This window comes from Pseudomonas sp. REP124, from assembly GCF_020164475.1.
Classification (GTDB): Bacteria; Pseudomonadota; Gammaproteobacteria; order Pseudomonadales; family Pseudomonadaceae; genus Aquipseudomonas.
Window position 1 is genome coordinate 1 of record NZ_JAIQWX010000017.1, and the last position, 57,671, is coordinate 57,671.

Here is a 57,671-nt window from a genome sequence, read left to right on the forward strand (position 1 = left end):
GCCGTGCTCCTACAGGTATGAGGCGAATCACACCTCACGCAAAGTTTATAAAAACAATAAAAGCTGATTCAGAGATCCACTGCCATGGCCGCACCTGCCCCCGCGTTATCTCATGACGCCATCATCCAGGACTCCTGGTCCCGTTGCCGTGCGTTCGGCCTGAGCCATCAAAGCACGCCGGCCTTCGATCAGCTGCCGGCCGCCGACATCGCGCACTTGCTGGAAAGCCAGCATTCACTGGTGCAGACCACCCACCAGGAAGTGCTGCCGTATTACGAGAACATCCTCAGCAACTCCAACTGCCTGATCATGCTCGCCGACAACCAGGGCCAGGTGCTGACGTCCTGGGGTACCCAGCGATTCATCGAGCCGGGCCTGGCCCGTGGGTTTGCCGCCGGCGCCAGCTGGATGGAGCGTTGCAGCGGGACCAACGCCATAGGCACTGCGCTGGCGTGCGAGCAGGCGGTGCACATCGAGCACGATGAACACTTCCTCAAGGCTAACCGTTTCATGACCGGTTCCGCCGCGCCGATCTTCGATGCCGAACGCAAGGTCATTGCCGTGCTGGACGTGTCCAGCGACAGCTACCTGCCGCCGTCCCACACCCTGGGCATGGTCAAGATGATGAGTCAGACCGTGGAAAACCGGCTGATCCTCAATCTGTTCCACGGCCAGCATTTCCAGCTGACCTTCAATACCGGCCTGAACAACCTCGACAGCCAGTGGGCCGGGTTGCTGATCTTCGACGAGAGTGGTCACGTACTGTCCGCCAACCGCCGCGCCGACAATCTACTGGGCGTGCGCCTGTCGCGGGTCAGTGTCGAGAGCCTGTTCAAGGTGTCGTTGCTGGATTTGCTCAATCAGCCGGAAGGCCTGCCCTTCTCGCTCCAGGCTTCCGGGCGCAACCGTTTCCAGTGCGTGCTGAAACGGCCGAAGCAGGCTTTGGTTCAACCCAGGGTGTTTACTGAACAAAAAAGCGCCGAACCTGCCGAACCGCCACCGGCCGCGATCAGCCTCAATACCCTGCACTTCGGCGACAGCCGCGTTGAAAAAGCCGTGCGCCAGGCCGAGCGTCTGCTGGAGAAGGACATTCCGCTGCTGATCCACGGCGAGACCGGGGTCGGCAAGGAAGTGTTCGTGAAGGCCCTGCACCAGGCCAGCTCGCGCAACAAACAATCGCTGATCGCCGTCAACTGTGCGGCAATTCCCGCCGAATTGGTGGAGTCCGAGCTGTTCGGCTACGAGAAAGGCGCCTTCACCGGGGCCAACCAGAAAGGCAGCATCGGCCTGATCCGCAAGGCCGATAAAGGCACCCTCTTCCTCGATGAAATCGGCGACATGCCGCTGCCGACCCAGGCGCGGCTGCTGCGCGTCTTGCAGGAACGCTGCGTGCAACCGGTGGGCAGTAGCGAGCTGTTTCCCGTGGACATCCGCATCATTTCCGCGACCAACCGTTCGTTGCGCGAACAGGTGCAGTTGGGGCGTTTCCGCGAGGACCTGTATTACCGCATCGGCGGCCTGACCCTGGAACTGCCGCCATTGCGCGAGCGCAGTGACAAGCAGGCGTTGTTCAAGCGTTTGTGGGAGCAACATCGCGAGACCAGCCAATGGGCCGGCTTGAGCCGTGAGGTGCTGGAGCTGTTCGACCGCCACCCCTGGCCGGGGAACCTGCGGCAGGTCAGCAGCGTGATGCAGGTGGCGCTGGCCATGGCCGAGGAACAGCCGGTAAGGCCTGAGCATTTGCCGGATGATTTTTTTGTCGATCTGGATATGGAGCCGATCGAGACGCCGGAGCCGCTGGTGATGGTGGATCTGGATGATGTGGAGGATCTGAATCGGCAGTTGCAGGCGGTGGGAGGCAACATTTCCCATCTGGCGCGGCGGTTGGGGGTTAGTCGCAATACCCTTTACAAGCGGTTGCGGCAGACAGAATGACCTCATAGGGCTTGAGACCATCGCGGGCAAGCCCGCTCCCACAGGGATTTGAGCCGAACTCAGAATCTGGTTCACCTCGGACCACTGTGGGAGCGGGCTTGCCCGCGATGACGTCAGCCGCGACAGCACCGTACTTGCATCCACCCTCTAAAACAAAAACCCGCACAAGGCGGGTTTTGTTTTTCAGCAGTTCTGACGATCAGTCAGCCAGACGCCAGGTCGTCCCGCCCTTGCCGTCTTCCAGCACCACGCCCATGGCGGTGAGCTGGTCGCGGATGCGGTCGGATTCGGCCCAGTCCTTGCCGGCACGTGCCGCCAGGCGCGCAGCGATCAGCGCTTCGACCTCGGCTGCATCTACGCGCCCTTCGGCGCCGGCTTGCAGGAAGTCTTCGGCTTCGAGCTGCAACACACCCAGCACGCCAGCCAGTTCCTTGAGGCGCGCCGCCAGACCGGCCGCCGCGTCCAGATCGCTCTCGCGCAGACGGTTGATCTCACGCACCATCTCGAACAGCACCGCACAGGCTTCCGGCGTACCGAAGTCGTCGTTCATCACTTGGGTGAAGCGCTCGACGAAGGCTTCGCCGCCAGCCGGCGCCACTTTCGGCAGGCCTTTCAACGCATGGTAGAAACGCTCCAGGGCGCCCTTGGCGTCCTTGAGGTTGTCTTCCGAATAGTTGATGGCGCTGCGGTAGTGGCTCGACACCAGCAGGTAACGCACGACTTCCGGGTGGTACTTGTCGAGCACGTCGCGGATGGTGAAGAAGTTGTTCAAGGACTTGGACATCTTCTCGCCGTTGATCCGGATCATGCCGCAATGCATCCACGCATTGGCGTAGGTCTTGCCGGTGGCCGCTTCGCTCTGGGCGATTTCGTTTTCGTGGTGCGGGAACTCCAGATCGCTACCGCCGCCATGAATATCGAACGTCTCGCCCAGGCAGCAGGTCGACATCACCGAGCACTCGATGTGCCAGCCCGGACGCCCGGCGCCCCATGGCGATGCCCAGCTCGGCTCGCCCGGCTTGGCGGCTTTCCACAGCACGAAGTCCAGCGGGTCCTGTTTGGACTCGTCGACTTCGATGCGGGCGCCGATACGCAGGTCTTCGATCTTCTTGCGCGACAGCTTGCCGTAGCCCATGAACTTGCCGACGCGGTAGTACACGTCGCCGTTGCCCGGTGCGTAGGCGTAACCCTTGTCGATCAGGGTCTGGATCATCGCGTGCATGCCTGGGATGTGGTCCGTGGCGCGCGGCTCCATGTCCGGCTTCTTGATGTTCAGGCGCGCTTCGTCTTCGTGCATCGCCGCGATCATGCGCTCGGTCAGGGCTTCGAACGACTCGCCGTTCTCGTTGGCCCGATTGATGATCTTGTCGTCAATGTCGGTGATGTTGCGCACATAAGTCAGGTCGTAGCCGCTGAAACGCAGCCAGCGGGTCACCAGGTCGAAGGCGACCATGCTGCGGCCGTGGCCCAGGTGGCAGTAGTCGTACACGGTCATGCCGCACACGTACATGCGTACCTTATTGCCATCCAGAGGCTTGAAGACTTCTTTGCTCTTGGTGAGCGTGTTGTAGATCGTAAGCACGTTATTTCCTTGACGCTGAATCACTGGCCCCACGAATCACGCAGGGTCACGGTACGGTTGAATACCGGAGCGCCCGGTTTCGAGTCCTTGATATCCGCGACGAAGTAGCCTTCGCGCTCGAACTGGAAACGGTCTTCCGGCTGTGCGTTGCCGAGCGACGGTTCGGCACGACAACCGGTGAGTACCTGCAGCGAGTCAGGGTTGATGTTGTCCAGGAAACTGGCGCTGTCTTCGGCCTTCTCCGGGTTGGCGGAGCGGAACAGGCGGTCGTACAGACGCACTTCGCACTCAACGCTCTCGGCGGCCGGCACCCAGTGCACTACACCTTTGACCTTGCGGCCTTCAGGGTTCTTGCCCAGGGTGTCCGGATCGTAGGAGCAACGCAGTTCGACGATGTTGCCGTCGGCATCCTTGATCGCTTCATCGGCACGGATCACGTAACTGCCGCGCAGACGCACTTCACCAGCTGGCTCCAGGCGCTTGTAGCCCTTCGGTGGCTCTTCCATGAAGTCGTCGCGGTCGATGTAGATCTCGCGGGCGAACGGCAGGACGCGAACGCCCATGTCTTCTTTCGGGTGGCACGGCAGTTCGAGGTTCTCGACCTGGCCTTCCGGGTAGTTGGTGATCACGACTTTCAGCGGACGCAGCACGCACATGGCGCGCGGGGCGCTCTGGTCGAGGTCGTCGCGGATGCTGAATTCGAGCATGCCGAAGTCGACCACGCCGTCGGAACGGTTGGTGCCGATCATTTCGCAGAAGTTGCGGATCGATTTCGGCGTGTAGCCACGGCGGCGGAAGCCCGACAGCGTGGACATGCGCGGATCGTCCCAACCATTGACGTGCTTCTCGTCAACCAGCTGCTTGAGCTTGCGCTTGCTGGTGATGGTGTAGTTCAGGTTCAGGCGGCTGAACTCGTACTGACGCGGGTTGGCCGGCACTGGCAAGTGCTCGAGGAACCATTCATACAGCGGGCGATGGCTTTCGAATTCCAGGGTGCAGATCGAGTGGGTGATGCCTTCGATGGCATCCGACTGACCGTGGGTGAAGTCGTAGTTCGGGTAGATGCACCACTTGTCGCCGGTCTGGTGGTGATGCGCATGACGGATGCGATACATGATCGGGTCGCGCAGGTTCATGTTCGGCGAGGCCATGTCGATCTTGGCGCGCAGAACGCGGGCGCCGTCCGGGAACTCACCGGCGCGCATGCGGGCGAACCAGTCCAGGTTCTCTTCGACGCTACGGTCGCGGAACGGACTGTTCTTGCCTGGCTCGGTCAGGCTGCCACGGTATTCCTTGGCCTGCTCCGGGGTCAGGTCGTCGACATAGGCCTTGCCGGCCTTGATCAGCTCGACCGCCCAGTCGTGCAACTGGTCGAAGTATTGCGAGGCGTAGCGCACTTCGCCGGACCACTCGAAGCCCAGCCACTTGACGTCGCTTTCGATCGCGTCGATGTATTCCTGGTCTTCCTTGGCCGGGTTGGTGTCGTCGAAACGCAGGTGCGTGACGCCGCCGAACTCCTGGGCCAGGCCGAAGTTCACGCAGATCGACTTGGCGTGACCGATGTGCAGGTAGCCGTTGGGCTCAGGCGGGAAACGAGTGACGATCTGCGTGTGCTTACCCGAGTCCAGGTCCGCCTGGATGATCGGCCGCAGGAAGTTGACCGGCACGGCAGGGCCGGTCTTGGCATTCGAGGTAGGGTCGACAGTGGGCTTGCTCATAGAATCCTTGGCGAAGTGCGTGGCCTGGGTCGAGGCCGGACAAAACAAAGCCGCTATCATAGCCGATGCCGTCAAGCACCTGACAGAGCGTGCTTGGCAAACGGTCGCATTTAATCGGCGACAAACGAAAAAACAGCCTCGAAATTCGCGTCTGTCACGCTAAACTGCGCAGCTTGGCCGATCAGGCTGAACCGGTAACGGAATGAAATGTTCCAATGCCCACGAATTCCCTACAAAGAGTACCGATCATGACCCAAGTCAAACTGACTACCAACTTTGGCGACATCGTTCTGGAACTGGACGCTGCCAAGGCTCCGATCACCGTGGCCAACTTCGTCGAGTACGTCAAAGCCGGTCACTACGAAAACACCGTTTTCCACCGTGTCATCGGTAACTTCATGATCCAGGGCGGCGGCTTCGAGCCAGGCATGAAAGAAAAGAAAGACAAGCGCCCGAGCATCCAGAACGAAGCCGACAACGGTCTTTCCAACGACAAGTACACCATCGCCATGGCCCGTACCATGGAGCCGCATTCGGCTTCGGCACAGTTCTTCATCAACGTGACCGACAACAGCTTCCTGAACCACAGCGGCAAGAACGTTCAGGGCTGGGGCTACGCGGTATTCGGTAAAGTCACCGCAGGCACCGACGTTGTCGACAAGATCAAAGGTGTTGCCACCACTTCCAAGGCCGGCCACCAAGACGTACCAGCAGACGACGTGATCATCGAGAAAGCCGAGATCATTGAGTGATATTGCTGATTTCAGACTTGCATCTGGAAGAGGAGCGCCCGGACATTACCCGGGCGTTTCTGGATTTGCTCGCCGGACGCGCCCGCTCGGCGAGTGCGCTGTACATTCTGGGCGACTTCTTCGAAGCGTGGATTGGCGACGACGCCATGACCCCTTTCCAGCGTTCCATCTGCCAGGCCCTGCGCGAATTGAGCGACAGCGGCACGGCCATCTTTCTCATGCACGGCAATCGCGATTTCATGCTGGGCCAGGCCTTCTGCAAACAGGCCGGCTGCACGTTGCTGAAAGATCCGAGTGTCGTGCCGTTCAATGGCGAGCCGGTGCTGTTGATGCACGGCGACAGCCTGTGCACCCGCGACGAAGCCTATATGAAGCTGCGTCGCTACCTGCGTAACCCCGTCACCCTGTTCATCCTGCGCCATCTGCCGCTGCGCACCCGGCACAAGCTGGCGCGCAAGCTGCGCAGCGAAAGCCGCGCGCAAACGCGGATGAAGGCCAATGACATCGTCGATGTCACGCCGGAGGAAATTCCGCGGATCATGCAGGAATACGGGGTGAAGACCCTGATCCACGGGCATACCCATCGTCCGGCGATTCACAAGTTGCAGATCGGCGACCAGGCCGCACGGCGCATCGTGTTGGGGGATTGGGATCGTCAGGGTTGGGCGCTACAAGTGGACGACAGCGGCTACGCCCTCGCCCCCTTCGATTTCGCCCCGCCGCCGCAGTTGGCTGCGCCTGCCAATTAGCGATCCGGTACAAAACCCTGTGGGAGCGGGCTTGCTCGCGAAAGCGGTCTGACAGTCAACGAAGGTGCTGAATGTCAATACGCCTTCGCGAGCAAGCCCGCTCCCACATTTGATCGTGTTTCGCCTCAGTGGCCCGCGGAAGCCGCAGGCCCGGCCTTGGCCGTGAACGGTGGTTTGGCCAGCCAGACGATCAGGATCAGCCCCATGAACATCCAGCCCAGCAAGGTGAAGTAGTCCACCGTGGACATGATGTACGCCTGGCTGGTAACCATCTGCTCCAGCTGCGTGTACGCCTTGGCCCCTTCTCCGCCCAACTGCGTCAGCGTCTCGCGGGTGGCCGGGTCGTACTGGGTGATGCTTTCGGTCAGGTAGGCGTGGTGCTGGTCGGCGCGGCGGATCCAGATCCAGGTGGTCAACGACGCCGCGAAACTACCGCCCAGGGTCCGCAGGAACGTCGCCAGGCCCGAACCGTCGGCGATCTGATGCGGTGGCAAATCCGACAGCAGGATGGTCAGGGTCGGCATGAAGAACAGCGCCACGCCGATCCCCATGAACAGCTGGACCATGGCGATGTGCTGGAAGTCCACTTCGTTGGTGAAACCGGCACGCATGAAACAGCTCAAGCCAATGGCCAGGAACGCCCCGCCCGCCAGCACCCGCATGTCGAAGCGCGGCGCGTATTTGCCGACAAACGGTGACAGCAGCACCGGCAGGATGCCCAACGGCGCCACGGCGAAACCGGCCCAGGTAGCGGTGTAGCCCAAGCGCGTCTGCAGCCACTGCGGCAGGATCAGGTTGATCCCGAAGAACCCGGCGTAACCCAGAATCAACACGATGGTGCCGTAACGGAAGTTGCGGTGAGCGAACAGCCGCAGGTTCACCACCGGGTGCTCGTCGGTCATTTCCCAGATCACGAAAAACGCCAGGGCGACCACGGAAATGGCCGTACCAATAATGATGAAGTTCGATTCGAACCAGTCCGCGTCATTGCCCTTGTCGAGCACGATCTGCAAGGCACCGACGCCGATGATCAACGCGATCAGACCGACGTAATCCATCGGCTGGCGACTGGTAACCACCGGACGTTTCTTCATCTGCTGCGTCACCACCCAGGCGGCGAACAGCCCGATCGGCACGTTGATGAAGAAAATCCACGGCCAGCTGTAGCTGTCGGTGATCCAGCCGCCGAGAATCGGTCCGGCAATCGGCGCCACCACCGTGACCATGGCCAGCAGCGCCAGGGCCATCCCCCGTTTCGCCGGCGGGTAGACCGCAATCAGCAGGGTCTGGGTCATCGGGTACAACGGCCCCGCCACGACCCCTTGCAGGACCCGAAAGCCCACCAGTTCCGGCATCGAGGTGGAAATCCCGCAGAGGAACGACGCCAGCACGAACAGCAGCGTCGCCCATACAAACAGCTTCACCTCGCCGAAGCGCCGGCTGAGCCAGCCGGTCAGCGGCAAGGCGATGGCGTTGCTCACGGCAAACGAGGTAATGACCCAGGTGCCCTGCTCCGCACTCACGCCCAGGTTGCCGGAAATCGTCGGCAAGGCCACGTTTGCGATGGTGGTGTCGAGCACCTGCATGAAGGTCGCCAGCGACAGGCCGATGGTGCTCAGCACCAGGCTGGGTGGCGTGAAAGAGGCGTTATTGCTCATCGCGAATCCTTGGAGACCGGGTGGGCGCCGCGCCCGTCACAGGCGCGGCCGACGGATTGGCGAATCAGCGGTTCGCGGTCTTGCTGACCGAGGCGCTGTTGTCGTGAATCAGTTGCGTGATCATGGCGTCGGCCTCGGCCAACTGACGGTCGTAGATGCTGGTGCTGAACGAAGCCTTTTGCGGCGGCTGCTGTGCCAGCACCGGGCCGCTCTGGTCGTGCAGATCGACATCGACGATGGTCGACAGACCGACGCGCAACGGGTGTTTGGCCAGCTCATCGGCATTGACATGAATCCGTACCGGCACCCGCTGGACGATCTTGATCCAGTTACCGGTGGCGTTCTGCGCCGGCAGCAGGGCAAAGGCGCTGCCGGTTCCGGCACCGAGGCTGTCGATGGTGCCGCTGTATTTCACACTGCTGCCGTAGAGGTCGGTTTCAATTTCCACCGGCTGGCCGATGCGCATGTCACGCAGCTGGGTTTCCTTGAAGTTGGCGTCGATCCACAGTTGATTGAGCGGAATCACCGCCATCAGCGCCTCGCCCGGCTGGACCCGCTGGCCCAGTTGCACGGTGCGTTTGGCCACGTAGCCGGTGACCGGTGCGATCAGGGTGCTGCGTGCATTGTTCAGGTAGGCCTGGCGCAATTGCGCGGCGGCCGCCATCACGTCCGGGTGCGAAGACACCACGGTGTCGTCCACCAGAGCGCTGGTGGTCTTGAGTTTCTGCTGGGCGTTGGCCAGGGCGTTTTGTGCCGAGGTCAGGTCATCGCGGGCGTGGGACAGTTCTTCCTGGGAAATCGCCCCGCCAGCGGCAAGGTTTTTGCGGCGGTTGTAGTTGTCCTGGGCCTTCTGCACTTCGGCCTGTTGGGCGTTGACTTGGGCTCTCTGGCCGTCGACGTTGCTGTACAGGCCACGGACCTGACGCACGGTGCGCGCCAGGGAAGCCTGGGCGTTTTGCAGGCCGATCTGGGCATCGTTGGGGTCGAAGTTCACCAGCACCTGGCCTTCCTGCACCAGATCGCCATCATCGGCACCGATGCTGACCACCGTACCCGTAGTCAGCGGGGTGATTTCCACCACGTTGCCGTTGACGTAGGCGTCGTCGGTGCTTTCGCTCCAGCGCCCGTAAAACTCGTGATAAGCCCACACGCCCGCGCCGCACAACACGACCACGATGGCGAGGATCAGCAGCATGAACTTGCGCTTGCCCGAGTTGGGATTTCCCTGGGTTGTTTCAGTTGAGGTTGTATCGGCAGTGGCCATGACAAATACCTTGAATTAGTGAGTCAGCGTGGCTGGAGCGGCTGTCGTCGAGGAAGCGATGGCCTCTGGTTGAAACCCGCCACCCAGCGCCTGCATCAGTTGGATCGACAGGTCGATCTGCTCGGCATTCAGGCTGGCCAGTTGACGCTGGGCCTGAAGCAATTGCTGCTCGATGCTGAGCACGTCCAGGTAGTTACCGATGCCGGAACCGTACTGCTGGACCACGGTGTTGTAAGACTGCTGGGCAATGTCGGTGGCGTGCTGCTGGGCGGCGATCTGCCGCCCGATGTCACGCAGCTGGTTGATGCTGTCGCTGACATCCCCCAGCGCCTTGACCAGGCTTTTGTTGTACTGCGCCACCGCCAGGTCGTAGTCGGCATCGCGGGAATCGAGGTCGGCACGCAGCCGGCCGCCGTCGAAAATCGGCACGGAAATCGTCGGTGCAATGTTGAAAAAGCGACTGGCCGAACCGAACATCGCGTCGCCCAACAAGGATTCGGCACCGGCAGCGGCACTGAGGTTCAAGTTGGGATAGAAGCGGGTCTTGCCGGCGTCGATGCTCTTGCTCGCCGCCTCCACCCGCCAGCGCGCGGCCACCAGGTCCGGACGTCGACCGAGCAACTCGGCGGGCAGCACCGACGGCAGCGCCACGGCGCTGGCCTTGAGGATTTGCGGACGGGCGATTTCATTGCCACGGTCCGGGCCTTTGCCGAGCAACACGGCCAGGGCGATTTTCGCGCTGTTCAGGCGTTTTTCGGCGTCGATCAGGTTGGCCTGGGACGTGGCTTCCAGGCTTTCGGTCTGCTGAAACTGGTACTGGCTGTCGATCCCGGACGCCAGGCGACGCTGGCTCAGGTCAAACATCTGCCTCGTGCGTTTGAGGTCCTCGGCTGACAGGTCATAGACAATGTGCGCCAGCCCCAAGTCGCTGTAGGCGCGGGCGACGTCGGCGGACAGGGTCAACTGCGCGGCCTGACGGTCGACTTCGGCGGCACGGGCCTGGCCCAGCGCGGCTTCCCAGGCGTCACGCTGACCGCCCCAGAGATCGAAGTTGTAATTGAAGGTGGCTGCCAGGCTGCGCACGGTGGCGTAGTGATCGCCCTGCCCCAGCGGATCCTGATCCTTGGCAAAGCGCGAACGGCTGAAACCGGCGCTGGCATCTAGGGTCGGCATCCGTTCGGCGTCGGCGGCCGACGCCGCGGCGCTGGCCTGATGGGCGCGGGCGTCGGCGATCTGCATGTCCGGGCTGTCGTGCAGGGCTTCGCGGATCAGACCGTCGAGCTGCGGGTCACCGAGACTTTTCCACCAGTCGCTTTGCGGCCAGGCCGCCGGCGACAGGGTGACACCGTTGAGGGATTGTCCGGCCTTGAGGCTTTTCGCATCGAGGCTGACGCCTTCGGGGTTCAGGCCGCTGTAGTTGGCGCAACCGGCCAGGGTCATGGCCAGCAGCACCAGGCTCAAGCCCGTGCGTACGGTTTTACTGTTCATGAGTACCACCCAACCGCAGCACGGTGATCGAGTCACCGGCCGCCAGCAGTATTTTCTTTAGGATGTTTTCCAGGGTTTGCAGCTCTTCGGGAGAAACCGCGCCCGCCAGCTCGTTCATGGCGTCGGCACCGATGTGCGGCAGGCGGTCGGCCAGCGACTGACCCTCTTCTGTCAGCACCAGCCGTACCTGACGGCGATCTTCTTCGGAGCGTTGGCGGGCAAGGAAACCTTTCTGTTCCAGGCGATCGAGCATGCGGGTCATCGAGCCGCTGTCCAGGGACAGGTGGCGGCAAAGCTCGCCCGGCGAATCGACGCCGTACTGGGCGATGATGATCAGTACCTTGAACTGCGCGGCGGTGATGCCGTGGGGTTCCATGTGCGTGTCGAGGATGCGGTCCTTGAGCAGCGCGGCACGTCCGAGCAGCATGCCTAGATGGCAATTGTGGAAGTTGTCTGGAGAGAAATGTTTCATCTGACCACCGATTAGCTGCTTAGGCAGTGAATGTATGACCAGATGTTACTGCCTAGGCAGCCAATGTCAACGTAATAGTTAGGTTGCTTTGCAATTAGTTGACCAATGGCGTCGGATTTAGGGGTGAACACAATTCCTGTGGCGAGGGGGCTTGCCCCCGCTGGGTCGCGAAGCGACCCCAAAAAGACGGGACTGCTGCGCAGTCCAACGGGGCGGTGCGACGTTTCGACAAGCCCCCTCGCCACAGGTATGTGCTCATAAAGCTCCCACAGAGGTCAGTGTGATCCTTGTGGGAGCGAGCCTGCTCGCGATTGGGGCTATGTCGATTTGGGAGAAAACGGGATCTAGAAGTCCCGCTTGTAGAAGATATCCAGCGAACTGGCCACGCCGCCCGCCGCTTCCAGGTAGACCTTCTTGCTCAGCTTGTAGCGCAAGGCGATGGTGTTGGCCGGTTCGAACACGCCGACGCCGTAGCGCAGGCTGAGCTTCTCGGAGAGGTTGCCGCTGGCCACCACGCTGGTGGCATTGCCGCTGCCCTGGGTGTCGAGTTGGAAATCGTCGATGCCCAGATTCTTCGCCAGGCTGCCCGTCACCCCGGAACTGCCCATCAAACCCAGACCGAGGGCCGCCTGCGCCAGCATGTTGTTGTCCTCGCCGTTGGTACTCAGCGGACGACCGAGCACCAGATAGGACAACGCCTGCTCCTGGCTCATGGCCGGTTCCGAGAAGATTTGCGTGGTCGGTTGCTCGGCGCTGCCGCTCAGGCGAATGCCGGCGATCACGTCGTCGGTCTGGCGGATGGCTTCGATATCCAGGTACGGCTGGTCGATGGGACCGGCGAACAGCAGACGCGCGCGACGCACCGTCAGGCGCTGGCCGTAGGCGCGGTAACGGCCGTCGTTGAGCCAGAGTTCGCCACGGGTGTCGAGGTTGTCGCCGATGTGCACATGCCCCTGCAGGTTCGCCGTCAGCCCGAACCCGGAGAAAGCCAGCTTCTCCTCGCCCACTACCACATCGATGTCCATGACCGTGGCCATGGGCGGTTTGCCCTCTTCGGTCTGTTGGCCGACGATCACCGTGTCATCTGACACCTTGACCGTCGATGGCGGCAATTCGCGAATGGTGATGTCGCCCTTGGGCACGAGCACTTTGCCGGCGACCGCGAGCTTGTCGTCCTTGATCGAGATTTTCAGGTCCGGCGCCACTTCGAGCTTGGCGTAAGGCTCGACGGTGACCGGCAACTGCGAACCCTTGAGTGTCAGGTTCATCGCCAGCGCCTGGCCCCAGGCGATATCGCCGTTGAGACTGCCCTGCCCGGTCTTGCCGCTTTTCCAGTCGCCGTTGAGTTGCACGGTTTCGCCGGCGATCACCGCGCGCACTTGCAGGGCCTCGATCTCCATCGGCAATTCCGGGCCGGAGACTTCACCGTCGCTGAGCAGCAGATTGCCATTGATCTGCGGCGCCAGCAGGCCACCGGTAATGGTGCCGCTGCCGTTCAAGCGCCCGGTCAATTTTTCCACCATCGGCACGAAGGGACGGGCCACCGACAGGTCCAGGCCGCTCAGGCGGAATGAACCGGACACGGGCTTGTCCTTCGGCAGCGGATTGATCTGCGCCTGCACCATCAGCTCGCCGAGCTTGCCGCCGACGAAATTGAGGTTGGTGTCGATGCGCTTGGGTGTGAGCTTGCTGGTGAGGTTCAGGGTCTGGTACGGGAAGTCCAGCCACTGGTCCTTTTCCTTGACCCGCAGGGTGCCGCCGCTGGCATCGATACTGATCTGGCCGTTCGGACCGCTGGCCGGCACGTCCAGTTGCACGTCGGCATTGAGGCTGCCCTTCCAGGCGAAATCCTTCGGCAGCCATTGGGCCAGGCTTTCGATCGGGAACTGCTTGAGGTGATAACGCAGCTTCGGTTCCGGCATCAGGCGCTGATCTTCACCGCACAGACTCGAGGCGCCGGACATCCAGCAATGGGCGCCGAAGTTGATTTTGCCGTCCGCCAGACGCTCAAGCTTTGCCGGACCCTGCAGCTTCCAGTCCTGCCCGCCGGCCTGAATATCGCCATTGGCCAGCCGTCCGCGCCAGTTGCCCTTGTCCAGCGCGCCATCGAAACCGAGGGCCAGTTTCAGCTTCGGCCCTTGCAGATCGAGGTCGAGTTTCTGGTTCTTGATGTCGCCCTGGCCACTGGCGGTCAGGGTGCCCAGTGACGTGTCACCGGTCTGGATGCCGCTGCCCTTGAGGTCGATTTTCGCCCGTTGCGCGCTGTCGAGCGTGGCGTCCAGGTTCAGGCTTTGCAGGCGATGTTCGGCGAACGCCAGTTGCGTGCCTTGCAGGTCGAGCTTGCCCTGGGGCGCCTTGAGAGTACCGGCGACGTCGACCCGGCCATTGATCTGCCCGCGCAACTGCGGCCAGAGCTGGGCCAGACGCGACAGTTTGATGTCGATCTGCCCGGCGAGTTTCTGTTGCAGGCTGCCCTTGCCGTTGATGCTGTTGTCGCCGAGACGGATCTGCAACGCGTTGAGGTTCCATTGCTCGCCGGCGCCATCGGCCTTGGCTTGCAACACGGCCGGCTGGCCACGCAGTTTGCCTTTCAGGTCCAGGTCGGCGTTCAGGCTGAGCTGTTCGTTCTTGAATTCGCCCTTGCTGCGCAGTGGCCCGGCGAGGGTGCCCGGCAACTCGGCGACCCAGTACGCCGGGTTGATCGCCGACAGATCCAGCGCGGTGTCCCAGGCAATGCCATCGGCGAATTGCAGGTTCAGGTGCCCTTCGGCCTTGCCCTGCCCGGCCACCAGCTGGATCTGTTGCAGATAGACTTTTGTCAGGTCGCCGGCGAACGGGCTGGCCAGGGTGAAGGCGCCGGCCGGTCCGTCCGCTGCGGCGTCGAAGTGGCCGAGGTACTTGCCATCGGTGTAGGACACTTCGCCCTTGAAGGTGCGCAAGGTGACTTCCGGTTCGTCGATCACCGGGTACAGGCTGTGCCAGGGGAAATCCAGCCAGTCGACTTTCGCGTCGGCGGTCAAACCCTTGCTCCAGTCCATCTGGCCGCTGAGCTTCAGGCTTTGCTTGTCGCTGGCGCTCAGGTCCAGGGCGGCGATTTGCGCGCCATTGGCGTCGACCTTGCCTTGCAGAGCCAGTGCCACCGGTCCTTTTTCGGCGGGCAGTGTCGCGTTGCCCACTAGCTGGTAGCCGTTCTTCAGGTCACCTTCACCGGTGAGAACCAGTTGATTGAATTGCAGGGTGTCCGGCAGATCGGCGACGGGTTTGAAGTTATCGGCGGTGATGCGCACCTTGGCTGGTAGATTTTCCGCCAGAGCTTGCAGCTCGCCAGTCAGTTGCCCGTTCAGGTAACCGCTGCTGTCGGCTTTCAGATTCAAGGTTTTCAGCAGATCACCGTCTACATTCAACGCCAGCGCCCAAGGCTCGGTGCCGGGCGAAGGCAGGCTCAGGTTGCCCTCGGCCTTGAGCGGCCAGTTGCCGGTGGGTTGCAGCAGGCCGGAGAGATTCAGGCTCAGTTCGTCGCGCTGCAATTTCACCGAATCAATCTGCAGGCCGTTGGCGGTCCAGTGCGCCGCCAGTTGCAGGCCCTTGAGCTGTTCGCTGCCGTTGAACAGCAGGCTGCCGACCTGAATGTCACCCAATTCCAGGGCCACGGGCAGCTTCAAGTCCGGAAGGCTGATCGGCCCGCTGTCTGGTGCGTCGTTGCTCGGGGGGATTTGCAGGCTGACCTGATCGGCCTTCAGTTGATCGATGCACAGGGTCATGCGGGTCAGGCACATCGGCCGCCAGGCGAAGATCACTTTGTTCAGCTCGACCCGGTCGCTGCCCTGTTCCCACAACAGATGATCGGCGCTCCACTGGCTGCCGAGGCGACCCTGGAAATTGTCCAGGGTCAGACCCGGCACGAATCCCAGTGCCCAGCGGCTGCCGGTCGCGGTGCCGAGCACGCTGGTCAATGTCACGACGATCAGCAACAGCAGCGCCAGAATCGCCAGCAGCGCTATTTTCAAACCACGATTCACAACTCTGGCCCCATGGAAAAGTGCAATCGGATACCGCCATCGTCGTCCAGCGCATGGGCCAGGTCGAGGCGGATCGGCCCCACCGGCGATACCCAGCGCACGCCGATACCGACCCCGGTCTTGAGGCTTGGCAGTTCAAGGTTATTGAAGGCGTTGCCCTGATCGACAAATGTCGCGACCCGCCATTTTTCGGCCACCGAATATTGGTACTCGGCACTGGCCGTCACCATGTAGCGGCCACCGATGCGGTCGCCCTGGTTGTTTTCCGGTGACAGGCTCTGATAGTCGTAGCCGCGCACGCTCTGATCGCCACCGGCGAAGAAACGCAAGGAAGGCGGGATCGATTTGAAGCCGTTGGTGGCGCTACCGCCGACCTGCACCCGGCCGAGGAAGCGGTGTTTGTCGAACACCGTGGTCAAGCCTTTGACCAGCGCCGAGCCGTACACCAGATTGTTGTCCGAACCCAGCCCTTCCTTGGCCACCTTGGTTTCGAATGCCAGGCGATAGCCGTTGTGCGGGTCGATGCGGTTGTCGCTTTTCAGGTAGGTGTAGCTCACGCCGGGCATCAGCAAGGTACTGAGTCCGGAGTCGTCGCCCAGCCGGTATTCCTCGCGCTGCCACTTGAGCGACACCACCCGTTGCCAGCCGCTGGGCAACTTGCTGTGCCACTCGGGGCCCAGGGTCAGCAGCTTGCTGAGGCTGTCCTTGTCGGCGATTTCTTCGTTCTGGTAGCCGCCGGCGAAACGCAGTTTGTCGGTCAGCGGCGGGTCCAGTGGAATGTCGTAGAACACCCCGACGTTCTGCCGTGGCGCGGAGATTTCGGTTTCCCAGCCATAACTGTGACCTTGGGGATTGACCCAGTGGCGGGTCCAGTTGGCCTTGACCCGCGGGCCGACGTCGGTGGAATAACCAAGCCCCAGGCCCAAGGTCCGTGGCTTGCGGGTGTCCAGCTTGACGTCGACCGGGATCACGTTGTCTTTCGCCGCCGTAGGCGCGGCATCGACCCGCACGGCCTCGAAATAGCCGCTCGATTGCAGCGCCTGGCTGAGTTCGGCGATCAGTTCCGAGTCGTAGGGTGTTCCGGCCTTGAACGGCACCATGCGTTGCAGCAGGTCTTCATCGAACGGGGTGTCGCCTTCGAAACTGACCTTGCCCATGGAGTAACGCGGACCGCTGTCGTAGATCAACTCGATATCCGCTACGCCAGCCCGCGGGTCGACCGCCAGTTTCGAACTGGTGAACCGACCGCTGAAGAAACCGAAGCGCGAGGCCTGATTCTGGATCAGCCGCTTGGCGTCGTCGTATTGCCCATGATTGAGCACGGCGCCGGTTTGCAGCGCATGGTTCTCGGGCACACGAAAGGACTTGAGGGAGGCCGCAGGACCGTCGACGCGGATGGTGACGTTGCGCAGGTGCACCGGCTCGCCGGGTTCGATGTTGAGTATCAGGTGCGGGGTCTTGCCGCCGGTGACGGTGCTGTCGATCTGCGGCTGGTAATAGCCCAGGGCCTGGGCGGCCTTGCGCGCCTGTTCTTCGGCGCCGCGACTGAAGCGCAGCAGCGCCTCTTCGTCACGATCGCCGAGACTGCCGATATAGCCTTCTATATTGGCTTTGAGTGCATCGTTGGACGGTTTGATCCGCACATCCAATTCACTTTGGGCCAGTGCCGTGCAGCTGCTGATCAGCAGGAGCACGCCACTGGTGATTCTTCCTGGAAACTTCATAAGCGCGGATGCTATCACGGGCGTCGGACGGTGATAGAGCCCGGGACGCCGCAAAAGTTCGCCACTCAGGCCGTCGCGCTCTGCACCACCTGGGGGTTGGGGTGAAAAAACACGTGTTCGCGCACCGGCCCCACCGCCACCTCGCCAATTTCCTCGTAGCCCTGGCGCTTGTAGAACTCCAGATAGCGCTCATCGCCGGTGTCGAGCACCACGCCCTGGGAAGTTTCATCCACCGCGCACCAGTTGTGCACCGCTTGCAGCAGCTGTTCGCCAAAGTGCTTGCCCTGGAATTGCGGGTGAATCCCCAGCAACGGCAGGACATGCACCGAGTCCGACGGCGAGCACGCGGCGACCGCATCGTGATATTCGAGGTAGCGACGGGTGCAGCGAAAACCGGTGCTGAGCACCATGCGCAGGCGCCAGGCCCAGCTTTCGGTGATGCCGAGCCGACGTTGCGGTGGCGCGATCAGGGCGATGCCGATCAGGCGGTCGTTGACCAGCAGGCCGATGGCCGGCAAGTCCTGCATGAAGTGCTGCGTGACCAGTTCGCGCACCGTGGCGCGCACCCGCTGCTCGTAGCCCGGGCGCTCGGCTTCGAACAGGTAACTGAAGGTCGGCTCGTGCCGATACGCCTGATACAACAGGGAACGCGCTTCGCGGGCATAGCCGCTGTCGAGCATGTGGATATCGGCGATGGCGGTGGATGTTTCGGGCATGACGGTTGATCTCCCCGGCACAGCTCGAGTGGCTGCGCTCTTTTAGTACGAGCTGTGGGCGACGATACAGTTCCCCCACAGGTATAGACGCTTGGAGCGAGACTTGCCCCACTACAACACTGGCCCGATTCCTACAGGTCAGCTAGCATCGCCCTTTTTGCCAGGACTGCCGACCATGAAGATCGTCTCCTTCAACATCAACGGGCTGCGTGCCCGTCCCCATCAGCTGGCGGCGCTGATCGAAAAGCACCAGCCCGATGTGATCGGCTTGCAGGAAACCAAGGTCCACGACGACCAGTTCCCCCTCGATGAAGTCAAGGCCCTGGGCTACCACGTGTATTTCCACGGGCAGAAAGGCCACTACGGCGTCGCCCTGCTCTCGCGCCAGGAACCGATTGCCGTGCACAAGGGCTTTGCCAGCGACGAAGAAGACGCCCAGCGCCGCTTCATCTGGGGCACCTTCGCCGACGCCAATGGCGTGCCGGTGACCATCATGAACGGCTACTTCCCCCAGGGCGAAAGCCGCGACCACCCGACCAAATTCCCGGCCAAGGCGCGCTTCTACAGCGATCTGCAAGTGCTGCTGGAAAGCCAGTTCAAGAACGACCAGTCGCTGGTGGTCATGGGCGACGTGAACATTTCCCCGGAAGACTGCGACATCGGCATCGGCCCGGACAACATGAAGCGCTGGCTGAAAACCGGCAAATGCAGCTTCCTGCCGGAAGAACGCGAGTGGATGGCGCGCCTGAAGAACTGGGGCCTGACCGACAGCTTCCGCCACCTGAACCCCGAAGTGGCTGATGTCTTCAGCTGGTTCGACTACCGCAGTCGCGGGTTTGAAGACGAGCCCAAGCGTGGGCTGCGTATCGACGTGATCCTTGCCTCCCATGGCTTGCTGCCGCGGGTCAAGGCGGCGGGTGTCGACTATGAACTGCGCGGGATGGAAAAACCTTCGGATCATGCGCCGATCTGGCTTGAGTTGAGCTGATCACGGGCTCACACAATCCCCTTGTGGGAGCGGGCTTGCCCGCGAAGGCGGTGTGTCAATCAATACATGTGGCGACTGACACACCGCATTCGCGAGCAAGCTCGCTCCTACACTGGAAACTGTCATATTTCGGACATCTGCCTGACTTATTCTCCCGGCACTTCCTTGTCTAAAAAGGTGCCGGCATGACGCTGCGCGTGTTGTTCCTGTTGATGCTCTGCACCTGGCTGCCGCTGACGTCTTCAGCCGGGGATTTGCCGACGCCGGAACACGGCCCGGTGCTGCGCATCCAGGGTTCCAACACCATCGGCGCCGCGCTGGGCCCGGCGCTGGTCCAGGGCTTGATGCGCCAACAGGGCCTGATCAAGATTCACAGCGAAACCCCGGATACCACCAATGAGCTGCGCATCGTCGGCGAAACCGCTCAGGGACGCCGGGTCGAGGTGGAACTGGCGGCCCACGGTTCCAGCACCGGCTTTGCCGCACTGAAAACCGGCAACGCCGACCTCGCCGCTTCATCACGCCCGATCAAGGACCGCGAGGTGACAGACCTGCAAGCCCTTGGCGATCTGAAAAGCCCCGGTGCCGAACAGGTCATTGCCATCGACGGCCTGGCGATCATCCTTCATCCGCAAAACCCGCTGACTCAACTTGACACCGTACAACTGGCACGGATCTTCAGCGGCGAAGTCAAAACCTGGGAAGAAATCGGCGGCATCGGCGGTCCGATCCATCTCTATGCGCGGGATGATCAATCCGGCACCTACGACACCTTCAAGGAACTGGTGCTCAGCGGTCGCGGAAAAACCCTGAGTGGCGCCGCGAAACGCTTCGAATCCAGCGAGCAATTGTCCGACGCCATCAGCCTCGATCCGCAGGGCATTGGCTTCATTGGTCTGCCTTACGTACGCCAGGCCAAGGCGGTGGCGATTGTCGACGGCCAGTCCCAGGCCATGCTTCCGCTCAACAACCTGATTGCTACTGAAGACTACCCGCTATCCCGCCGCCTGTTCTTTTACCTGCCGCCGGCCGGCAACAATCGATGGGCCGAGGCGCTGGTAGCGTTCGCCCAAAGCAGCCAGGGCCAGGCGATTGTCGCGGCCAACGGTTTCATCGCCCAAACCGTGCAGGCCATGGCCGTCACGCCGAACGCGCTGATGCCCGAGGGGTATCAGGGGCTCAGCCGTCACGCCCAGCGACTGTCTGTGAATTTTCGTTTCGAGGAAGGCAGCGCCACGCTGGACAACAAGGCCCGGCAGGACCTGACGCGGGTGCTCGACTATATAAAGCAGCATGACAAGAACGATCGGCAGGTCACGCTGGTGGGCTTCGGCGACGCCAAGAGCGACCCGGCACGCGCCGACCTGCTGTCGAAACTGCGAGCCATGGCGGTACGGCGGGAACTGGTGAAAAGCGGCGTGGTGTTGCGCGAGGTGCGCGGCTTCGGCGCGGAAATGCCGGTGGCGGCCAATAGTGCGGATGAAGGCAGGATCAAGAATCGGCGGGTTGAGGTATGGGTGTATTGAGTGACCTGACCTGTTGAATTGAAATGCTGACAAATGTGGCGAGGGGGTTTACCCCCGTTGGGTCGCGAAGCGGCCCCAAACCCTATGTCTGCGATAGTCCTGACACACCGCAGTGAATGGGTTTGCGACTGCTTCGCAGCCGAACGGGGGTAAACCCCCTCGCCACAGGGTTACTGCCCGCTACGCAACATTTCTTTCGGCACATACTTGCCGATTTCGAACTTGCCGATCGCCGCGCGGTGCACTTCGTCCGGGCCGTCGGCCAGGCGCAGGGTGCGCTGCATGGCGTACATGTAGGCCAGCGGGAAATCGTTCGACACCCCTGCCCCGCCATGGATCTGGATCGCCCGGTCGATCACCCGCAGGGCCACGTTCGGCGCCACCACCTTGATCTGGGCGATTTCGCTCCTGGCCACCTTGTTGCCGACAGTGTCCATCATGTACGCCGCCTTCAAGGTCAGCAGGCGCGCCATGTCGATTTCCATCCGCGAGTCGGCGATCTTGTCGACGTTACCGCCCAACCGAGCTAGCGGCTTGCCGAACGCGGTGCGCTCCACCGAACGCTTGCACATCAGCTCCAGCGCGCGCTCGGCCATGCCGATCGAACGCATGCAGTGGTGAATCCGGCCCGGGCCAAGGCGACCCTGGGCAATCTCGAATCCGCGGCCCTCACCCAACAGCACGTTTTCGTATGGCACTCGCACGTTGTCGAAAAGCACTTCAGCGTGGCCATGAGGCGCGTCGTCGTAACCGAACACCGGCAGCGGGCGGATGATCTTCACGCCGGGAGTGTCAACCGGCACCAGGATCATCGAGTGCTGGGCGTGACGCGGTGCATCCGGGTTGCTCAGGCCCATGAAAATCAGGATTTTGCAGCGCGGGTCACAGGCGCCGGAGGTCCACCACTTCTTGCCGTTGATCACCCACTCGTCGCCGTCGCGCACCGCACGGGCCGCCATGTTGGTGGCATCGGAAGACGCCACGTCCGGCTCGGTCATGGCGAACGCCGAGCGGATCTCGCCGCGCAGCAGCGGCTCGAGCCAGCGCTGTTTCTGCTCTTCGTTGGCGTAGCGCACCAGCACTTCCATGTTGCCGGTGTCCGGCGCCGAGCAGTTGAACGGCTCCGGGCCCAGCAGCGAGCGGCCCATGATTTCCGCCAAAGGCGCGTATTCGAGGTTGGTCAGGCCGGCGCCGAGCTCGGACTCAGGAAGAAACAAATTCCACAGGCCTTCGGCCTTTGCCTTGAGTTTGAGTTCTTCCATGATCGCCGTCGGCTGCCAGCGGTCACCCTCGGCGACCTGGCGCTCGAACACGGCTTCGGCCGGATAAACGTAGGTGTCCATGAACGCAGTCACGCGTTCGCGCAGTTCCTGGACCTTGGGCGAATAAGCGAAATCCATGAGCAGATACCTTCTTGGGGGAGGTTGTTTAGATCATGCAATCGATGCTAGAACAGCTACGAAAATTTACCTAGCCTATTCTCGGCGTGTATTAACATTCATAACCGATATATGATCGGCTGATTGCCAAGGCCCTCCCAGGTCCGAAGAAGACGTCCCGATAACACCTTATAAAAAGAGTGCAGCGCATGAATCTGAGCAAGGTCGACCTCAACCTTTTCATCGTCTTCGACGCGATCTACACCGAAGCCAACCTGACTCGCGCCGGGCAGATCGTCGGCATTACCCAGCCCGCGGTGTCCAATGCCCTGGCCCGCCTGCGCGAGACCTTCAACGATCCGCTGTTCGTGCGTACCGCCCAAGGCATGGTGCCCACGCCCATGGCGCAGAACATCATCGGCCCGGTGCGCAACGCGCTCTCGCTGCTGCGCGTCTCGGTGCAGGAAAGCCGCATCTTCAATCCACAGCAGGCGGTCAAGACCTACCGCATCAGCATGACCGACCTCACCGAAGCGGTGATCCTGCCGCCGCTGTTCCAGCGCCTGCGCCGCCTGGCGCCTACGGTGATCATCGAAAGCTTTTTGTCCAAACGCCGCGAAACCACCAAGGAACTGGCCGCCGGGCGCCTGGATTTTGCCGTGGACGCGCCGCTCAACACCGACCCGCAAGTGCGCCACGTCAAGTTGATGGAGGACCGTTACGTCTGCGCCATGCGCAAGGGGCACCCGCTGGCGGGCAAGGAAAAGCTCACGCTCGATGAGTATCTGGGGCTGACTCACATCCATATTTCCAGTCGCCGCAGCGGCCTGGGTTATGTCGACCTGGCGCTGGGCAAGATGGGCATCCAGCGCAAGATCGCCCTGCGCTCCCAGCATTACCTGATGGCCTCGCAAGTGATGCAGCAGACCGACATGGTCATGACTGTGCCGGAGCGTTTCGCCCGCCGTAACGATTTGCACGCGTTCAATTTGCCGGTCAACGATGTACCGCCGGTCGAAACCCACCTTTACTGGCACGAAAGTACCGACCAGGACCCAGCCAACCGCTGGATGCGCGAGCAGATGATCGAGTTGTGCCAGCAGGTGACGGCGCATGAGAAAAAACTCGAGAGCGCGTAGGTCGCAGCAGCGCGTCGCCTTCTTCGCGGGCAAGCCTCGCTCCTACAGAGATACCGGTCGTCCGCAATTTTTTGCGAACCTGTAGGAGCGAGGCTTGCCCGCGAAGAGGCCCGTAAAGACACCAGTAAACCCTCCCCCTTGACGTATACGTCAACCTGCCTTTAGCTTAGTGCCATGACCTTTCGTGAGCGCTTCCATGAGCAGCCAGACCTACAGCATTTCCGACCTTGCCCGCGAGCTCGACATCACCACCCGGGCCATTCGCTTTTATGAAGAACAAGGCCTGCTCACCCCCGAGCGCCGGGGTCAGGAGCGTATCTATTCGCCCCGGGACAAGGTGAGCCTGAAACTGATCCTGCGGGGCAAGCGCATCGGCTTTTCCCTGGCCGAATGCCGAGAACTGATCGAGCTCTATGACCCCTCCAGCGGTAACACCAAGCAATTGCACAGCATGCTGGCGAAAATCAGTGAACGCCGGGCGCAGCTGGAACAGCAACTGCTGGACATCGAACAGATGAAACTGGAACTCGACACCGCCGAAGAACGCTGCGTGCAGGCGCTGGAGCAAACCCTCAAGAGCCAGCAGGCCGTCCAGTAACCACCCTCCCCTGTAGGAGCGAGCACGCTCGCGATGGTCGTCAACGATGACGCTGGCTACCTGAAAGCCCGCGGTGCCTGAGCTTCCATCGCGAGCATGCTCGCTCCTACAGGTTATGGTTCAACTACACAGGTCCAATCCCATGTCCCTACCCTCCCACGTACGCCTTGTCGAAGTCGGCCCACGCGATGGTCTGCAAAACGAAGCCCAACCCATCAGCGTCGCCGACAAGGTGCAACTGGTCGATGCGCTCACGGCTGCGGGCCTGGGCTATATAGAGGTCGGCAGTTTCGTGTCCCCCAAATGGGTGCCGCAGATGGCCGGTTCCGCCGATGTCTTCGCGCAGATCCAGCGCAAGCCCGGCGTGACCTACGGTGCGCTCGCCCCCAACCTGCGCGGTTTTGAAGATGCCATCGCCTCGGGGGTCAAGGAGGTCGCGGTGTTCGCCGCCGCGTCCGAAGCCTTCTCCCAACGCAACATCAATTGCTCGATCAGCGAAAGCCTGGAGCGTTTCGTGCCGATCATGGACGCAGCAAGGCAACACGGTGTGACGGTGCGCGGTTACGTGTCCTGCGTGCTGGGCTGCCCTTATGAAGGCGACGTGGCCCCCGAGCAGGTGGCCCGGGTCGCCCGCGAACTCTATGCCATGGGCTGCTACGAGGTGTCCCTGGGCGACACCATCGGCACCGGCACCGCTGGCGCCACACGCAAAATGTTCGACGTGGTTTCGGCCGAAGTACCGCGCGAGAAACTCGCCGGGCACTTCCACGACACCTACGGCCAGGCCATGGCCAACATCTACGCCAGCTTGCTGGAAGGCATCTCGGTGTTCGACAGCTCCATCGCCGGCCTCGGCGGTTGCCCATACGCCAAGGGCGCCAGCGGCAACGTCGCCACAGAGGACGTGGTGTACCTGCTCAACGGCCTGGGCATCCAGACCGGCATCGACCTGGACGCACTGATCAAGGCCGGTCAGCAGATCAGCGCCGTGCTGGGTCGCCCGACCGGTTCCCGCGTGGCCAAGGCCCGTAGCGCACTGTGAGGGCAACGACCCGCGCGTGTGTTACCGCGACATCAAAAACGTGGGGAAAATCGAGTAACACGGAAACAAATTGTCGGGGTTTGCCTGAGGGAAAAATCCTACAGAATATTAAGTCGTTGATTTTAAAGGATTTTTAAAAGTTGGCACGGCTTCTGCTATCTCTATGGCATAACAAGAATAAAAAATGCGACACCACTAATAAAAACAAGACGTAACGACTCTGACATAACAAAAACAACACGGCAGAGACGCAGCTAACAGATTTTTTTGGAGAAGATGTGCTTTTCAGGGTGCTTTTCGGAGTTACCCGCAACCGGGCAGAGAACAATAAAACTACCCTCAGGTAGCTCCCGAATCGGTTGGATCGCTTGGCGAGAAAGTAGATCAGCGCTCAAAAAAATACGTTTGCTCTTGATCCCGGATGGGGATCGCCAAAAACAGCGGTAAAGGGCAACGGTTGCCAATAACAAAAACAGACCGCCCCTCAATAATAAAAAAGAGCACGCGCAACGAAAATTAAAGGGGAGCTTCGGCTCCCCTTTGTGCTGTCTGCGATTCAGGTTTTTCCCTACACCCCCTCTTGGACTGTGGGAGCGAGCCTGCTCGCGATGGTCGTCAACGATGACGCCTGCATTCCGGGTGAACGCGGCGTCCTCAAGTCCATCGCGAGCAGGCTCGCTCCCACAAAAGCCACCTCAGGAAGCAGTGGTCAGGCCTGCTTGCCGCGCAACTCCTCGACACTGATCTCCCGCATGCGGAATTTCTGGATCTTGCCAGTCACGGTCATCGGGAACTCATCCACGAATTTGAAGTAGCGCGGTGTCTTGAAGTGCGCGATGCGCTCCTTGCACCAGGTCTGCAGATCCTGCTCGGTGGCGCTGTGGCCGGGGTGGAACTTGATCCAGGCGACGATCTCCTCGCCGTAACGCGAGCACGGAATGCCGATCACCTGTACATCGGCCACCGCCGGGTGGGTGAAGAAGAACTCCTCAAGCTCGCGCGGATAAATGTTTTCGCCGCCACGGATGATCATGTCCTTGTTACGGCCAGCAATGCACACATAGCCCTCGTCGTTCATGCTCGCCAGGTCGCCGGTGTGCATCCAGCCGGCCTGGTCGATTGCTTCGGCGGTGCCTTGCGGGTTGCTCCAGTATCCGAGCATCACGCTGTAACCGCGGGTGCACAACTCGCCGATGGTGCCGCGCGGTACCGGGTTGCCCGCCTCGTCGATGATCTTGCTTTCAAGTTGCGGCTGGGTGCGCCCGACGGTGGTAACACGCAACTCCAGTTCGTCCGACGGACCGGTCTGCAACGACACCGGACTGGTTTCGGTCATGCCGTAGGCGATCTGCACTTCGCTCATGTGCATTTCATTGATGACCCGGCGCATCACTTCGATCGGACAGGTCGCGCCGGCCATGATTCCGGTGCGCAGGCTCGACAGGTCGAACTCGGCGCGCTGCGGCTGATCAAGCATGGCGATGAACATGGTCGGCACGCCGTATAAGGCGGTGGCCTTTTCTTCGGCAACAGTGTTGAGGGTCAGCAGCGGATCGAAGGCATCGTTGGGGTAAATCATCGTGCTGCCGTGGGTGATGCAACCCAGATTGCCCATGACCATGCCGAAGCAGTGATACAGCGGCACCGGGATCACCAGCCGGTCGGCGGCGGTCAGGCCGAGGCTTTCGCCGACCATGTAACCGTTGTTGAGAATGTTGTAGTGACTGAGGGTCGCGCCCTTGGGGAAACCGGTAGTGCCGGAGGTGTACTGAATGTTCACCGCCTGATCGAAATGCAGGCTGTCCTGGCGCTCGCGCAGTTGCTCGACCGACACACTGCCGGCCAGATCGGTCAGTTGCGACCAGGGCAGGAAACCGACTGGTGGTTGCGCATCCAGGCTGACCACGCCGCGCAGCTCAGGCAGGCGTTCGCTGTGCAATTGGCCGATGGCGTGCTCGGCCAGCTCAGGCGCCAGGCCCTGCAACATCGCGTGATAATTGGAGGTCTTGAACGCCCCGGCGCACACTAGCCACTTGCAACCCGATTGCTTGAGCACATACTCAAGTTCCGAGCTGCGATAGGCCGGGTTGATGTTGACCAGAATCACGCCGATTTTCGCGCTGGCAATCTGGCTGATGCACCACTGCGCGCAGTTCGGCGCCCAGATCCCCAGCCGGTCGCCGGTCTGCATGCCCAGCGCCAGCATCGCCCTGGCGTGCAGGTCCACCTCCTGTGCCAGTTGCCGCCAGGTGTAGCGCAACTGCTGATGGCGCACGACCAGCGCCTCGCCGTCCGGGTACTGCACAACAGTGTTGTCGAACGCCTGACCGATAGTCATCGCCAGCAAGGCTTTATCCTGGGAACCACGGGTGTAGCTGCGCTGCGGGTTTGCACTGGGTTGATCCATGACGACCCCTATTGTCTTTATTTGCGGGTTGCCGACACACACTTGTGGGAGCGAGCCTGCTCGCGAAACCTCTTACATCCAACCCCGATAGCGACGGGGAAAAAGATTTCGTGCCCAGGATTTCTCCTACAGGTTTGGTCTGCTTTTCTATCTTGAACTGACCCTACTGTCGCTCAAGTTGACGTTAACGTAAAGGGTGATTGACAGCCATTCGTCACAGGCTTACGTTAACGTAAAGGTGAGAGCTGAATCGCTGCCCTCCCCACCCGACAAAAAAGCCAAAAGGTGACCCATGAACTACCCGACCCTGAATTTTGCCCTCGGTGAAACCATCGACATGCTGCGCGATCAGGTTAAGTCCTTCGTCTCCAAAGAGATCGCCCCGCGCGCTGCTCAGATCGACAGTGACAACCTGTTCCCCGCGGATCTGTGGCGCAAATTCGGCGACATGGGCCTGTTGGGCATAACCGTACCGGAAGAGTACGGCGGCGCCGGCCTGGGTTACCTGGCCCACGTGGTGGCGATGGAAGAAATCAGCCGTGGTTCGGCTTCGGTGGCGCTGTCCTACGGCGCCCACTCCAACCTCTGCGTCAATCAGATCAACCGCAACGGCACCCACGAGCAGAAACTCAAGTACCTGCCGAAGCTGATCAGCGGCGAGCACATCGGCGCCCTGGCCATGAGCGAACCGAATGCCGGCTCCGACGTGGTGTCGATGAAACTGCGCGCCGACAAGCGCGGCGACCACTACGTTCTGAACGGCAGCAAGACCTGGATCACCAACGGTCCGGACGCCAACACCTACGTGATCTACGCCAAGACCGATCTGGAAAAGGGCCCGCACGGCATCACCGCCTTCATTGTAGAGCGCGACTGGAAAGGTTTCAGCCGCAGCAACAAGTTCGACAAGCTGGGCATGCGCGGTTCGAACACCTGCGAGCTGTTCTTCGATGACGTCGAAGTGCCGGAAGAAAACATCCTCGGCGTACTCAACGGCGGCGTGAAGGTGCTGATGAGCGGCCTCGATTACGAGCGCGTGGTGCTCTCCGGCGGCCCGACCGGGATCATGCAGGCCTGCATGGACCTGATCGTCCCGTACATCCACGACCGCAAGCAGTTCGGCCAGAGCATCGGCGAATTCCAGCTGATCCAGGGCAAGGTCGCCGACATGTACACCCAGCTCAACGCCAGCCGCGCTTATCTGTATGCCGTGGCCCAGGCCTGCGAGCGTGGCGAAACCACCCGCAAGGATGCCGCCGGCGTGATCCTCTACAGCGCCGAACGCGCTACGCAAATGGCGCTGGACGCGATCCAGATCCTGGGCGGCAACGGCTACATCAACGAATTCCCGGCCGGTCGTCTGCTGCGTGACGCCAAGCTGTACGAAATCGGCGCCGGCACCAGTGAGATCCGTCGCATGCTGATCGGTCGCGAACTGTTCAACGAAACCCGCTAAACGGAGCTGCCCATGGCTATCCTGCATACCCAGCTCAACCCCCGTTCAGCGGAGTTCGCCGCCAACAGCGCGGCCATGCTCAAACAGGTCGACGCCCTGCACACCCTGCTCGCCCAGGTACAGCAAGGCGGCGGTCCGAAAGCGCAAGAACGCCACACCTCGCGGGGCAAGTTGCTGCCGCGCGAGCGCATCAACCGCCTGCTCGATCCGGGTTCGCCGTTTCTTGAGATCAGCCAGCTGGCGGCCTACGAAGTGTATGGCGAAGACGTTCCCGCCGCGGGCGTGATTGCCGGGATCGGCCGTGTGGAAGGCATCGAATGCATGATCGTGGCCAACGATGCCACGGTGAAAGGCGGTTCCTACTACCCGCTGACCGTGAAAAAACACCTGCGCGCCCAAACCATCGCCCAGCAGAACCGCCTGCCGTGCATCTATCTGGTGGATTCCGGCGGCGCCAACCTGCCGCGCCAGGATGAAGTGTTTCCCGACCGCGAGCACTTTGGCCGGATCTTCTTCAACCAGGCCAACATGAGCGCCATGGGCATTCCGCAGATCGCCGTGGTGATGGGCTCCTGCACCGCCGGTGGCGCGTACGTACCGGCGATGGCCGACGAAGCGATCATGGTCCGCGAGCAGGCGACGATTTTCCTCGCCGGCCCGCCGCTGGTGAAAGCCGCCACCGGTGAAGTGGTCAGCGCCGAAGACCTGGGTGGTGCCGATGTGCACTGCAAGATCTCCGGTGTCGCCGACCATTACGCCGAGAGCGACGAACACGCCCTGGCCCTGGCACGCCGCAGCGTTGCCAACCTCAACTGGCAGAAACTCGGCGAAGTGCAGCAGCGCGCGCCCATCGCCCCGCTCTACAGCAGCGACGAGTTGTACGGCGTGGTGCCGGCCGATGCCAAGCAGCCCTTCGACGTGCGTGAAGTGATTGCGCGGCTGGTGGATGGCTCGGTATTCGACGAGTTCAAGGCATTGTTCGGAACGACGCTGGTGTGCGGTTTCGCCTACCTGCACGGCTACCCGATCGCGATCCTCGCCAACAACGGCATCCTGTTCGCCGAAGCCGCGCAGAAAGGCGCGCACTTCATCGAACTGGCCTGCCAGCGCGGCATCCCGCTGCTGTTCCTGCAGAACATCACCGGCTTCATGGTCGGCCAGAAATACGAGGCCGGCGGCATCGCCAAGCACGGCGCGAAACTGGTGACCGCCGTGGCCTGCGCCAAGGTGCCGAAGTTCACCGTGATCATCGGCGGCAGCTTCGGCGCCGGTAACTACGGCATGTGCGGTCGGGCCTACGATCCGCGTTTCCTGTGGATGTGGCCGAACGCGCGCATCGGTGTGATGGGCGCCGAACAGGCTGCCGGCGTGCTGGTACAGGTCAAGCGCGAGCAGGCCGAGCGCAGCGGCCAGGGTTTCAGCGCCGAGCAGGAAGCCGAGATCAAGCAACCGATCCTCGACCAGTACGAAGAACAGGGCCACCCCTACTACTCCAGCGCTCGCCTGTGGGACGACGGCGTCATCGACCCGGCACAGACCCGCGATGTCCTGGGCCTGGCCTTGTCGGCGTCGCTGAACGCGCCAATCGAACCGAGCCGCTTCGGCGTGTTCCGGATGTGATCCTACCCCCTGTAGGAGCGAGCACGCTCGCGATGGACTCGAGAACACCGCGGGGCATCAGGTTTACAGCGTAATCGTTAACGACCATCGCGAGCATGCTCGCTCCTACAGTTAAAAGAGTGGAACTCATGAGCGACTTCAACACCCTCGAACTGCTGACCGACCCCAGGGGTTTCGCAACCCTGTGGCTCAGCCGCGAAGAAAAGAACAACGCGTTCAACGCCCAAATGATTCGCGAACTCATCCTGGCCCTCGATAAGGTCTCCAGCGATCCGAGCCTGCGTTTCCTGCTGGTGCGCGGTCGCGGCAAGCACTTCAGTGCCGGCGCGGACCTGGCCTGGATGCAGCAATCGGCCGAACTCGATTACCAGACCAACCTCGACGACGCCCGGGAACTGGCAGAGTTGATGTACAACCTGGCCAAGCTGAAGATCCCGACCCTGGCCGTGGTGCAAGGCGCGGCCTTCGGCGGCGCGCTGGGCCTGATCAGTTGCTGCGACATGGCCATCGGTACCGACGACGCGCAATTCTGCCTGTCGGAAGTGCGCATCGGCCTGGCCCCGGCAGTGATCAGCCCGTTCGTGGTGCAAGCCATGGGCGAGCGTGCCACCCGCCGCTACGCCTTGACCGCCGAACGCTTCAGCGGCCAACGGGCACAGGAACTGGGCCTGCTCTCGGAAAGCTATCCATCGGCAGAACTTGAGCAGAAGCTCGAGCAGTGGATCGACAACCTGCTGCTCAACAGCCCGGCAGCCATGCGTGTCAGCAAGGACCTGCTGCGCGAAGTCGGCGACGGCTCGCTGCTCCCGGCCCTGCGCCGCTACACCGAAAACGCCATCGCCCGCATTCGCGTCAGCCCAGAAGGCCAGGAAGGTCTGCGGGCCTTCCTGCAAAAACGTGCGCCAAGCTGGCAAGCCGACAAAACCACCAAGGAGTCGCGTTGATGAGCGCCCCCGTCCTCACTACCCTGCTGGTGGCCAACCGCGGCGAGATCGCCTGCCGCGTGATGCGTACCGCCAAGTCCCTGGGCTTGACCACAGTGGCCGTGCACAGTGCCACCGACCGTGATGCACGCCACAGCCGCGAAGCCGATATCCGTGTCGACCTCGGTGGCAGCAAGGCCGCCGACAGCTACTTGCAGATCGACAAATTGATCGCTGCCGCCAAGGCCAGCGGCGCCCAGGCGATCCACCCCGGTTACGGCTTTCTCTCGGAAAACGCAGGCTTCGCCCGCGCCATCGAAGCCGCCGGGCTGATTTTCCTCGGCCCGCCCGCCTCGGCCATCGACGCCATGGGCAGCAAATCCGCCGCCAAGGCCCTGATGGAAACCGCCGGCGTGCCGCTGGTGCCGGGTTACCACGGCGAAGCCCAGGACCTCGACACCTTCCGCGACGCCTGCGAACGCATCGGCTATCCGGTGCTGCTCAAGGCCACGGCCGGTGGCGGCGGCAAGGGCATGAAAGTGGTCGAGGACGTCAGCCAGTTGGCCGAAGCCCTGGCCTCGGCTCAGCGTGAAGCCCAGTCGTCATTCGGCGATTCGCGAATGCTGGTGGAAAAGTACCTGCTCAAGCCGCGTCACGTGGAAATCCAGGTGTTCGCCGATCAGCACGGCAACTGCCTGTACCTCAACGAACGCGACTGCTCGATTCAGCGTCGGCACCAGAAAGTCGTCGAAGAGGCCCCCGCTCCCGGCCTGAGCCCGGAACTGCGCCGGGCCATGGGCGAAGCCGCCGTGCGTTCGGCCCAGGCCATCGGTTACGTCGGTGCCGGCACCGTGGAGTTTCTGCTGGACGCCCGTGGCGAGTTCTTCTTCATGGAGATGAACACCCGTCTGCAGGTCGAGCACCCGGTCACCGAAGCCATCACCGGCCTCGACCTGGTGGCCTGGCAGATCCGCGTCGCTCGCGGCGAACCGCTGCCGATGACCCAGGATCAGGTGCCGCTGGTCGGCCATGCAATCGAAGTGCGGCTGTACGCCGAAGATCCGGGCAATGACTTCCTGCCGGCCACCGGGCGCCTGGAGTTGTATCGCGAATCCGCACCCGGCGCCGGTCGGCGGGTGGACAGCGGTGTCGAGGAAGGCGACGAGATTTCGCCGTTCTACGACCCGATGCTCGGCAAGCTGATTGCCTGGGGCGAGGACCGCGAACAGGCACGCCTGCGCCTGCTGAGCATGCTCGACGAGTTCGCGATTGGTGGGCTGAAGACCAACATCAACTTCCTGCGCCGGATCATCGCCCACCCGGCGTTCGCCGCCGCCGAACTGGACACCGGCTTCATCCCGCGCTTCCAGGATCAGTTGCTGCCGGCCCCTGCGGGCCTGAGCGACGAGTTCTGGCAGGCCGCCGCCCAGGCTTTTGCCCAGAGCCAGCACAACGCGCCACGCAGCGACGACCAGAGTTCGCCATGGGCGATCGGCAACGGTTTCCGTTCCGGCCTTCCTGCGGAAATCACCCTGCACCTGAGCTGCGAAGGCCAGGACCGCGCCTTGACCCTGGGCGCGCCAAACGCCCACGGCGGGCAGCTCAGGGGCGAGCAGTTGCTGACCGAGCACCAGGGTGTGCGCCGCCAGCATCGGGCGATTCGTCGCGGCGAGGTGGTGTACCTGCAATGGGACGGTGAACTGCGCCGCATCGAGTCCTACGACCCGATCAGCGCCGTTGAAGCCAGCCACAGCCATCAAGGCGGGCTGACCGCGCCCATGAACGGCAGCATCGTGCGGGTGTTGGTGGAGGCCGGGCAAACGGTCGAAGCCGGCGCGCAACTGGTGGTGCTCGAAGCGATGAAGATGGAACACAGCATTCGCGCGCCCCACGCCGGAGTTATCAAGGCGCTGTATTGCCAGGAAGGCGAGATGGTCAGCGAAGGCAGCGCGCTGGTCGAATTCGAAGAGGCGTAAAACGAAGAACGGTCCTGCGCCATGCGAGGACCGTTCGGGTCAGAACTTGATTGTTGCCTGAACCACCACACCGATGATTCGACACTCGTCGGTGAACAGGGCTTTGGGATAGGTCGGGTTGAGCGGGACCAGGTAACGCTGCCCGCCCTCTTCGATCAGCTTGCGAAAAATCGCCTCGCTGCTGGTCGGCCACTGGGCGATGACCAGTTTTCCGGGCTCGGCGGCGACGTCCGGGTCCACCAGAATCGACATCCCCTCCGAGATGCTCAAACCGCTGGGCGCGGTCATGGCATCCCCCGACACCGTCAACCAGAACGCCGCGCCCCGGGCGTAATAATCGGTCAGTTCAAAACGGTATTTCGCCGGTTCGTCTTCACAGATTCCGGTTTCCTGCCAGTCGCTGACCGGGTAGCGGAAGTACGGGTTGTACTTTTGCGCCATGGGCATTTCGTCGTCGGGCGTGTCGAGGCGTTCGCGAAGCACCATCGCCACTTCGAGAAAGTCCATGCCCAAGGCTTTCAACACCTTGTTCATGTCCTCGATGCTCGGCTCGCGACGTTTGTTGAGCCAGTGGCCGATGCCGCCCTGGGACATTTCCACGCGATCGCCCAGCTCTTCCTGGGTGATTTTGATCTCACCCATCTTGTCTTTGACCAACTCAATCCATTTATCCATGTGCGGCACCATAAGGGGTCGGCTCCTGCCAGCAAAACACAAAATGTAGTATTTCAAATATGGTCACAAATACAGATCGTACTAATATCCGTTCACGGATCTGAATCTATCACGGAGCTTGCCCTAACCATGACCCAACCCAGCGACGATTTACCCGATATCCAGATTGATACTTCCCTGACCTCTCCCCAAGGCTGCGCCGCGGCCCAGCGTGCACTGGACTACTACCTGAAACCGGCCGCAGCGGAAGAGGCAGGCGAAGTGCGGTTTTTTGATGTGAACAAAAATGTCAGTGGCGAAGAGGCGCTGGTGCATGCCACGGACCTTTTACGCTGTGCAGGTGCCACGGCCTACGAAGCCGCAAAGCAATTGCAGGGCTCGAGTCGGGACCTAGCGCTTTCGGTGGTGCACATGATCGACATGGCCAGAGCCATGGTGGATCGGGCGCTGGAGAGGCATCAGAGCGTTTGAGGCGAAGGGATAAAAACAGAGGGCGGGAAAAAATTTTCCAATAGCGCAAACAAACCGCTTGACCTGCAAACGAGAATGATTATTATTGCACCAACTGATCGCGAGATCAGTCGATGGGCCAAGGGACCTTAGGTCGGACTCTTGGACTATCTCCTCATCAGGCTAATCACGGTTTTTGACCCGGCTTTTTGCCGGGTCTTTTTTTTGCCAGTTTCTGGCTTATGGCTTCAGGCTAATGAAGTCTTTGGGTGCCGCAAATTCGATGGCGCGGATCATATCAAAAGTTTTCCGGATGGCAAGACGGGCCCCTGAAGACGCAGGCAAAGTAATGGCAAATAGCACTTGAGAATCAATTGCATACACTCTAAGCTGCCTCCGCGTCAGGGACGACGCCCCCCCCTCCCGGTTCACCGCACTTCAATACACCGCAATATGCGAATCCGCCCGCGGCTCCGTCCCGCCACACAGCACCCCACTCTCTGGATCACGCAAGATAATCTGCCCGCGCCCATAACCGGTCAGATCGCACACCACCTCAACCCCATGTCCACGCCGCGCCAGCGCCGCCGCCACATCCCGTGACGCGTTCTGCTCGATACCCACCTTCAACCCACCCAGCCATTGCCAGCGCGGCGCATCCAGGGCCGCTTGCGGGTTGAGGCCGAAATCCACCAGGTTCATCACCATCTGCACGTGCCCTTGGGGCTGCATGTAACCGCCCATCACGCCAAACGGTCCCATCGCCACACCGTTCTTGCTGAGGAATCCCGGAATGATGGTGTGGAAGGTCTTCTTGCCCGGCGCCAGGCAGTTGGAATGTGCAGGATCCAGGCTGAATTCCTCACCCCGGTTCTGGAGGGCGATACCGCTGTCGGGCAGGACTACGCCCGAACCGAAGCCGTGATAGTTGCTCTGGATGTACGACACCATGTTGCCTTCATCATCGGCAGTGGCCAGGTAGACGGTGCCGCTGGCATGGGGATCGCCCGGCTGCGGCGCCACGGCCTGCTCGCCGATCTGCGAGCGACGATGGGCGGCATAGTGATCGCTCAGCAAGTCTTCGACGGCGACCCGCATGTGCTCCGGATCGGTGATGTAGTGCAAACCGTCGCTGTAGGCGAGTTTCATGGCCTCGAGTTGGCGGTGCCAGGTCTGCTGGCTGTCACGATGATCGAAGTCGAAACCCTCGAGGATCTTCAACGTCATCAACGCCACCAGTCCCTGGCCGCTCGGTGGGATCTCCCAGACATCCACGCCACGGTAGTTGACCTTGATCGGTTCGACCCACTGCGCGCGGTAATCCTGCAAATCGCTGCCGCGCAGATAGCCTCCGGTGGCTCGCGAGTGGGCATCCAGCCGCTGCGCCAAGGCGCCACGATAGAAGCTTTCGCAACCGGTAGCAGCCAGTTCGCTCAGGGTTCGCGCCTGGGCCGGATTGCGGAACAGCTCGCCGGCACGGGGCGCGCGGCCGTCGATCAGGAACGTCTCGAACCAGCTTTCGAGCACTTCATCGCGATCCTTGCTGAAATTCTCCAGCGCGGTTTGCCACTGCAGGGCAACCACCGGTGAAACGGGAAAACCGTCTCGCGCCAGGCTGATCGCCGGTTGCAGCAGGTCGGCAAAAGGCAGTCGGCCAAAACGCGACGACAGCTCCGCCCAGGCCGATGGACAGCCTGGCACGGTCACCGGCGTCCAGCCATGCAAGGGCATTTTTTCATGACCGGCAGCCTTGACCGCTTCGATACTCAAGGCTTGCGGCGCCGCGCCGTTGGCGTTCAAACCGTGCAGCTTGTTTTGTGTCCAGACCAGGGCAAAGGCGTCGCCGCCGATACCGCAACCGGTGGGCTCGACCACGGTCAGCGCCGCGGCCGTGGCGATGGCGGCGTCGATGGCATTGCCGCCGCGACGCATGATTTCGATCCCGGCTTCAGCGGCCAGCGGCTGCGAGGCCGCGACCATGCCGCGCTTGGCGAAGACACTTTGACGTTGTGAGGCGTAGGGGTACTCATGAGCAGAAAATTTGAACATGGCAGGACTCACACAAATCGGTTGAATGGGCTCACAACACGCGGCTCAAGAACGCCCGCGTACGGGCATGTTTTGGCTGGCTGAAAATCTGTTCAGGCGGGCCCTGCTCAATCAGTTCGCCCTGATCGAGCACCACGACCCGGTCGGCCACTTCCCGGGCAAAGCCCATTTCGTGGGTGACCACGACCATGGTCATGCCCTCCTCGGCCAGCTCCTTCATCACTTGCAGCACCTCGCCCACCGTCTCGGGATCGAGGGCACTGGTGGGCTCGTCGAACAGCATCGCCTGGGGTTTCATGGCCAGGGCCCGGGCGATGGCCACCCGCTGCTGCTGGCCACCGGACAACATCGACGGATAGTGATCGGCCTTCTCCGCCAGCCCCACGCGCTTGAGCAAGGCCCGCGCCTGTTCCAGCGCAGCCGCGCGAGGTACGCCCAGCACCTGGATGGGCGCTTCGATGATGTTTTCCAGGGCGGTCATGTGCGGGAACAGATTGAAACGCTGGAACACCATGCCGATGTCTCGGCGCTGCCTGGCGATGTTGCGCTCCGAGTCCCGGGCCAGACTGCCGTCGGCGCGGGTGCGATAACCCATCGGCTGACCGGCGACGCGGATCTGCCCGGACTGAATGTCTTCCAGCAGATTGATGCAGCGGATAAAGGTGGTCTTGCCGGAACCGGAGGCCCCGATCAGCACCACCACTTCACCGCGCCGCACTTGCAGGGAAATACCCTTGAGAATTTCCAGATCACCAAACGACTTGTGAATGTCCAGCGCTTCGATGACCAGTTCTTCACTCATGTGCGCCATCTCAACGCCCCCTCAACAGTTTCATGGTGTTGCGACCGAACATGCGATTGGCTGCTGGCGCCGGACGGTCGGACTGACCGAAGCGGGTTTCAAGCCAGCGCTGGAAGAAGCCCCAGAGGGTGGTCAAGGCGAGGAAGTAGATGGCCACCACCAGGTACAGTTCGAACACGCGGAAGGTCGCCGAAGTAACCATTTGCGTACTGAGCAGCAGTTCCTGAACCCCGATCACACTGACCAGCGTGGTGTTTTTCAACATCACGTTGAACTCGTTGCCCAGCGGCGGCACGATCACCCGGAAAGCCTGGGGCAGCACTATCCGCCGCATCAGCTTGGGAAAGGTCATGCCCAGGGAGCGCCCGGCTTCGTATTGGCCCTTGTCCACCGCACCGATGCCGGCGCGAATGATCTCGGCCATGTACGCGCCTTCGTTGAGGCCCAGGGCGATGATTGCCGCCTGGATATTGCCGGGCACGACGATCCAGCCCAGATCGATGTCTTCGAAGCGGAAAATCCCGCCCGCCGCCAGTGCCGTGTACAGAAACACGATCTGCACCAGCAGCGGCGTGCCGCGCATCAGCCAAACATAAAGGCGCACGGGGTATTGCAAGAACGGGTTACTCGACAGCTTCATCAAGGCCGCGATCAGCCCCAGCACGCAACCGAGCAACATCGCCGACACGCTGATAAGGCAGGTCAGCCACAGCCCTGTCAGATACACATCGCTGGGCTGCAGCAGGTACTGCCAGAACACATCCCAATTGAAATTCATGCGATTTGTCCTCAGTCCAGTTTGTCGCTGTCGACATGCCATTTACTGAGGAGCTCGGTGTAGCTGCCATCGGCGCGCATGCCCTGCAGGACCTCGGTCAGCGCGACCGTCAGCTGCGGATCGCTCTTGCGCACGCCAAAACCGGTGAGGATGCGGTTGAAGGCCGGCACCGCGGACTGGAACAGGTCCGGCGCCAGTTGCTGATAGTGGCCGGCGGACTCGACCGTGGTGCCGAAGGCGTCCACCTGATTGATGCGCAAGGCCTGGAAGGCATCGGCGTCGACGTTGTACACCACCAGTTTCATCGGCGCCTTGCCGGCGGCTTCGAGTTTTTCGTTTTCCTTGCCGAGCAGCAAACGGATGGTCGAACCGTTACTCACCGCGACTTTCAGGCCCGACAGGTCTTCCAGGGTGCTCACGCCTTTCGGATTGCCCTTGGGCACGACGATGGATTGGCTGGAGTACATGAAGTTGACGATATCGATCACTTCGCGGCGCTCAGGCTTGTCGAACAGCTGATCGACGATCATGTCGCACTGCTGCGCCAATAGCGCCGGGATCAGCCCGGCGAAGGGAGAAATGCGCCATTCCACCTTCTTGTCCCCCAGACGCTTGGCAATCGCCTCGCCCATGTCGACCTGAAGGCCCACCGGTTTCTGCTTGGCGTCGAACGACACCAGTGGCGGCGAATCCATGCCCGAGCAGTAGACGATTTTCTCGCTCTTGCTCAAACGCTCGGGCAACTCGGGGGCGGCGAGCGCCCATTGCGAACACAGACTCAGGGTGAACACGGCAACTAACGCGCAGGGCTTGTGCATGGTGCATGACTCCAGTTGGCTGGTTGTTCTTCTATTGATGGGCTTTCTACGGATGATCTTTCTGTTGATGAGCTTCTAGAAACTGAATGAGCCGCGGGATGGTGCCTTCGATGTGCTCGCACACTTCGGTGGCGGCTTTGTCCGCGTCGCCCGTGCGCAGGGCCTCGACAATCGATGCGTGCTCGTCCCGGGCGCTGCGGGGTTTATCGGCGTGCTGCAGCCACAGACGCATGTGCGGCTCGATCACCGAATACAGCGCCGAAATCTGCCGCATCAGGCGCGGGCGTTCGCTCAGGCTGCACAGGTATTCGTGGAAGGCGCGATGGCGGCTGACCCACTCGGCGCCGTCTTCGCGGTAGTCGTCCATCTCGTCGAGCAAGCGCTCCAGATGGCTGAAATGACGCTCGGTAAGTTTCGGTACGGCGACACGAATGGCCAGGCCTTCCAGGGCGCTGCGCATCTCGAACACTTCACGCATTTCCTCGACGTTCAGGCCGCGCACAATGGCGCCGCGGTTGGGCCGCAGTGTGACCAGGCCGTCGGCATCCAGACGCCGGAAGGCTTCGCGCACCGGCATGCGGCTCATGCCGATCTCCCCGGCGATATCCTCGGCGATCAGGCGCTCGCCGGTGCGGTAACGACCCTTGCAAATGGCCTCCAGCAGAAAGTTGTAGGCCTCTTCCTCGGCGGTCACCGGTTGGCGCTCGGTATAGGCAGGAGCGAATTTCATCAGATGCACCTTTTGTAGTTTTGTATCCAATTATCCATAAAGCCAAAAAAGCACTTTGCATGCCAGATTCCGTTCCTGGCGCGCAGGTGATTGATTGGGATGGATTAATCGATAAGCTGCGGCGAGCGGCAGCCTGAGTCCGGCGAGTTGAAATGCCCCATGCTGTAACCGTGGTTACACAAGCAGCGCCACAAAAAGGTGCGTGGGGTAACAGCACCGATGGCTATGCTGTGACGATGGACTTTGCGCCCGGTACGGGATTGGTCGCCGCAGATGAAACGTTTTTTCTTCGCTGCCAGCCCCCTGCCCTTGCGTGTAAAGTAGCCGCCATAAAAATTCAGATCAGGAAACTCCAACCGTGGCTAAATCCCTCGACATCACTGCCAACTTCGACAGTGGCAACATCCAGGTCATCGACCTCAGCGACCCGCTCAAACCACTGCTGGCAATCCGACCCGACACCAAGAGCAATCATTTCCAGTGGTTCCACTTCAAGGCCAGCGGCCTGCACGTCGGCCAGGAACACTGGTTTCGTCTGACCAATGCCAGCCAGTCTTCCTACAACAAGGCATGGGACGGCTATCAGGCGGTCGCCTCCTACGATCACGTCAACTGGTTCCGCGTGCCGACCATCTTTGAAGGCGATTGCCTGCGCTTCTGCCTGGAAGCCACGCAAACCCACGCTTGGTTCGCCTACTTCGAACCCTACAGCCGTGGTCGCCACGACTGGCTGATCGAGCAGGCGCTGACCAAGGCCGGTACCGAACTGCTGGCCACCGGCAAGAGCGTCGAAGGTCGTGACATTCAATTGCTGCGCAAAGGCACCGGCGCCGAAGGCCGGCGCAAGGTGTGGATCATCGCCCAGCAACACCCCGGCGAGCACATGGCCGAGTGGTTCATGGAAGGCATCATCGAGCGCCTGGAGCGCCACGACGATCCGGTGCTGGACAAGCTGCTGGCCAACGCCGACCTGTACCTGGTGCCGAACATGAACCCGGACGGTGCCTTCCACGGCCACCTGCGCACCAACGCCGCCGGCCAGGACCTCAACCGCGCCTGGCAGAACGCCAACCCGGAAATGAGCCCGGAAGTGTTTTTCGTCCAGCAGCAGATGGAAAAGTACGGCGTGGACCTGTTCATCGACGCCCACGGCGACGAGGAAATCCCCCACGTCTTCACCGCCGCCTGCGAAGGCAACCCGGGCTACACCCCGCGCATCGCCAAGCTCGAAGAAGACTTCCGCAGCCGCCTGAAGCACACCACCAAGGACTTCCAGACCAAGTACGGCTACACCCGCGACGAACCGGGCAAGGCCAACATGACCCTGGCCTGCAACGCCGTTGGCGAGAAGTTCGACTGCCTGTCCCTGACGCTGGAAATGCCGTTCAAGGACCACAACGATCACCCGAATCCGGTCACGGGTTGGTCGGGCAAGCGTTCGAAGCAGTTGGGCAAGGATGTGTTGACGGTTGTTGGCGAGATGGTTGATAGCCTGCGGTGATCGCTCTCTGATCGTTCCCATGCAGAGCATGGGAACGATCTGGCGAGGGCTATTTCGTCAGCGTATTTTCATAAGGCTTCGCATAAACAATATTGCTGGGCTCAGACTTCGAACCATCCCCAAAAACCGCGACCACGTAATAAGGCATCTTCGCGTTCGGCACGTTGTACAAAACAACATCCGGAGTCGTGCTCTCCCCAAGCTTTTTATATCCCTCCAACAACGGCTCCTTCCCCATCACCTCATATTTCACCGCTCGCGGTGACTGCAGCCACCGAAACCCGACCGTGCCAAACGAAGCCGAGGTAAAGGTAAAACTCTGAGGGACTTTGGGAGCGAAGTGCGCATAAGAAGACAGCCTTCCCGCACTTTCACGCCAGGCGCGGGCGGCGTCGGCTGTTACTGCACCTGCGTTATGACCAAGTTCATGGGCAAACAAAGTTGGACTGAACGGATTACCGATGGCCGTGCGTCCCGGCAGATAACCCTGCCCAGTTACGGGCTCGCCCTTGTAAGTAAACACTCCGTAGATAACATCCGGCTCGAAGTTGGCGATGCCTTCGGCAAAAATCACCGGCACTTGTTCCAGTGTTTCAACACTGATCGGGGAATCCAGCGCAACGACTTGCGTACCGACCAACCTCAAGGAAACGTCGGAAACCTGCAAGTTGCGCAACGACAAGTTAACGCTTTCGACCTGAGCCAGGGCATTGGCGCGAACATCGCCGCCTACCGCCGCCACGGCCGCTCGGGAGTAGCCGATCAGCACATCAATGACCTTGGGGCCTGCTTCATCCCGATCGGATACCACGACCTTTTCACCCGAGTTGGGGACTGCGTCTTCGACCTTGATCGCCAGGACGGGCTCAGGCTGAAAAGTTGCGACGCCCTTGTTATCAATCAACAGCAGCCCACTTGCCCCAGGCCTGTCGACCAAAGCCGTCAGACTTCCATCTGAAGAACGCACCGTCACCAGCGAACCCGTGGATTTATCCGGCAGCCGCACATTACCGCTTTCAACGGTGTAGCCATCCATAGTCTTCGAACTTGATCGTTCGAATACGCCAGGCTTGATCAAGTCTGCGTATAACTGCGCGGCGGATTGACCGGGATCTTTTTTCGGTGGTGGGATACAAGCGCACACCAACAACAGAATCAAAAGCGCGAAAACAACATGCCGTATGCAATACAAGCCTGCAGTGCTGAACATGTTTGATCTCCCGAAAAGACATATTCAATGCTTTTCGACTGGCCTTGTTCACGAGCCACAGCAGTCGTTGAACATTGAACGAGCTTTTTTCGGGAAGCGATACTGTCAAAGTTGACAGGTACAGAGGGTTACCTTCTTCCTGATCGTTCCCACGCAGAGCGTGGGAACGATCTGACGGACTTAGATCAGCCGCGATCCCTGCCCCGCAACATGCTATCGAGCACATCATCACGTCGCACCCAACCATGGAACAACGCCGCCGCCAGATGCAGCAACACCGTCAGGAACAACAGATACGCCAGATACCCATGGGCCTTGCGCAGGAACGAGAACATCTGTGCATTGGCCGTCACGATGGAGGGCAGTTGCACCGAGCTGCTGAGCATCACCGGCTCACCGGAAGCGGAAATCATCGCCCAGCCCAGCAACGGCAAAATCAGCATCAAGGCATACAGCAAAACATGAGAAGCCTTGGCCGCCAGGACTTGCCAGCCCGGCATATCCGCTGGCAACGGAGGCTGTTGCGTGGAGAAGCGCACCACCAGACGCACGATCACCAGCAGCAAAATGGCCACGCCCAACGGCTTGTGCAGGTTGATCAGCCACTCATGACGCTCGGAAACCGAGGCGACCATGCCGGCGCCGATGAACAGCATGGCGATGATCATCAGCGCCATCAACCAGTGCAGCAGGCGCGCCAGGGGAGCGAAGTGTTTAGGTTGAGTGCTCATTGCTGGTCCTCCTGTTTGGCGGCGGGCAATTGGCTGACTTCGCTGGTGCGACGCAGGTAGGACGTGGCGTAAGCGGCGGAACGCGCGGCGAGCAACGGGTCGTCGGAGCCTTCGATGCCGGACGGCAACACCAGCGGGTCGTAGTTGATATCGCGGCATTCGCCACTGAGTTGCGGCTGCACGCTTTCCATCACCAAGGTGCCGGCGTTCAACACCTTGCGACCTTCAGGCCAGGGCTTGCTCGCATCGTTGACCGGATCGCCGGGGTTGGCCAGGGTGATCATCAACTGCCAACGCACAGGGCCTGCGGCGATGCGCTGCACCAGGTCTTTTTCGAGAAAATCGCTGCCTTCTGGCGCCGTCGCCCCAGGCGCATCCTGGGTCACCGGCACCATATTCCAGCGCACGGCCTGCTTTTGTCCGGCGGCGTTGACCAAGTAAAACGCGTTGACGCTGTTATAGGTTTCCGTCACATAGCTGGCCGAAGGTTTCGCGGTCTTGATCCAGGCCAGAAACGGTGCGGCTTCCGGGTGCGAACCGAAAAACGCCGGCACGGCGGCGGGATCGGGCTTGCCCGTCGAAGGCAGCGGAGCGGTCGCTTGCTGCAATTGGTAAAACGCCTCGGGCGTGCCCACCGGGAACACCGGCATGCTGTTCATCCCGGTCCGCCACTGCTGACCGTTGGCCTGGGTGAAGCGCAGCGCCATGCTGCGGATTGGTATCGCGCTGTCCGGTGTGTAGGGATTGCCCGGCGGCAAGGCCAGACGACCGACCACCGGCGTGCGCGCCTCATTGAACACCTGCGCGGTGGAGTAACTGCGCGCCTCGCCACTGCTCTCGAAGTGGCCGATCACACACACGCCCTTGGCGTGATTGCGGCGGAACCCCGGGTGCACGCCGTTGTTGGTTTCCAGCACGTTGACCAGTTTTTTCGGCGTCAGGCGTTGTGGGTCGAGGGTGCCATTGACGTAGGCAAAAGCCCCGGCCACGGCGGCGACCACCACGGCAATGCCGGCCAGGCGCAGCGTCAGGCTCGCGGCACTCAAGGGCGGCCGGGTTGGCGGTGATGAGCGATCTACCATGAAAGACTCCAGGGCCTGCGGCCACAAGTGAGAAGAATCAGGCAGACGAACCCCACTCGGGTTTATTCCATCGACTGGTATTTATTTTTTCAGACGTGGAATAACCTCGAGTGCCGGGCGTCTTCCTGGTTCAGCGTAGTGACAAGCCAGAACTCCATGAACGATATCGACGAACAACTGAGAGAAATCATTCCCAGATTGCGGCGTTTTGCAGGGTCCCTGACACGCAACCCGAGCAGCGCCGATGACCTGGTGCAGTCGTGCCTTGAGCGCGCGCTGTCGAGTTGGGGTGACAAACGCCCTGAAGGCGATTTGCGCGCCTGGCTGTTCGCGATCCTCTATCGGCAGTTTCTCGATGCTCACCGGCGCTCGCGACGTTATGCGCGGATGCTCGAGTTCTTCACCGGGCGCGACGACGCGCAGCCTTCGGTGGAGCGCACCGTGATCGCCCAATCGACCCTCAACGCCTTCGATCAACTGCCCACCGAACAGCGCGCGCTGCTGTTGTGGGTGTCGGTCGAAGGCCTGAGTTACAAAGAGGTCGCCGAGATTCTCGACGTACCCACCGGCACCGTGATGTCCCGCCTGTCCCGGGCCCGCCAGGCCCTGCGCCAACTCAGCGATGGCGAAATCACCCGCCCAGCTCTGCGGAGACTCAAATGATCAGCATGCCCCCCAGCGAGCGCGACCTGCACGCTTACATCGACCACCAACTGAGCGACGCCGACCGGCTGCTGGTGGAGACCTTTCTCGCCAGCCATCCGGAAACCGCCGCTCAAGTCCGCGCCTGGCAACAGGACGCCCAGCAACTGCGCGCGGCCCTGAGCGGCGCCTTGCAGCAACCGGCCAATCCGGACCTCGACCCGCTGCAGATCCGCAGCCGTCTGAAAAGCCAATTCCGACGCCATCTGGCCAGCGCCGCGGTGTTGCTGATCGCCGTCGGCATCGGCGGGGTCAGCGGCTGGCAGGCCCGGGAAATGACCCTGCTCAGCGCGGCGCAACCGATGGCCGATGCCATGCAGGCCTACCGGCTGATTGCCGAACAAGGCATGTTGCCCGCGGACTACAAGGCGGGCGATGACGGTGACATGCAGGGCTGGCTCGACCGTTACTTCACCCAGGCCAATCGCTTGCCGGATCTGACCGGTGCCGGTTTCAAACCGGTGAGCGGTCGCCTGCTGAGCACCGAACAGGGGCCGGCGGCGATGGTGGTGTACGAGAATCAGGGCGGCAACAAGATCAGCTTCTACGTGCGCCCGCCGGGGCCGAAGAATTTCATGTTGCCCAGGGGCAGTCGCAGTGATGGCGGGTTGCAGGCCGAGTATTGGTCGGGGGGCGGTTACAACTATGCGATGGTGAGCCCGACGGACACGCCGGCGGCGCGGATGCTCAGACAGACAGTGAATTTCTGAACACCGCGTACCCCTGTGGGAGCGGGCTTGCTCGCGAATGCGGTGTATCAGATAAACATTTGTCGCCTGACACTCCGCATTCGCGAGCAAGCCCGCTCCCACAAGGGGATCTGTGCTGGTGGGTAAAACTCAGCTCTGGCCAAACACCTGCGACGGCCGCCGCAACAACGGATCGAACGGATTGATCCGCGGCCCGATCAGCGCCGCTTCGCGCTTGAGCATCTCCACCACGGTCGGCAGGCGATCCGGGCCCAGTCGGTCGGTCACGGTGGCCACGCTCAACGCCGCCACCGCCCGGCCCTCGCGGTCGAGGATCGGCACCGCCACCCCGGCCATGCCCTGCAACACGCCAGTGTTGCGCCCGGCATAACCGAGCTTGCGCACGTTCTCGACCTCCGAGCGCAGGAACACTTCGTCATACAGATGGAAATCCTTGAGCCGCGGCAGGTTGTAGTGGATCACCGTATCGCGCTCCTCCTCCGGCAGGAACGCCAGAATCGCCAGGCTGCCCTGCCCCACACCGAGCGCCACCCGCCCACCGATATCACCGGTGAAGGTACGGATCGGAAACGGGCCCTCGCTGCGGTCCAGGCAGATCGCATCGAAGCCGCTGCGCGCCAGCAGAAACAGCGAGTCGCCCAGCGAAGCCGACAGCCGCAGCAACGACGGGCGCACCAGTTCGCGCAGGTTGCCACTGTTGCCCGCCCGAGCGGCCAGGGCGAAAAAGTCCAGGCTCAGGCGATAGCGCTTGCTGCGCCCGTCCTGCTCGACCATGCCTTCGTCCATCAGGCTGCGCAGCAGGCGGTGGGTGGTCGGTTGCGACAAACCGATTTGCTGCGCCAGTTGCGTCACCCGCTCGCCGCCCTCGACGGTGTCACCCAGCGCCCGCAACACGGCAAACAGGCGCGAAACGGCGCCGACACCGACTTCATTTTTGCTTTCATTCCGCTCAATGGAATCTGACATTGATTTTTCCGATATTTAATTTACTCACCGAATGAAACTGAAAATAGTCATCGATTCAGTGAAATAGGCCATTGAGCCCATCCTAGTCTTCGTCCTAATCTGCGTCCAGACAGGGGCGATTCGAACAACAGCGGCAGCCGACTCACATCGAGCGCCAACGCACCCCGCAAACATTTTTTCGTATCTGCCCATACAAAAAAGCGCGCCTTCAGGCTGCGCATAACAATCTCAGGTGGAGGCGCACTCATGGCTTTTTTGCAACTTCAGAAACTCGGCAAACGCTACGGTGAAATCGACGCCGTGGTTGCCACCGATCTCTCGGTCGAGAAAGGCGAATTCGTGTCCTTGCTCGGCCCCTCCGGATGCGGCAAGACCACCACCCTGCAAATGATCGCCGGCTTCGTCGAAGTCACCAGCGGACGCATCGTGCTGGACGGTCGTGACATCACTCACGCCAAGCCCGCCAGCCGGGGCCTGGGCGTGGTGTTCCAGAGTTACGCGCTGTTCCCGCACATGACCGTCAGGGACAACGTCGCCTTCGGCCTGCGCATGCGCAAGGTGCCGAACGCCGAGATCCAGCAGCGCGTTGAGCGGGTGCTGAAACTGGTGCGCCTGCATCAGCACGCCGAGCGGTATCCACGGGAACTGTCCGGTGGTCAGCGCCAGCGTGTGGCCTTGGCCCGGGCATTGGTGATCCAGCCGCCGGTGCTGCTGCTCGACGAACCGCTGTCCAACCTCGACGCCAATTTGCGCGAAGAGATGCAATTCGAGATCCGCCGCATCCAGCGCGAAGTGGGCATTACCACGCTGATGGTCACCCACGATCAGTCCGAAGCGCTGTCGATCAGTGACCGCGTGGTGGTGATGCAGTCCGGGCGCATCACCCAGATCGACGCGCCCTACACCCTCTACGAACACCCGCGCACCGAATTCATTTCCGGCTTCGTCGGCAAGGCCAATCTGTTGCCCGGCGAGCGCGACAGCGCCGGCGTGGCGCAGGTGTGCAATCGCGGCCAGGGCGAACTGACCCTGAGCCTGCGCCCGGAAAAAATCGATCTGCGCGACGCCGGCCACGGTCGCCTGCAAGGCAAGATCAGCAGCCGCTTTTTCCTCGGCAGCCAATGGCTGTACGGAGTATCGACACCCTTGGGCGAACTCAGCGTGGTGCGCCGCAACGACGGATCGGCCCCGTTGAATGAGGGCACAGCGGTGGGTCTGGATTGGGACACGGCGCTGTTGCGAGTGCTGAGCGTCGACGAGGTGACGGCATGAGTACCCTCGCCGCCATCCGCCAGGGGCGCCAGGGTTACTGGCTGTCGGCGCCGGCCCTGGCGCTGTACGTCAGCCTGCTGGTGATCCCGCTGCTGCTGACCCTGGTGCTGTCGTTCAACGTTTTCGACTACAGCTCGGGGATCAATGCCGAGGCCTATACCGCCGAGCACTACAGCAGCCTGCTGGGCGATCCGTATTTCTACGAGATCTTTCTGCGCACCCTGTGGATCAGCGCCCTGACCACCCTGCTCTGCGTGCTGATCGGCGTGCCCGAGGCCTACATCCTCAGTCGCATGGGCACCCCGTGGCGCTCGATCTTCCTGATACTGATCCTCACCCCGCTGCTGATTTCGGTGGTGGTGCGCGCCTTCGGTTGGAGCCTGTTGCTGGGCGCCGACGGTCTGGTCAATCAGGTCCTGCAAGCCCTCGGCGGCTCGCCGATGAAGCTGCTGTACACGCCGTTTGCGGTGGTGATCGCGCTGGTCCACGTGATGCTGCCGTTCATGATCATTCCGGTCTGGACCTCGCTGCAGAAACTCGATCCGGCCGGCGAGCAGGCCGCGCTATCCCTGGGCGCCAGCCAGTTCACGGTGATTCGCCAGGTGGTGCTGCCGCAGGTCATGCCGGGGATTCTGTCCGGCACGCTGATCGTGTTCGGCCTGGCCGCCAGTTCCTTCGCGATTCCCGGCCTGCTCGGCGGGCGGCGCCTGAAGATGGTCGCCACGCTGATCTACGACCAGTACCTGTCGGAACTGAACTGGCCCATGGGTGCGGCCATCGCCGTCGCCCTGCTGCTCATCAACCTGCTGATCATGCTGTCGTGGAACCGCATGATCGAAGGCCGCTACAAGAAGTCATTGGGATAATCCGCCATGTCCAGGAACGGTCCTTTCGCCCTGCTGTTTCACGCTCTGGTGGTGGTTTTCATGCTCGCCCCGCTGGTGGTGGTGTGCCTTGTCGCCTTCACCCCGGAGAACACCCTGAGTCTGCCGACCACCGATTTTTCCCTGCGCTGGTTTCGCGCGGTGTTCGAGCGCGCCGACTTTGTCGATGCGTTCTACAACAGCCTGATCCTCGCCTTTAGCGCGGCCTCACTGGCCACCATGATTGCGGTACCGGCGGCGCTGGCGATCACCCGATTCGAATTCCCCGGGCGGGATTTCTTCAACGGGCTGTTTCTGTCGCCGATCATCATTCCGCACCTGGTGCTGGGGGTGGCGCTGCTGCGGCTGTTCGCCCTGATGGGGGTCAACGGCAGCTTCGCCTGGCTGATCTTCGCCCATGTGCTGGTCATCACTCCCTATGTGTTGCGTCTGGTGCTGGCCTCGGCCATTGGCCTGGACCGCAGCGCCGAACACGCCGCGCAATCGCTGGGGGCCGGGCGCTTCACGCTGTTCCGCCAGATCACCTTGCCGATGATTCTGCCGGGGGTCGCTGGCGGCTGGCTGCTGGCGTTCATCAACAGCTTCGACGAGGTCACGCTGTCGATTTTCGTCACCTCGCCGGCCACGCAGACCCTGCCGGTGCGCATGTATGTGTACGCCACCGAATCCATCGATCCGATGATGGCGGCGGTGTCGGCACTGGTGATCGCGCTGACCGCGGTGACCATGATTCTGCTCGATCGGGTGTACGGCCTGGATCGGGTCCTGGTGGGCAAACAATGAGGGCGCCATGGCTCTGCTGAAACGACTGGCCGAAGGCGACCGCCCGGCCCTGGACTTTACCCTCGACGGCCAACCGGCCCGCGGCCTGCTCGGCGACACCCTGCTGACCGCGGTGCTGACCAACAGCGAACACCTGCGCGGCAGCGACTTCAGCGCCGAACCCCGCGCCGGCTTTTGCCTGATGGGCGCCTGCCAGGACTGCTGGGTCCGCCTGGGCGACGGCCGCCGCGTACGCGCCTGCGCCACCCTGCTCGAAGCCGGACAGCAGATCGATCGCGAACCGGGGCGGTGTTTATGAAGAGGCTCAAGCGCCAGACACAAAACCTGCGGCTACCGCCAATCCCCTGTGGGAGCGGGCTTGCTCGCGAAAGAGGTCTGTCTGCCAACACCATTGTTGAATGTGCCGCCGTCTTCGCGGGCAAGCCCGCTCCCACAGGGGGGACGGGCCAGGCACAAAATCGGCGGCGCGACTCAGTCCACTGTGGGAGCGGGCTTGCCCGCGATGAGGCCGGGACAGTCACCACCAATCACTCATCTGCCCAACAACCGAGGTGCGCATGAAGCCCGTTGTGATCATCGGCGCCGGCCCGGCCGGTATTCGTGCTGCGCAAACCCTGATGGCCCATGGCGTGCGCCCGGTGTTGCTGGATGAAGCCGCGCGCGGTGGCGGGCAGATTTATCGGCGTCAGCCGGCCAATTTCAAGCGCTCGCCGGTCAAGCTGTACGGCTTCGAGGCACGCAAGGCCAAGGCCCTGCACCAGACCATAGACGACCTGCGCGAACAGCTCGACTACCGCCCCGACACCCTGGTGTGGAACGCCGAAGACGGCGCCCTCGACACCCTGCACAACGGCCGCGCCGCGCGCCTGGAATTCTCCCGGGTGATCGTCGCCACCGGCGCCACCGACCGGATCCTGCCGGTTCCCGGTTGGACCCTGCCCGGCGTCTACAGCTTGGGCGCTGCGCAGATCGCCCTGAAATTCCAGGGCTGCGCCATCGGTGAGCGCGTGGTGTTCGCCGGCAGCGGTCCGTTGCTGTACCTGGTCGCCTATCAATACGCCAAGGCCGGAGCAAACGTCGTCGCGGTGTTCGACAGCTCACCCTTCAGCGCCCAGGCCCGTGCCCTGCCCGGCCTGCTGGCGCAGCCGGCCACCCTGGCCAAAGGCATCTATTACCGCGGCTGGCTCACCGCCCGCGGCATCCCGGTGCATCAGGGCGCCACCCTGAAACGCATCGACGGCACGGACCGCGTACAAGCGCTGAGCTGGTGCGATGCAAAGGACGAACACCACCTGGACTGCGATGCCGTCGCCTTCGCCCACGGCCTGCGCAGCGAAACCCAACTCGCCGACCTGCTCGGCTGCGACTTCGCCTGGAACCCGCTCAACCGCGCCTGGTTGCCACAACGGGACTCGACCGGGCGCAGCACCGTAGCCGAGGTCTACCTGGCCGGTGACGGCGCCGGAATCATGGGCGCCGACGCCGCGGAAATGGCCGGCGAACGCGCCGCCCTGGCCCTGCTGGAAGACATCGGCTACCTGATCCCGCCCGGCCGCGCCGAACACCTTGAGAAGTCACTACAACGAATCGGCGATTTCCGAGAGGGTCTGGAGCGCGCCTTTGCCTTTCCCGAAGGCTGGGCCGCCAACCTTGCCGACGACGTGATGGTCTGCCGCTGCGAAGAAGTCCGCGCCGGCGACATTCGTCAGGTCGTGCGTGAGGGTCACTGGGAAATCAATCGGGTCAAGGCCCACTGCCGGGTCGGCATGGGCCGCTGCCAGGGCCGCATGTGCGGAGCCGCCGCGGCGGAAATCATCGCCTGCCAGAGCCATCGCGCCGTGTCCGATATCGGCCGGCTGCGGGCCCAGGCACCGATCAAGCCGCTGCCTTTTGGCCTGGAGATCGAAGCATGATCGAAGTCGATGCAGTGATCATTGGCGGGGGCATCGTCGGCGCTTCGGCGGCGCTGTTTCTCGGCATGACCGGGCGCCGCGTGGTGCTGCTGGAACGGGACTTCTGCGGTTCACATTCCAGCGGCGTGAACTACGGCGGCGTGCGCCGTCAGGGTCGACCGCTGTCGCAATTGCCGCTGTCGCAACGCGCCCACGCCATCTGGGGGCAGTTGCCGCAGTTGATCGGAATCGACGGCGAATACCAGCGCAGCGGTCACCTCAAGCTCGCCCGCAGCCTCAACGATCTGCACTCGCTGCAGGACTACGCCGACCGCAGCCAGGGTTTCGGCCTCGACTTGCAGGTACTTGATCGCAAGGAACTGCGCGCGCGTTTTCCGTGGGTCGGTGACGTGGCAGTCGGTGCTTCGTATTGCCCGGATGACGGTCATGCGAATCCAAGGCTGGTGTCGCCGGCGTTTGCCCGCGCTGCGCGTCATCATGGCGTGCAGGTTCACGAACAATGCGCGGTCACCGCAGTGGATCACGACGGCCAGCGCTTTCGCATACGCACGCAAACCGGCCTGGAACTGCGTGCGCCCTGGCTGCTGAACTGCGCCGGTGCCTGGGCCGGGACCCTGGCGGCGCAATTCGGCGAGCCGGTGCCGATGCACTCCGGGCACCCGGCGATGCTGGTCACCGAACCGCTGCCGCTGGTGATGGACGCCAGCACCGGCGTCGAGGGTGGAGGCATCTATGCCCGTCAGGTCGCGCGGGGCAATTGCGTGTTGGGCGGCGGCCAGGGCTTTGCTCTCGACGATGCCCGCGCCCGCCCCGGCCAAAGCGCCGTGCTGGAAATCCTGCGCCAGGCAGTCGAGCTCTACCCGTTTCTCGAAGGCGCCCAGGCGATCCGTACCTGGAGCGGCACCGAAGGTTATCTGCCCGATCGCCAGCCGGTGATCGGCCATAGCCGTACCCAGCCAGGTCTGCTGCATGCGTTCGGCTTTGCCGGCGCGGGCTTTCAGATCGGCCCGGCGGTGGGCCAGGCGCTCACCGAAATCATCTGTAGCGGCGCGTCAAAGACGTCGCTGGATGCGTTTTCCATCACCCGTTTTCACTCCATCTCCGTAGCTTGATAGAGGAAGGTCGCGCCAATGAATAACGTCAAACGCACTGCTCTGCTCGGTTTGTCCTGCATGAGCGCCCTGCTCGCCGTCACCCAGGCCCACGCCGAGCCGACGCTGTACCTGGGCATGAACGGCGGGACCATGGAGCGGCTGTATGCCGACAAGGTCCTGCCGGCGTTCGAGAAGGCCAACAACGTCAAAGTGGTGATCGTGCCCGGCACCTCCGCCGACATCCTGGCCAAGGTCCAGGCCAGCAAGGGCAACCCGCAGATGCATGTGATGTTCCTCGACGACGGCATCATGTACCGCGCCATCGGCATGGGTCTGTGCGACAAGCTCGAAGATAACCCGACCCTGGCGCAGATCCCGGCCAAGGGGCGGATCAAGGATGAGGCGGTGGCTGTCAGCCTCGGCGTTACCGGGCTGGCCTACAACACCCGCCTGTTCAAGGAAAAAGGCTGGAACGCGCCGACCTCCTGGATGGACATGGCCGACCCGCGTTTCAAGGACAAGGTGGTGTTCCAGTCGATGGCATCGTCCACTTTCGGCCTGCATGGTTTCCTGATGTTCAACCGGATCCAGGGCGGCAGCGAAACCGACGTCGAGCCGGGATTCAAGGCCTGGCCGAACAGCATCGGGCGCAACGTGCTGGAGTACATTCCGAGCTCGGCGAAAATCTCGGAAATGCTCCAGACCGACGAAGCCGCCCTCTTCCCGCTGACCCCGACCCAGGTCACCGCCCTGAAACTCAAGGGCATGCCGGTGGAATACGCGCAACCCAAAGAAGGCGCGGTGGTTCTCAACGTCGCCGAATGCACGATCGCCAACAACACCCAGCCGGAACTGGCGCAGAAACTGGCTGCGTTTCTGTTGACGCCGGAAGCCCAGGCGACCGCGCTTGAAGATGGCGACCAGATTCCTTCCAACCCGAATACGCCGACTACTGACCGTACCCGTGGGCAGGTCGAGGCGATGAAACAGTATCTGCAGACCGCGATTGCGGTGGATTGGGATCAGGTGAATCAGCAGCGTCCGGAGTGGAATGCGCGCTGGAATCGGAGTATCGAGCGGTAATTTTCCCCTTACGATGATCGTTCCCACGCAGAGCGTGGGAACGATCGATATGTGGGGTATGAGGGTGGCAGCTGTACGCAGATTAGCGAACCGGAAGGTAGATTCCGGCAGACCCAAGGGCCTTCCACGTACAGCCACCATATCGAAAAGCTGCGACACCCAGACGATAAAATGCAGCACCATTCCCCACAAGCCAGCCGATTCCGGCAACTTTGTAGGCCCTTGCCCACAGCCCTGTAGCCTCACTCTGTAGGAACGAGCTTGCTCGCGATGGTGGTGAACGATGGCGCTGGCTGCCTGAATGCCTGCGGTGCCTGGACACTCATCGCGAGCAGGCTCGCTCCCACAAATGGGTTGGGTACACTCGCATAATTCAAGTCGGCTTTAGGGCCGCCTTCGCGAGCAAGCCCGCTCCCACATTTTGAACTGGGTGGATCCGCGATTTAAGCGTCGGCTGTGAGGCCGCCATCGCGGGCAAGCCCGCTCCCACAAGGGGCGTGGCAGGCTCGTGAAATGGGTGCGGACTTAAAACCCCACATCCAGAATCACACTGTCCAGATACGTTCCCGCCGGCGGGGTGGTCTGATCGGTGTAGATTTTGGCGTTGTAATTGAACACCTGACTTCCCGTCCCCAACCCGTTCCCCGGATTGATCTCGGCATCCGAACTCGCCCGACGCGCAGCCCCGACGCTGCCCCAGCGGGTCGTGCCGGCGCTTTTGAAAATGTCGTAGGCCAGATAATTACTCCCGGAAACCATGCGCCGACGCCCGCCGACGCTCACCGGATTCTGCCCGTCGCTCAACCCGACGGTATACGCACTGCCCTTGGTGCACGCCAGGTTGATGGTCTGCCCGGTCACCGGCGCAAAGGCGCTGACCACTGGCGCACTGCCAAAGGCGATGTTCGGGGCGGTGATGGTGCAGTCGTTGGCCACCGTCAGGTTGACCGTGAGCGAAGTGGTGCCGCTGGCGATGTCGCGTCCGATGCAGATAGCGCCGATACCGATGCCCGAGCAGTAATTCCAGTTCCAGAAAATACTCAACGTTTCGGTGTAGACCCCGGCGGCGACATTGCTGCCGATGGTAGTGCCGAAATACAACGGTACGGTTTTCGGCACCGTGCCGCCGAGCAGACCAAGCGCATCGATGATGCCGTTGCGGGCGAAGTCGTATGCGATGCCGCGGGTCAACGGGTAACTGGTGCTGTTGTTGGCGTAGATCGTGTAGCCGATTACGTCTCCTGTGGGGCCGACCAATCCGCCTTGGGTCGAGGTCACGGTCGCCCAGAAGTGATCATTGTTAGTCAGCAATGACAACAGCGAACCGGTGCAACTCAAGCCCCCGTTGAGTGTGGAACCAGGCTGCGCCGTGGTGCGCAGGGCTATCGAACTCAGCGAACCAAAACCCACCGGCGTAGTGGTGACCACCGAGCACAACGCCCAGGCCGAACCCGGCAGCCCCAACGCCAGCGGCAGCAAAAACTTCAAAGCCTTCATTGACACACCAACGGCCCGATCAGCGGGATCTGTTCCTGTTTCGTATCGACGTCAAACTGCACCCGGCAGCTTTTGCCATCGGCCAGTGTCACCTGCAAAGTGTTCTGCTGTTGCAGGTTCTCCAGATACACCAGGCCGTCCCACCCCACCACGGTCTGCGTACCGCTCTGCTCATGCATCACGCCACTGCCCAGAGGCAATTCCTGCTGCCGCGCATCCACCAGAACAATGCTCGCGGCAATCACCCGGCTCAACGGAAACTCCAGCAGATAACCACTGCCACGCCGCACCGCGATGCGCTGTTCGACGTTCGGACTGCGCACGTTGGCCGGCAGGTTCAGTGGATCGATTTCGTATTTGCCGCGGTAGTAGGCGCTGCTCCACGGCACCAGCAGGTGGCCGTTGCGATCGGTCTGGCCGACGGGCTGGTTTTCGTAGCGCACCGGGACGTCGGCGTAGCCATCGGTGCTGACCACCACAAAGGCATCATCGATGCGATTGGCGGCGAATACCTGTCGATCCATCCACACCAGCGAACCGCTGGCGTCGGCCCAACGGGTTTCGGCCTCGCTGGTGCCGTAGACCCCGGCCTGCAATTGCACCGATTGCAGGCGCCAGGTCAGGTCGGCCTGACGATAATCCGGCCCGTCCCCTTTGGCGTAACCAAGGTTGAAGCCCACCCCGCCCTGAGTCGGTACGGCACGGCTGTAGTTGACCCGCTGCAGGCTCTCGCCGTTCTTGCCGCGCTCGCTGCTGATCGCGAGGCTGCCCTGTAGGTCGAACGGAATCACCAGTTGCGCCTGCACCGCCCAGTTGCTGTCGCCGATTTCACGGTTGGCCGACAGGTAGAAACTGGTGCTGCGCCACAACGATTTGCTCCACGTCAGGTTGAGCAGACGGGTGCGTGAATCGTCCGCCGCGCGCACATCGAAATAGCCGGCACCGAGGCTGCCCCAATCGTTCAGGTTGACGCTCAGGGTCGCCTGTTCGCTGCGCTTGCTCAGGGTCACGTAGGGTGTGTCGACCAGCGTCAGGTCCGCGTATTGATCACGGCGTTGCAGGCGCTGATACGAAAAGCTGTAGCGCTGGTTGCTGTACTGATAGCCGAGACTCAGTTGCTGCCCGCTTTCGCCGTCGAAACGGCTCTGGCTGACGGCACTGTTGAGCACGCCGAAATTGCCCAGGCGCACGTTGCCGCCGACGCCGCCGAGGGCCAGGGAGTCCGAGGCTTCGGCGTGGCTTTCGAGGGTGAAGTTGTCGCTGAGGCCATAGCGCAGGCTGCCGGAGGTAACGCCGGGGCCGTAACTGAAATCCCGCAGGCCGTAGTCCTGGCGCAGGGTGCCGGCCGCCACGGAAAAGTCCGACAGACCTTTTTGCAGCAGGCTGCTGGTGACATAGAACGGCACGGTGGTGGAGACCTGGCGCCCCAGTGCATCGGTGGTCACCACCACGGCTTCGCCAGCACCGTTGATGAACGGAATGTTGGTCAGGGTGTAGGGACCGGGCTGCAATTCGGCGCTGCTGGATTTGTAGCCGTTGATGAACAGATCCACCGAGGACGGCACGGCAGCTTCACCGGCGAACTGCGGCAAGGGATAGGTGACCAGATCCGGACGCACGCCGAAATCCCGCGACAACTGCACCCCGCCGATACGCACCGAACTGCTCCAGGGCAAGGCGCCGCTGACCAGGTCGCCGGCCTCATAGGTCAGCATTCGGTCGTCATCGGAGAAACGCCAGGTGGTGTCGTAGCGCAGGTAGCGATTGTTCAGCGTGCCCAGCTCTTCCCCGGACAGCGTGCGGCGGTACTGTCCGGTGTTGGACAGCGTGCCCCAGCTGTCGAACAGTCGTACTTCGTTCCATGCCGCCAGGTAGGTGCCGGCATCGTCGGTGTCGTTGAGGTACAGGTCATAGTTGAGCAAGGCGCCGAAGCTGCTCAGGGCCGGCGTGCGCGGATAGGCTTCGCGACGGCCGACGAACTGTTCGGGCAACCAGTCCGGCGGCACGTCGAGCAGCAGACGCTGGGCGTTGCCGTCGTACTCGCTACGCAGGCCGGGCACCTGATCGAGGCCGACTTCGGCGCCTGTGCCCTCGGGCAATTTCATGCCGGTATCGCGCAACACGCTGGCAGACAGGAAGAACTGCCCGTTGCGCTGCTCAACCGCAACGACCCGTCCGGTGTTCATCTGGTTGACCACCAGTTCCAGGAACAACTGTGCATCGGCAACAGCCTCCATGCCGCTGGGCGGAGGCGGCAGGTCACCGGCCTCCACCTGATGAATGACCACCAGGCAACACACACAGCCCATGGCCCAAGACGGACACCGGAAACTGCGAGCCCGACCCTGGCTCATTGCCGCTTTGTCCATCAATGGACCTTGTCTCCTTTTTCAGCCCACTACAGGTCAACGCGCCGGCGCCACACTCTGCACCTGCGCCGCCCCATTGACCCGCACCTGCAATCCCGACTCGCCCGCCACCGGGCCCGGTGCCGGCCAGCGCATGATCGCGCCGGGCAGCACATAGCCCAGTAACCCCTCCACCAGCGGCTTGCTCTGCCCGCCCTGTTTGAGCGCCACGTCGGTCAGCCGCGCATGCACCGCGCCCTGGTTGCGCACTTCCACATAGGGTTTGCCGTCGACCGCCACCGTGCGCCAGCTCAGGTCCGGCAGGCCGATGCCCTTGGGATCGCGCGGACGGGTGGTGTCTTCCTTGCTCCACAGCCCTGCGCCATAGGCAAACAGCGGCACCGAATAGCGCATCTGGAAGCGAATCGCCGCCGCAGTCTTGCCGTCGTCCGCAGCAGGCGG

Annotated in this window: 47 protein-coding genes (1 of these 47 running past the window's edge); 23 read left to right on the forward strand and 24 right to left on the reverse strand. The window is 62.0% G+C overall.

Annotated features, from left to right (window positions below):
• The first annotated feature begins 84 nt into the window (after positions 1–84).
• Positions 85–1,935 (forward strand): sigma-54-dependent Fis family transcriptional regulator, encoded by a 1,851-nt coding sequence (locus K9857_RS06495; RefSeq protein ID WP_224534067.1) that lies wholly within the window; start codon positions 85–87, stop codon positions 1,933–1,935.
• Positions 1,936–2,134: 199 nt separating this feature from the next.
• On the opposite strand, the gene cysS is transcribed toward K9857_RS06495, so the two are convergent.
• Positions 2,135–3,517, reverse strand: coding sequence for a cysteine--tRNA ligase (cysS, locus tag K9857_RS06500; RefSeq protein WP_224534068.1), 1,383 nt, complete (start codon positions 3,515–3,517; stop codon positions 2,135–2,137).
• A 20-nt stretch (positions 3,518–3,537) separates the two neighbouring features.
• Positions 3,538–5,235: a glutamine--tRNA ligase/YqeY domain fusion protein gene (locus K9857_RS06505; protein ID WP_224534069.1), complete on the reverse strand. Its 1,698-nt coding sequence runs from the start codon at positions 5,233–5,235 to the stop codon at positions 3,538–3,540.
• A gap of 248 nt (positions 5,236–5,483) precedes the next feature.
• Between K9857_RS06505 and K9857_RS06510 the strand changes: the two genes are divergently transcribed.
• Both K9857_RS06510 and lpxH read left to right on the forward strand, forming a co-directional pair.
• Positions 5,484–5,987 (forward strand): peptidylprolyl isomerase, encoded by a 504-nt coding sequence (locus tag K9857_RS06510; protein ID WP_224534070.1) that lies wholly within the window; start codon positions 5,484–5,486, stop codon positions 5,985–5,987.
• Positions 5,984–6,736 (forward strand): UDP-2,3-diacylglucosamine diphosphatase, encoded by a 753-nt coding sequence (gene lpxH / locus K9857_RS06515; RefSeq protein ID WP_224534071.1) that lies wholly within the window; start codon positions 5,984–5,986, stop codon positions 6,734–6,736. The genes K9857_RS06510 and lpxH overlap by 4 nt, the downstream gene beginning before the upstream one ends.
• A 125-nt stretch (positions 6,737–6,861) precedes the next feature.
• Here lpxH and K9857_RS06520 read toward each other — a convergent pair whose 3' ends face one another.
• From K9857_RS06520 to K9857_RS06550, 7 genes are all read right to left on the reverse strand, one after another.
• Positions 6,862–8,394 carry a DHA2 family efflux MFS transporter permease subunit gene (locus K9857_RS06520; protein ID WP_224534072.1) on the reverse strand — a complete coding sequence of 511 codons (1,533 nt, stop codon included), beginning with the start codon at positions 8,392–8,394 and terminating at the stop codon, positions 6,862–6,864.
• A 64-nt stretch (positions 8,395–8,458) separates the two neighbouring features.
• Positions 8,459–9,658, reverse strand: coding sequence for an HlyD family efflux transporter periplasmic adaptor subunit (locus tag K9857_RS06525; protein WP_224534073.1), 1,200 nt, complete (start codon positions 9,656–9,658; stop codon positions 8,459–8,461).
• Between the two features lie 15 nt (positions 9,659–9,673).
• Positions 9,674–11,146, reverse strand: coding sequence for an efflux transporter outer membrane subunit (locus K9857_RS06530; RefSeq protein ID WP_224534074.1), 1,473 nt, complete (start codon positions 11,144–11,146; stop codon positions 9,674–9,676).
• Positions 11,136–11,618 (reverse strand): MarR family winged helix-turn-helix transcriptional regulator, encoded by a 483-nt coding sequence (locus tag K9857_RS06535; RefSeq protein ID WP_224534075.1) that lies wholly within the window; start codon positions 11,616–11,618, stop codon positions 11,136–11,138. Before K9857_RS06535 ends, K9857_RS06530 begins: the two co-directional genes overlap by 11 nt.
• A gap of 344 nt (positions 11,619–11,962) precedes the next feature.
• The gene (locus K9857_RS06540) at positions 11,963–15,637 is read right to left on the reverse strand and encodes a translocation/assembly module TamB domain-containing protein (RefSeq protein WP_224534076.1); all 3,675 of its coding nucleotides are present in this window, start codon (positions 15,635–15,637) and stop codon (positions 11,963–11,965) included.
• Complete coding sequence (locus K9857_RS06545; protein WP_224534077.1) at positions 15,634–17,361, reverse strand: autotransporter assembly complex protein TamA; 1,728 nt, start codon at positions 17,359–17,361, stop codon at positions 15,634–15,636. Before K9857_RS06545 ends, K9857_RS06540 begins: the two co-directional genes overlap by 4 nt.
• A 65-nt stretch (positions 17,362–17,426) precedes the next feature.
• Positions 17,427–18,077: a GNAT family N-acetyltransferase gene (locus tag K9857_RS06550; RefSeq protein WP_224534078.1), complete on the reverse strand. Its 651-nt coding sequence runs from the start codon at positions 18,075–18,077 to the stop codon at positions 17,427–17,429.
• 175 nt (positions 18,078–18,252) lie between these two features.
• On the opposite strand from K9857_RS06550, the gene xthA reads away from it, so the two are divergent.
• Entirely contained in the window at positions 18,253–19,065 is an 813-nt protein-coding gene (xthA, locus tag K9857_RS06555) for an exodeoxyribonuclease III (protein WP_224534079.1), read from the forward strand.
• Positions 19,066–19,250: 185 nt separating this feature from the next.
• A complete protein-coding gene (locus K9857_RS06560) occupies positions 19,251–20,591 on the forward strand; it encodes a substrate-binding domain-containing protein (protein WP_224534080.1) in 1,341 nt (446 codons plus the stop codon).
• A 170-nt stretch (positions 20,592–20,761) separates the two neighbouring features.
• Here K9857_RS06560 and K9857_RS06565 read toward each other — a convergent pair whose 3' ends face one another.
• Positions 20,762–21,991, reverse strand: a complete 1,230-nt coding sequence (locus K9857_RS06565; RefSeq protein WP_224534081.1) for an acyl-CoA dehydrogenase — start codon at positions 21,989–21,991, stop codon at positions 20,762–20,764.
• A gap of 188 nt (positions 21,992–22,179) precedes the next feature.
• Here K9857_RS06565 and K9857_RS06570 point away from each other — a divergent pair, with 188 nt between their 5' ends.
• From K9857_RS06570 to K9857_RS06580, 3 genes are all read left to right on the forward strand, one after another.
• Positions 22,180–23,109 (forward strand): LysR family transcriptional regulator, encoded by a 930-nt coding sequence (locus K9857_RS06570; protein WP_175377415.1) that lies wholly within the window; start codon positions 22,180–22,182, stop codon positions 23,107–23,109.
• Positions 23,110–23,305: 196 nt separating this feature from the next.
• Entirely contained in the window at positions 23,306–23,707 is a 402-nt protein-coding gene (locus tag K9857_RS06575; protein ID WP_224534082.1) for a MerR family transcriptional regulator, read from the forward strand.
• A 142-nt stretch (positions 23,708–23,849) separates the two neighbouring features.
• Positions 23,850–24,749, forward strand: a complete 900-nt coding sequence (locus K9857_RS06580) for a hydroxymethylglutaryl-CoA lyase (RefSeq protein ID WP_224534083.1) — start codon at positions 23,850–23,852, stop codon at positions 24,747–24,749.
• A 709-nt stretch (positions 24,750–25,458) separates the two neighbouring features.
• Here K9857_RS06580 and K9857_RS06585 read toward each other — a convergent pair.
• Positions 25,459–27,156 (reverse strand): AMP-binding protein, encoded by a 1,698-nt coding sequence (locus K9857_RS06585; protein ID WP_224534084.1) that lies wholly within the window; start codon positions 27,154–27,156, stop codon positions 25,459–25,461.
• Positions 27,157–27,448: 292 nt separating this feature from the next.
• Here K9857_RS06585 and K9857_RS06590 point away from each other — a divergent pair, with 292 nt between their 5' ends.
• The 4 genes from K9857_RS06590 (at position 27,449) to K9857_RS06605 (ending at position 33,131) form a co-directional block, all read left to right on the forward strand.
• Positions 27,449–28,612, forward strand: coding sequence for an isovaleryl-CoA dehydrogenase (locus tag K9857_RS06590; protein WP_224534085.1), 1,164 nt, complete (start codon positions 27,449–27,451; stop codon positions 28,610–28,612).
• A gap of 12 nt (positions 28,613–28,624) precedes the next feature.
• Positions 28,625–30,232: a carboxyl transferase domain-containing protein gene (locus K9857_RS06595; protein WP_224534086.1), complete on the forward strand. Its 1,608-nt coding sequence runs from the start codon at positions 28,625–28,627 to the stop codon at positions 30,230–30,232.
• A 128-nt stretch (positions 30,233–30,360) separates the two neighbouring features.
• Positions 30,361–31,176: a gamma-carboxygeranoyl-CoA hydratase gene (locus tag K9857_RS06600; RefSeq protein ID WP_224534087.1), complete on the forward strand. Its 816-nt coding sequence runs from the start codon at positions 30,361–30,363 to the stop codon at positions 31,174–31,176.
• Positions 31,176–33,131, forward strand: a complete 1,956-nt coding sequence (locus tag K9857_RS06605) for an acetyl/propionyl/methylcrotonyl-CoA carboxylase subunit alpha (RefSeq protein WP_224534088.1) — start codon at positions 31,176–31,178, stop codon at positions 33,129–33,131. The genes K9857_RS06600 and K9857_RS06605 overlap by 1 nt, the downstream gene beginning before the upstream one ends.
• A 39-nt stretch (positions 33,132–33,170) precedes the next feature.
• On the opposite strand, the gene K9857_RS06610 is transcribed toward K9857_RS06605, so the two are convergent.
• Positions 33,171–33,806: a LexA family protein gene (locus K9857_RS06610; RefSeq protein WP_224534089.1), complete on the reverse strand. Its 636-nt coding sequence runs from the start codon at positions 33,804–33,806 to the stop codon at positions 33,171–33,173.
• 129 nt (positions 33,807–33,935) lie between these two features.
• Between K9857_RS06610 and K9857_RS06615 the strand changes: the two genes are divergently transcribed.
• Positions 33,936–34,277: a DUF6124 family protein gene (locus K9857_RS06615; protein WP_224534090.1), complete on the forward strand. Its 342-nt coding sequence runs from the start codon at positions 33,936–33,938 to the stop codon at positions 34,275–34,277.
• A gap of 417 nt (positions 34,278–34,694) precedes the next feature.
• Here K9857_RS06615 and K9857_RS06620 read toward each other — a convergent pair whose 3' ends face one another.
• From K9857_RS06620 to K9857_RS06640, 5 genes are read right to left on the reverse strand one after another with little or no spacing between them, the layout of a single operon-like run.
• Entirely contained in the window at positions 34,695–36,305 is a 1,611-nt protein-coding gene (locus K9857_RS06620; protein WP_224534091.1) for a gamma-glutamyltransferase family protein, read from the reverse strand.
• A 31-nt stretch (positions 36,306–36,336) separates the two neighbouring features.
• Positions 36,337–37,116: an amino acid ABC transporter ATP-binding protein gene (locus tag K9857_RS06625; protein ID WP_224534092.1), complete on the reverse strand. Its 780-nt coding sequence runs from the start codon at positions 37,114–37,116 to the stop codon at positions 36,337–36,339.
• A 1-nt stretch (position 37,117) separates the two neighbouring features.
• Positions 37,118–37,885 carry an amino acid ABC transporter permease gene (locus K9857_RS06630; protein ID WP_224534093.1) on the reverse strand — a complete coding sequence of 256 codons (768 nt, stop codon included), beginning with the start codon at positions 37,883–37,885 and terminating at the stop codon, positions 37,118–37,120.
• Positions 37,886–37,896: 11 nt separating this feature from the next.
• The gene (locus K9857_RS06635; RefSeq protein ID WP_224534094.1) at positions 37,897–38,703 is read right to left on the reverse strand and encodes an ABC transporter substrate-binding protein; all 807 of its coding nucleotides are present in this window, start codon (positions 38,701–38,703) and stop codon (positions 37,897–37,899) included.
• A 46-nt stretch (positions 38,704–38,749) separates the two neighbouring features.
• A complete protein-coding gene (locus K9857_RS06640) occupies positions 38,750–39,433 on the reverse strand; it encodes a GntR family transcriptional regulator (protein ID WP_224534095.1) in 684 nt (227 codons plus the stop codon).
• Between the two features lie 358 nt (positions 39,434–39,791).
• On the opposite strand from K9857_RS06640, the gene K9857_RS06645 reads away from it, so the two are divergent.
• Positions 39,792–40,934, forward strand: coding sequence for a M14-type cytosolic carboxypeptidase (locus tag K9857_RS06645; protein ID WP_224534096.1), 1,143 nt, complete (start codon positions 39,792–39,794; stop codon positions 40,932–40,934).
• Positions 40,935–40,983: 49 nt separating this feature from the next.
• On the opposite strand, the gene K9857_RS06650 is transcribed toward K9857_RS06645, so the two are convergent.
• The 3 genes from K9857_RS06650 to K9857_RS06660 form a co-directional block, all read right to left on the reverse strand.
• Positions 40,984–42,144 carry a zinc-dependent metalloprotease gene (locus K9857_RS06650; RefSeq protein WP_224534097.1) on the reverse strand — a complete coding sequence of 387 codons (1,161 nt, stop codon included), beginning with the start codon at positions 42,142–42,144 and terminating at the stop codon, positions 40,984–40,986.
• 185 nt (positions 42,145–42,329) lie between these two features.
• Positions 42,330–42,875, reverse strand: coding sequence for a cytochrome b (locus tag K9857_RS06655; protein ID WP_224534098.1), 546 nt, complete (start codon positions 42,873–42,875; stop codon positions 42,330–42,332).
• Positions 42,872–43,957 carry a catalase family peroxidase gene (locus tag K9857_RS06660; protein WP_224534099.1) on the reverse strand — a complete coding sequence of 362 codons (1,086 nt, stop codon included), beginning with the start codon at positions 43,955–43,957 and terminating at the stop codon, positions 42,872–42,874. The genes K9857_RS06655 and K9857_RS06660 overlap by 4 nt, the downstream gene beginning before the upstream one ends.
• A 156-nt stretch (positions 43,958–44,113) precedes the next feature.
• On the opposite strand from K9857_RS06660, the gene K9857_RS06665 reads away from it, so the two are divergent.
• Both K9857_RS06665 and K9857_RS06670 read left to right on the forward strand, forming a co-directional pair.
• Positions 44,114–44,620: an RNA polymerase sigma factor gene (locus tag K9857_RS06665; protein ID WP_224534100.1), complete on the forward strand. Its 507-nt coding sequence runs from the start codon at positions 44,114–44,116 to the stop codon at positions 44,618–44,620.
• Entirely contained in the window at positions 44,617–45,369 is a 753-nt protein-coding gene (locus K9857_RS06670; RefSeq protein ID WP_224534101.1) for an anti-sigma factor family protein, read from the forward strand. Before K9857_RS06665 ends, K9857_RS06670 begins: the two co-directional genes overlap by 4 nt.
• A 129-nt stretch (positions 45,370–45,498) precedes the next feature.
• On the opposite strand, the gene K9857_RS06675 is transcribed toward K9857_RS06670, so the two are convergent.
• A complete protein-coding gene (locus K9857_RS06675; protein WP_175377436.1) occupies positions 45,499–46,335 on the reverse strand; it encodes an IclR family transcriptional regulator in 837 nt (278 codons plus the stop codon).
• Positions 46,336–46,581: 246 nt separating this feature from the next.
• On the opposite strand from K9857_RS06675, the gene K9857_RS06680 reads away from it, so the two are divergent.
• The 7 genes from K9857_RS06680 to K9857_RS06710 all read left to right on the forward strand — a co-directional run bounded on the left by K9857_RS06680 (position 46,582) and on the right by K9857_RS06710 (position 53,364).
• Positions 46,582–47,607 (forward strand): ABC transporter ATP-binding protein, encoded by a 1,026-nt coding sequence (locus tag K9857_RS06680; RefSeq protein WP_224534102.1) that lies wholly within the window; start codon positions 46,582–46,584, stop codon positions 47,605–47,607.
• Positions 47,604–48,473, forward strand: a complete 870-nt coding sequence (locus K9857_RS06685) for an ABC transporter permease (RefSeq protein WP_224534103.1) — start codon at positions 47,604–47,606, stop codon at positions 48,471–48,473. The genes K9857_RS06680 and K9857_RS06685 overlap by 4 nt, the downstream gene beginning before the upstream one ends.
• Positions 48,474–48,479: 6 nt before the next feature.
• Positions 48,480–49,274 (forward strand): ABC transporter permease, encoded by a 795-nt coding sequence (locus tag K9857_RS06690; RefSeq protein ID WP_224534104.1) that lies wholly within the window; start codon positions 48,480–48,482, stop codon positions 49,272–49,274.
• A 7-nt stretch (positions 49,275–49,281) separates the two neighbouring features.
• The gene (locus tag K9857_RS06695) at positions 49,282–49,572 is read left to right on the forward strand and encodes a (2Fe-2S)-binding protein (protein ID WP_224534105.1); all 291 of its coding nucleotides are present in this window, start codon (positions 49,282–49,284) and stop codon (positions 49,570–49,572) included.
• Positions 49,573–49,831: 259 nt separating this feature from the next.
• Positions 49,832–51,187 carry an NAD(P)/FAD-dependent oxidoreductase gene (locus K9857_RS06700; RefSeq protein ID WP_224534106.1) on the forward strand — a complete coding sequence of 452 codons (1,356 nt, stop codon included), beginning with the start codon at positions 49,832–49,834 and terminating at the stop codon, positions 51,185–51,187.
• Entirely contained in the window at positions 51,184–52,299 is a 1,116-nt protein-coding gene (locus K9857_RS06705) for an NAD(P)/FAD-dependent oxidoreductase (RefSeq protein ID WP_224534107.1), read from the forward strand. Before K9857_RS06700 ends, K9857_RS06705 begins: the two co-directional genes overlap by 4 nt.
• Positions 52,300–52,317: 18 nt before the next feature.
• Positions 52,318–53,364 carry an ABC transporter substrate-binding protein gene (locus K9857_RS06710; protein WP_224534108.1) on the forward strand — a complete coding sequence of 349 codons (1,047 nt, stop codon included), beginning with the start codon at positions 52,318–52,320 and terminating at the stop codon, positions 53,362–53,364.
• A 525-nt stretch (positions 53,365–53,889) separates the two neighbouring features.
• Here the strand turns inward: K9857_RS06710 and K9857_RS06715 are convergent.
• The 3 genes in view from K9857_RS06715 to K9857_RS06725 are tightly spaced (at most 51 nt apart) and all read right to left on the reverse strand, a layout consistent with a single transcriptional unit that may run on beyond the window.
• Positions 53,890–54,861: a spore coat protein U domain-containing protein gene (locus K9857_RS06715; RefSeq protein ID WP_224534109.1), complete on the reverse strand. Its 972-nt coding sequence runs from the start codon at positions 54,859–54,861 to the stop codon at positions 53,890–53,892.
• On the reverse strand, positions 54,858–57,215 hold the full coding sequence (locus tag K9857_RS06720; RefSeq protein WP_224534119.1) for a fimbria/pilus outer membrane usher protein: 2,358 nt from the start codon (positions 57,213–57,215) through the stop codon (positions 54,858–54,860). Before K9857_RS06720 ends, K9857_RS06715 begins: the two co-directional genes overlap by 4 nt.
• A gap of 51 nt (positions 57,216–57,266) precedes the next feature.
• Positions 57,267–57,671, reverse strand: the 3' portion of a protein-coding gene (locus K9857_RS06725; RefSeq protein WP_224534110.1) for a molecular chaperone. The gene runs 372 nt beyond the window's last position; only the last 405 of its 777 coding nucleotides appear in the window; its start codon lies off the right edge, out of view; its stop codon occupies positions 57,267–57,269.

Bases quoted from the DNA above. Each gene is read 5' to 3' on its own strand.
- K9857_RS06530 (WP_224534074.1), bottom strand. From the start codon at position 11,146: ATGAACAGTAAAACCGTACGCACGGGCTTGAGCCTGGTGCTGCTGGCC.
- K9857_RS06625 (WP_224534092.1), bottom strand. From the start codon at position 37,116: ATGGCGCACATGAGTGAAGAACTGGTCATCGAAGCGCTGGACATTCAC.
- K9857_RS06545 (WP_224534077.1), bottom strand. From the start codon at position 17,361: ATGAAGTTTCCAGGAAGAATCACCAGTGGCGTGCTCCTGCTGATCAGC.
- K9857_RS06535 (WP_224534075.1), bottom strand. From the start codon at position 11,618: ATGAAACATTTCTCTCCAGACAACTTCCACAATTGCCATCTAGGCATG.
- K9857_RS06700 (WP_224534106.1), top strand. From the start codon at position 49,832: ATGAAGCCCGTTGTGATCATCGGCGCCGGCCCGGCCGGTATTCGTGCT.
- K9857_RS06640 (WP_224534095.1), bottom strand. From the start codon at position 39,433: ATGAAATTCGCTCCTGCCTATACCGAGCGCCAACCGGTGACCGCCGAG.
- K9857_RS06655 (WP_224534098.1), bottom strand. From the start codon at position 42,875: ATGAGCACTCAACCTAAACACTTCGCTCCCCTGGCGCGCCTGCTGCAC.
- K9857_RS06620 (WP_224534091.1), bottom strand. From the start codon at position 36,305: ATGTTCAAATTTTCTGCTCATGAGTACCCCTACGCCTCACAACGTCAA.
- K9857_RS06610 (WP_224534089.1), bottom strand. From the start codon at position 33,806: ATGGATAAATGGATTGAGTTGGTCAAAGACAAGATGGGTGAGATCAAA.
- K9857_RS06505 (WP_224534069.1), bottom strand. From the start codon at position 5,235: ATGAGCAAGCCCACTGTCGACCCTACCTCGAATGCCAAGACCGGCCCT.
- K9857_RS06520 (WP_224534072.1), bottom strand. From the start codon at position 8,394: ATGAGCAATAACGCCTCTTTCACGCCACCCAGCCTGGTGCTGAGCACC.
- K9857_RS06665 (WP_224534100.1), top strand. From the start codon at position 44,114: ATGAACGATATCGACGAACAACTGAGAGAAATCATTCCCAGATTGCGG.
- K9857_RS06680 (WP_224534102.1), top strand. From the start codon at position 46,582: ATGGCTTTTTTGCAACTTCAGAAACTCGGCAAACGCTACGGTGAAATC.
- K9857_RS06660 (WP_224534099.1), bottom strand. From the start codon at position 43,957: ATGGTAGATCGCTCATCACCGCCAACCCGGCCGCCCTTGAGTGCCGCG.
- K9857_RS06670 (WP_224534101.1), top strand. From the start codon at position 44,617: ATGATCAGCATGCCCCCCAGCGAGCGCGACCTGCACGCTTACATCGAC.
- K9857_RS06590 (WP_224534085.1), top strand. From the start codon at position 27,449: ATGAACTACCCGACCCTGAATTTTGCCCTCGGTGAAACCATCGACATG.
- K9857_RS06605 (WP_224534088.1), top strand. From the start codon at position 31,176: ATGAGCGCCCCCGTCCTCACTACCCTGCTGGTGGCCAACCGCGGCGAG.
- K9857_RS06560 (WP_224534080.1), top strand. From the start codon at position 19,251: ATGACGCTGCGCGTGTTGTTCCTGTTGATGCTCTGCACCTGGCTGCCG.
- K9857_RS06595 (WP_224534086.1), top strand. From the start codon at position 28,625: ATGGCTATCCTGCATACCCAGCTCAACCCCCGTTCAGCGGAGTTCGCC.
- K9857_RS06630 (WP_224534093.1), bottom strand. From the start codon at position 37,885: ATGAATTTCAATTGGGATGTGTTCTGGCAGTACCTGCTGCAGCCCAGC.
- K9857_RS06720 (WP_224534119.1), bottom strand. From the start codon at position 57,215: ATGAGCCAGGGTCGGGCTCGCAGTTTCCGGTGTCCGTCTTGGGCCATG.
- K9857_RS06690 (WP_224534104.1), top strand. From the start codon at position 48,480: ATGTCCAGGAACGGTCCTTTCGCCCTGCTGTTTCACGCTCTGGTGGTG.
- K9857_RS06495 (WP_224534067.1), top strand. From the start codon at position 85: ATGGCCGCACCTGCCCCCGCGTTATCTCATGACGCCATCATCCAGGAC.
- K9857_RS06695 (WP_224534105.1), top strand. From the start codon at position 49,282: ATGGCTCTGCTGAAACGACTGGCCGAAGGCGACCGCCCGGCCCTGGAC.
- K9857_RS06550 (WP_224534078.1), bottom strand. From the start codon at position 18,077: ATGCCCGAAACATCCACCGCCATCGCCGATATCCACATGCTCGACAGC.
- K9857_RS06715 (WP_224534109.1), bottom strand. From the start codon at position 54,861: ATGAAGGCTTTGAAGTTTTTGCTGCCGCTGGCGTTGGGGCTGCCGGGT.
- xthA (WP_224534079.1), top strand. From the start codon at position 18,253: ATGAAGATCGTCTCCTTCAACATCAACGGGCTGCGTGCCCGTCCCCAT.
- K9857_RS06585 (WP_224534084.1), bottom strand. From the start codon at position 27,156: ATGGATCAACCCAGTGCAAACCCGCAGCGCAGCTACACCCGTGGTTCC.
- K9857_RS06705 (WP_224534107.1), top strand. From the start codon at position 51,184: ATGATCGAAGTCGATGCAGTGATCATTGGCGGGGGCATCGTCGGCGCT.
- K9857_RS06650 (WP_224534097.1), bottom strand. From the start codon at position 42,144: ATGTTCAGCACTGCAGGCTTGTATTGCATACGGCATGTTGTTTTCGCG.
- K9857_RS06710 (WP_224534108.1), top strand. From the start codon at position 52,318: ATGAATAACGTCAAACGCACTGCTCTGCTCGGTTTGTCCTGCATGAGC.
- K9857_RS06600 (WP_224534087.1), top strand. From the start codon at position 30,361: ATGAGCGACTTCAACACCCTCGAACTGCTGACCGACCCCAGGGGTTTC.
- K9857_RS06565 (WP_224534081.1), bottom strand. From the start codon at position 21,991: ATGGATTTCGCTTATTCGCCCAAGGTCCAGGAACTGCGCGAACGCGTG.
- K9857_RS06580 (WP_224534083.1), top strand. From the start codon at position 23,850: ATGTCCCTACCCTCCCACGTACGCCTTGTCGAAGTCGGCCCACGCGAT.
- K9857_RS06570 (WP_175377415.1), top strand. From the start codon at position 22,180: ATGAATCTGAGCAAGGTCGACCTCAACCTTTTCATCGTCTTCGACGCG.
- K9857_RS06675 (WP_175377436.1), bottom strand. From the start codon at position 46,335: ATGTCAGATTCCATTGAGCGGAATGAAAGCAAAAATGAAGTCGGTGTC.
- K9857_RS06525 (WP_224534073.1), bottom strand. From the start codon at position 9,658: ATGGCCACTGCCGATACAACCTCAACTGAAACAACCCAGGGAAATCCC.
- K9857_RS06685 (WP_224534103.1), top strand. From the start codon at position 47,604: ATGAGTACCCTCGCCGCCATCCGCCAGGGGCGCCAGGGTTACTGGCTG.
- K9857_RS06615 (WP_224534090.1), top strand. From the start codon at position 33,936: ATGACCCAACCCAGCGACGATTTACCCGATATCCAGATTGATACTTCC.
- K9857_RS06635 (WP_224534094.1), bottom strand. From the start codon at position 38,703: ATGCACAAGCCCTGCGCGTTAGTTGCCGTGTTCACCCTGAGTCTGTGT.
- K9857_RS06575 (WP_224534082.1), top strand. From the start codon at position 23,306: ATGAGCAGCCAGACCTACAGCATTTCCGACCTTGCCCGCGAGCTCGAC.
- K9857_RS06510 (WP_224534070.1), top strand. From the start codon at position 5,484: ATGACCCAAGTCAAACTGACTACCAACTTTGGCGACATCGTTCTGGAA.